The sequence below is a fragment of the Gramella sp. MT6 genome, from assembly GCF_019357415.1.
Classification (GTDB): domain Bacteria; phylum Bacteroidota; class Bacteroidia; order Flavobacteriales; family Flavobacteriaceae; genus Christiangramia.
In genome coordinates this window covers 3211544-3269214 of record NZ_CP048410.1, presented here as the reverse complement: position 1 = coordinate 3269214, position 57671 = coordinate 3211544, and the positions used below count along the sequence as shown (strand labels likewise).

General features: G+C 36.6%; 54 protein-coding genes and 1 pseudogene (2 of these 55 running past the window's edge). 39 read left to right on the top strand and 16 right to left on the bottom strand.

Annotated elements, in window-relative coordinates; genetic code table 11:
- On the top strand, positions 1-947 hold the 3' portion of the coding sequence (locus G3I01_RS14715) for an IS110 family transposase (protein ID WP_219552817.1). The gene continues 19 nt to the left of window position 1, outside the view; only the last 947 of its 966 coding nucleotides appear in the window; its start codon lies off the left edge, out of view; the stop codon is at positions 945-947.
- Positions 948-992: 45 nt separating this feature from the next.
- Here G3I01_RS14715 and G3I01_RS14710 read toward each other — a convergent pair whose 3' ends face one another.
- The 5 genes from G3I01_RS14710 to G3I01_RS14690 form a co-directional block, all read right to left on the bottom strand.
- On the bottom strand, positions 993-1991 hold the full coding sequence (locus G3I01_RS14710) for an alpha/beta hydrolase (RefSeq protein WP_219549053.1): 999 nt from the start codon (positions 1989-1991) through the stop codon (positions 993-995).
- Positions 1992-2225: 234 nt separating this feature from the next.
- A complete protein-coding gene (locus G3I01_RS14705) occupies positions 2226-2594 on the bottom strand; it encodes a hypothetical protein (RefSeq protein WP_219549051.1) in 369 nt (122 codons plus the stop codon).
- A gap of 149 nt (positions 2595-2743) precedes the next feature.
- Positions 2744-2962: a hypothetical protein gene (locus G3I01_RS14700; RefSeq protein ID WP_219549049.1), complete on the bottom strand. Its 219-nt coding sequence runs from the start codon at positions 2960-2962 to the stop codon at positions 2744-2746.
- A gap of 682 nt (positions 2963-3644) precedes the next feature.
- Positions 3645-4505, bottom strand: coding sequence for a hypothetical protein (locus G3I01_RS14695; RefSeq protein WP_219549047.1), 861 nt, complete (start codon positions 4503-4505; stop codon positions 3645-3647).
- Positions 4506-4707: 202 nt separating this feature from the next.
- Positions 4708-5154 (bottom strand): hypothetical protein, encoded by a 447-nt coding sequence (locus G3I01_RS14690; protein WP_219549045.1) that lies wholly within the window; start codon positions 5152-5154, stop codon positions 4708-4710.
- A gap of 527 nt (positions 5155-5681) precedes the next feature.
- Between G3I01_RS14690 and G3I01_RS14685 the strand changes: the two genes are divergently transcribed.
- The 7 genes from G3I01_RS14685 to G3I01_RS14655 all read left to right on the top strand — a co-directional run bounded on the left by G3I01_RS14685 (position 5682) and on the right by G3I01_RS14655 (position 13082).
- The gene (locus G3I01_RS14685) at positions 5682-7013 is read left to right on the top strand and encodes a site-specific integrase (protein ID WP_219549043.1); all 1332 of its coding nucleotides are present in this window, start codon (positions 5682-5684) and stop codon (positions 7011-7013) included.
- 378 nt (positions 7014-7391) lie between these two features.
- Positions 7392-7937, top strand: a complete 546-nt coding sequence (locus tag G3I01_RS14680) for a DUF3347 domain-containing protein (protein ID WP_219549041.1) — start codon at positions 7392-7394, stop codon at positions 7935-7937.
- 31 nt (positions 7938-7968) lie between these two features.
- Complete coding sequence (locus G3I01_RS14675) at positions 7969-8460, top strand: DUF305 domain-containing protein (RefSeq protein ID WP_219549039.1); 492 nt, start codon at positions 7969-7971, stop codon at positions 8458-8460.
- Between the two features lie 45 nt (positions 8461-8505).
- A complete protein-coding gene (locus G3I01_RS14670) occupies positions 8506-10869 on the top strand; it encodes a multicopper oxidase domain-containing protein (RefSeq protein ID WP_219549037.1) in 2364 nt (787 codons plus the stop codon).
- A gap of 33 nt (positions 10870-10902) precedes the next feature.
- On the top strand, positions 10903-11097 hold the full coding sequence (locus G3I01_RS14665; RefSeq protein WP_093406145.1) for a hypothetical protein: 195 nt from the start codon (positions 10903-10905) through the stop codon (positions 11095-11097).
- Positions 11098-11240: 143 nt separating this feature from the next.
- Positions 11241-11915: a DUF2231 domain-containing protein gene (locus G3I01_RS14660; RefSeq protein ID WP_257710639.1), complete on the top strand. Its 675-nt coding sequence runs from the start codon at positions 11241-11243 to the stop codon at positions 11913-11915.
- 159 nt (positions 11916-12074) lie between these two features.
- Entirely contained in the window at positions 12075-13082 is a 1008-nt protein-coding gene (locus G3I01_RS14655; RefSeq protein WP_219549035.1) for a potassium channel family protein, read from the top strand.
- 548 nt (positions 13083-13630) lie between these two features.
- Here G3I01_RS14655 and G3I01_RS14650 read toward each other — a convergent pair.
- Together G3I01_RS14650 and hutH are read right to left on the bottom strand one after the other, a co-directional pair.
- The gene (locus G3I01_RS14650; RefSeq protein ID WP_219549033.1) at positions 13631-15685 is read right to left on the bottom strand and encodes a urocanate hydratase; all 2055 of its coding nucleotides are present in this window, start codon (positions 15683-15685) and stop codon (positions 13631-13633) included.
- A gap of 50 nt (positions 15686-15735) precedes the next feature.
- On the bottom strand, positions 15736-17220 hold the full coding sequence (hutH, locus tag G3I01_RS14645; RefSeq protein WP_219549031.1) for a histidine ammonia-lyase: 1485 nt from the start codon (positions 17218-17220) through the stop codon (positions 15736-15738).
- Positions 17221-17429: 209 nt separating this feature from the next.
- Between hutH and G3I01_RS14640 the strand changes: the two genes are divergently transcribed.
- The 16 genes from G3I01_RS14640 to G3I01_RS14565 all read left to right on the top strand — a co-directional run bounded on the left by G3I01_RS14640 (position 17430) and on the right by G3I01_RS14565 (position 36338).
- Positions 17430-17852, top strand: coding sequence for a hypothetical protein (locus tag G3I01_RS14640; protein WP_219549029.1), 423 nt, complete (start codon positions 17430-17432; stop codon positions 17850-17852).
- Positions 17853-17978: 126 nt separating this feature from the next.
- Positions 17979-21059 carry a TonB-dependent receptor gene (locus tag G3I01_RS14635; RefSeq protein WP_219549027.1) on the top strand — a complete coding sequence of 1027 codons (3081 nt, stop codon included), beginning with the start codon at positions 17979-17981 and terminating at the stop codon, positions 21057-21059.
- 18 nt (positions 21060-21077) lie between these two features.
- Positions 21078-22526, top strand: a complete 1449-nt coding sequence (locus tag G3I01_RS14630; RefSeq protein ID WP_219549025.1) for a RagB/SusD family nutrient uptake outer membrane protein — start codon at positions 21078-21080, stop codon at positions 22524-22526.
- A gap of 70 nt (positions 22527-22596) precedes the next feature.
- On the top strand, positions 22597-23340 hold the full coding sequence (locus G3I01_RS14625; protein ID WP_219549023.1) for a PepSY domain-containing protein: 744 nt from the start codon (positions 22597-22599) through the stop codon (positions 23338-23340).
- A 431-nt stretch (positions 23341-23771) separates the two neighbouring features.
- Positions 23772-24089: a DUF6660 family protein gene (locus tag G3I01_RS14620; protein ID WP_219549021.1), complete on the top strand. Its 318-nt coding sequence runs from the start codon at positions 23772-23774 to the stop codon at positions 24087-24089.
- A gap of 126 nt (positions 24090-24215) precedes the next feature.
- Positions 24216-28649: a CusA/CzcA family heavy metal efflux RND transporter gene (locus G3I01_RS14615; RefSeq protein WP_219549019.1), complete on the top strand. Its 4434-nt coding sequence runs from the start codon at positions 24216-24218 to the stop codon at positions 28647-28649.
- Between the two features lie 19 nt (positions 28650-28668).
- Positions 28669-29892 (top strand): efflux RND transporter periplasmic adaptor subunit, encoded by a 1224-nt coding sequence (locus G3I01_RS14610; protein ID WP_257710638.1) that lies wholly within the window; start codon positions 28669-28671, stop codon positions 29890-29892.
- A gap of 101 nt (positions 29893-29993) precedes the next feature.
- Positions 29994-30326, top strand: a complete 333-nt coding sequence (locus G3I01_RS14605; protein ID WP_219549017.1) for a P-II family nitrogen regulator — start codon at positions 29994-29996, stop codon at positions 30324-30326.
- Positions 30327-30338: 12 nt separating this feature from the next.
- A complete protein-coding gene (locus G3I01_RS14600) occupies positions 30339-30755 on the top strand; it encodes a transcriptional repressor (protein WP_219549014.1) in 417 nt (138 codons plus the stop codon).
- Positions 30756-30765: 10 nt separating this feature from the next.
- The gene (locus G3I01_RS14595; protein ID WP_219549012.1) at positions 30766-31230 is read left to right on the top strand and encodes a transcriptional repressor; all 465 of its coding nucleotides are present in this window, start codon (positions 30766-30768) and stop codon (positions 31228-31230) included.
- Positions 31227-31586 (top strand): STAS/SEC14 domain-containing protein, encoded by a 360-nt coding sequence (locus G3I01_RS14590; protein ID WP_219549010.1) that lies wholly within the window; start codon positions 31227-31229, stop codon positions 31584-31586. Before G3I01_RS14595 ends, G3I01_RS14590 begins: the two co-directional genes overlap by 4 nt.
- Positions 31587-31590: 4 nt before the next feature.
- Positions 31591-34137, top strand: a complete 2547-nt coding sequence (locus G3I01_RS14585) for a heavy metal translocating P-type ATPase (RefSeq protein WP_219549008.1) — start codon at positions 31591-31593, stop codon at positions 34135-34137.
- Positions 34134-34925, top strand: a complete 792-nt coding sequence (locus tag G3I01_RS14580) for a cation transporter (protein WP_219549006.1) — start codon at positions 34134-34136, stop codon at positions 34923-34925. Before G3I01_RS14585 ends, G3I01_RS14580 begins: the two co-directional genes overlap by 4 nt.
- Positions 34926-35009: 84 nt before the next feature.
- The gene (locus G3I01_RS14575; RefSeq protein WP_219549004.1) at positions 35010-35642 is read left to right on the top strand and encodes a cation transporter; all 633 of its coding nucleotides are present in this window, start codon (positions 35010-35012) and stop codon (positions 35640-35642) included.
- A 322-nt stretch (positions 35643-35964) separates the two neighbouring features.
- Complete coding sequence (locus G3I01_RS14570) at positions 35965-36138, top strand: hypothetical protein (RefSeq protein ID WP_219549002.1); 174 nt, start codon at positions 35965-35967, stop codon at positions 36136-36138.
- Positions 36135-36338 (top strand): hypothetical protein, encoded by a 204-nt coding sequence (locus G3I01_RS14565; RefSeq protein ID WP_219552860.1) that lies wholly within the window; start codon positions 36135-36137, stop codon positions 36336-36338. Before G3I01_RS14570 ends, G3I01_RS14565 begins: the two co-directional genes overlap by 4 nt.
- 315 nt (positions 36339-36653) lie before the next feature.
- On the opposite strand, the gene G3I01_RS14560 is transcribed toward G3I01_RS14565, so the two are convergent.
- Positions 36654-37040, bottom strand: a complete 387-nt coding sequence (locus G3I01_RS14560) for a DUF302 domain-containing protein (protein ID WP_219549000.1) — start codon at positions 37038-37040, stop codon at positions 36654-36656.
- Positions 37041-37237: 197 nt separating this feature from the next.
- Here G3I01_RS14560 and G3I01_RS14555 point away from each other — a divergent pair, with 197 nt between their 5' ends.
- The 8 genes from G3I01_RS14555 (at position 37238) to G3I01_RS14520 (ending at position 45143) form a co-directional block, all read left to right on the top strand.
- A complete protein-coding gene (locus G3I01_RS14555) occupies positions 37238-37546 on the top strand; it encodes a hypothetical protein (protein ID WP_219548999.1) in 309 nt (102 codons plus the stop codon).
- A 64-nt stretch (positions 37547-37610) separates the two neighbouring features.
- On the top strand, positions 37611-38012 hold the full coding sequence (locus G3I01_RS14550; protein WP_219548997.1) for a DoxX family protein: 402 nt from the start codon (positions 37611-37613) through the stop codon (positions 38010-38012).
- Between the two features lie 2 nt (positions 38013-38014).
- A complete protein-coding gene (locus G3I01_RS14545) occupies positions 38015-38437 on the top strand; it encodes a sulfur reduction protein DsrE (protein WP_219548996.1) in 423 nt (140 codons plus the stop codon).
- A 161-nt stretch (positions 38438-38598) separates the two neighbouring features.
- A complete protein-coding gene (locus G3I01_RS14540) occupies positions 38599-38979 on the top strand; it encodes a hypothetical protein (RefSeq protein WP_257710637.1) in 381 nt (126 codons plus the stop codon).
- Between the two features lie 71 nt (positions 38980-39050).
- Positions 39051-40235 (top strand): TolC family protein, encoded by a 1185-nt coding sequence (locus G3I01_RS14535; RefSeq protein ID WP_219548994.1) that lies wholly within the window; start codon positions 39051-39053, stop codon positions 40233-40235.
- Between the two features lie 15 nt (positions 40236-40250).
- The gene (locus G3I01_RS14530) at positions 40251-40532 is read left to right on the top strand and encodes a hypothetical protein (protein ID WP_219548992.1); all 282 of its coding nucleotides are present in this window, start codon (positions 40251-40253) and stop codon (positions 40530-40532) included.
- Positions 40533-40547: 15 nt separating this feature from the next.
- Positions 40548-42044 (top strand): efflux RND transporter periplasmic adaptor subunit, encoded by a 1497-nt coding sequence (locus G3I01_RS14525; RefSeq protein ID WP_219548991.1) that lies wholly within the window; start codon positions 40548-40550, stop codon positions 42042-42044.
- Between the two features lie 18 nt (positions 42045-42062).
- Positions 42063-45143 (top strand): efflux RND transporter permease subunit, encoded by a 3081-nt coding sequence (locus tag G3I01_RS14520; RefSeq protein ID WP_219548989.1) that lies wholly within the window; start codon positions 42063-42065, stop codon positions 45141-45143.
- A 60-nt stretch (positions 45144-45203) separates the two neighbouring features.
- On the opposite strand, the gene G3I01_RS14515 is transcribed toward G3I01_RS14520, so the two are convergent.
- Positions 45204-45410, bottom strand: coding sequence for a GDCCVxC domain-containing (seleno)protein (locus G3I01_RS14515; RefSeq protein ID WP_219548987.1), 207 nt, complete (start codon positions 45408-45410; stop codon positions 45204-45206).
- Between the two features lie 7 nt (positions 45411-45417).
- Positions 45418-45555: a hypothetical protein gene (locus tag G3I01_RS17155; RefSeq protein ID WP_257710853.1), complete on the bottom strand. Its 138-nt coding sequence runs from the start codon at positions 45553-45555 to the stop codon at positions 45418-45420.
- 389 nt (positions 45556-45944) lie between these two features.
- On the opposite strand from G3I01_RS17155, the gene G3I01_RS14505 reads away from it, so the two are divergent.
- From G3I01_RS14505 to G3I01_RS14475, 7 genes and pseudogenes are all read left to right on the top strand, one after another.
- Entirely contained in the window at positions 45945-47153 is a 1209-nt protein-coding gene (locus G3I01_RS14505) for a di-heme oxidoredictase family protein (protein ID WP_219548985.1), read from the top strand.
- Complete coding sequence (locus G3I01_RS14500) at positions 47150-47587, top strand: Rieske 2Fe-2S domain-containing protein (protein WP_011709198.1); 438 nt, start codon at positions 47150-47152, stop codon at positions 47585-47587. Before G3I01_RS14505 ends, G3I01_RS14500 begins: the two co-directional genes overlap by 4 nt.
- Positions 47559-48812, top strand: a complete 1254-nt coding sequence (locus G3I01_RS14495) for a hypothetical protein (RefSeq protein ID WP_219548983.1) — start codon at positions 47559-47561, stop codon at positions 48810-48812. Before G3I01_RS14500 ends, G3I01_RS14495 begins: the two co-directional genes overlap by 29 nt.
- 485 nt (positions 48813-49297) lie before the next feature.
- Entirely contained in the window at positions 49298-49822 is a 525-nt protein-coding gene (locus G3I01_RS14490; protein WP_219548981.1) for a sigma-70 family RNA polymerase sigma factor, read from the top strand.
- A 331-nt stretch (positions 49823-50153) separates the two neighbouring features.
- Complete coding sequence (locus tag G3I01_RS14485) at positions 50154-52538, top strand: TonB-dependent receptor (RefSeq protein WP_219548979.1); 2385 nt, start codon at positions 50154-50156, stop codon at positions 52536-52538.
- 71 nt (positions 52539-52609) lie between these two features.
- Positions 52610-53677, top strand: coding sequence for a PepSY-associated TM helix domain-containing protein (locus tag G3I01_RS14480; RefSeq protein ID WP_219548977.1), 1068 nt, complete (start codon positions 52610-52612; stop codon positions 53675-53677).
- Between the two features lie 192 nt (positions 53678-53869).
- Positions 53870-54097, top strand: a pseudogene (locus G3I01_RS14475) (tyrosine-type recombinase/integrase); the annotation flags it as partial.
- 76 nt (positions 54098-54173) lie between these two features.
- Here G3I01_RS14475 and G3I01_RS14470 read toward each other — a convergent pair.
- The 6 genes from G3I01_RS14470 to G3I01_RS14445 all read right to left on the bottom strand — a co-directional run.
- Positions 54174-54623, bottom strand: a complete 450-nt coding sequence (locus G3I01_RS14470) for a hypothetical protein (protein ID WP_219548975.1) — start codon at positions 54621-54623, stop codon at positions 54174-54176.
- Between the two features lie 315 nt (positions 54624-54938).
- Positions 54939-55412 (bottom strand): heavy metal-associated domain-containing protein, encoded by a 474-nt coding sequence (locus G3I01_RS14465; protein WP_219548973.1) that lies wholly within the window; start codon positions 55410-55412, stop codon positions 54939-54941.
- Positions 55413-55453: 41 nt separating this feature from the next.
- Positions 55454-56293, bottom strand: coding sequence for a hypothetical protein (locus G3I01_RS14460; RefSeq protein ID WP_011709207.1), 840 nt, complete (start codon positions 56291-56293; stop codon positions 55454-55456).
- Between the two features lie 10 nt (positions 56294-56303).
- Positions 56304-56702, bottom strand: coding sequence for a hypothetical protein (locus G3I01_RS14455; protein WP_219548971.1), 399 nt, complete (start codon positions 56700-56702; stop codon positions 56304-56306).
- 74 nt (positions 56703-56776) lie between these two features.
- A complete protein-coding gene (locus tag G3I01_RS14450; protein WP_219548969.1) occupies positions 56777-57082 on the bottom strand; it encodes a hypothetical protein in 306 nt (101 codons plus the stop codon).
- 346 nt (positions 57083-57428) lie between these two features.
- On the bottom strand, positions 57429-57671 hold the 3' portion of the coding sequence (locus G3I01_RS14445) for a thioredoxin family protein (protein WP_219548967.1). 27 nt of this gene lie beyond the right edge of the window; the window shows 243 of its 270 coding nt (coding positions 28-270); the start codon falls outside the window, past its right edge — the gene reads right to left on this strand; it ends in the stop codon at positions 57429-57431.

Sequence of the window (57671 nt, the reverse complement as noted above, 5' to 3'; positions counted from 1 at the left end):
TTTACGGAGTAGACATTAGTAAATCATTCTTTGATGTGGTTGATCAAAATGGAAGGCATGACCAGTTCTCTAATGATGTAAAAGGCTTTAAAGGCTTGCTGAAGTTAATTAAGAATGACAGCCTGGTAGTTATGGAAGCTACTGGTTATTATCATTACAGATTAGCCCAGTATTTATATGAGAAAGGTATAACGGTATCGGTTGTGAATCCACTTTCGGTGAAGCGTTTTATTCAGATGAAACTCTCCAAGATCAAGACCGATAAAAGTGATGCCAAAGCGATCTGTGAATATGCACAGGCTACAAAAGTTCCTTTGTACACAGCCAGAAACGCCATGCAGGCAGAGTGTTTGCAGCTACTAAGTCTTCAGGATCTTTATTTGAAACAACGCACTGCGGTGAAGAATAAGATACACGGAGAGAAAGCTCTCGGTACACCTTCAAAGACTGTTAGTAGATCACTCGTCCGAATGCTAAAGCAATTAGAGAAGGAATTAGATCAGATTGAAACCAAGCTGGAATTCTTAGTCAGGCAAACCCAGGAAGATCAACTGGAGCAATTAACTAGTATTCCAGGGATGGGTAAGAAGACAGCGATGTTGTTAATTGTGCTTACAGACGGATTTACCAGTTTTGAGAATGCCAGGCAGCTTTGCTGTTTTACCGGGATCACCCCAACGATCAGGCAATCCGGAACCAGTGTAAGAGGACGCAGTCGAATTAGTAAAGTAGGCAATCGAAAGCTTCGGAATTTACTATTCATGTGTAGTTTCACTGCTTGCAAAACTAATAAAGCTTGCAGGGAAATTTATGAACGAATAGTTGAGAAGGGTAAGAGTAAGAAACTGGCACTTATAGCTGTGTGCAATAAGCTCCTGAAACAGGCATTTGCCATAGCTAAATCAGGAACTTCTTACCAGGAAAATTATATATCGAAATTAGCTTAGAAGTACTTGGATTTTACCTTAGTTCTTTGTTGTAGTGCGTTTAACTTAGTTCGAATTTATTTGTTTTAGGAATTCTTTTATTGGCTCAATAATGAGTTCTGGAGAATCTCTGTATTCATATCCTACAATCTGATTTACATTAATTTTTTCAAGTTGTAAATTTTCACCAAATGCATTTTTCAATTTTTCTTGTGCTTCAAGCATTGCAGGATAGGTTGATTGAGTATGATACATATACACTTTTCTTTGCATTATTGTGTCGCTGGCCAGTTTAAGATAATATTGACGTGCAACAGAATCCTGAATATTATTAATTAACTCACCTCTAAATTGAGGGTCATCGGCAATTCTGTTTAAAAAATCCTTTGTTGGTGAAGGCGGAATCTCGTTACGGACTTCTTCCATAAAAGATGAACCGACAAATACTAGAATACCAAGTCCTTTTTCAGATCCTTGTCGACCATTTTTATTTACAATGGCTAAAGCAGGAACATTAATTTTTATCGAATCAGATTTATAATGGTTAGGGCGATAGTTTTTCCTAGCTCTGCTAATGTCGATAAAACTAGTTTCTGGATTGGAACTAGGACTTGATCGCAGGAACATTTCAGAACTCTTGAACGGATCCGTATAATATTCTTCTAACCAAGGCACTGATAATCCATTTAAATAAACAACCCCTGCAACTTTTTGAGGATAATTCTCCGCTAGATAAGTTAATTCTGCTGAAGCTGAAGCATTACCTATGAATACAGCTCTTTTTATATTTAACGAATTTGCGAATTTGATTATATGATCGCCTTGTTTTTTAACATCATAAGCTCCTTTCTCAGATTTACCATATCCAGGTCTAGTTATGGCTAAAACTCTGTTATTATCAGTCAAGAGAGGACCGAAATTCTTATATGTATATGCATCCCAAGCCTCCGAATGTATTAATATCACATTTAAACCTTCACCTCCGAAATCTAGATAATGTGTTCGTAATCCATCAACAGTAATTGTTTCACTATTATATCCCTCAACATTTATTTGAGATTGCATTATACTTAATTGAAGTATAAATATGAAAAAGACCAATATTCTTTTACTGAAAAACAAGTTCGTCTGATTTTAGATTAGAAATTTAATCAATTCAATTGTTAATTGCACTACAACGGTCTCGGTTATCGCCAGTTGGCGGAGTGCGGGACGCGGATTGGTCGGCTTAGTATTGGCTTATTGGTCAAGTTAATTATTTTTTTTCTAACGCTACCGGCTATTGGCGATTAACCGTTGTTAGCTAATGTTTTTTACTAGGCTTTCTATCAGAAGTAGTTCTTCTACATTTATGAATTTCATTGTTTTTAGGAATAGATTGTTTTCAATGATTTCTATTTCTAATCCCTTACCACCTTTTATTTTTTTCAGAGTTTGATTGACTTTAAAAATGTTTTCTGATTTTTTAAATGTAAATGATTCGTAACCTCTCATTTTTATATCATCGTCGTTTTTGAATATATCTAAAAACTTTTCGGTTGCAGTTTTTTCTCTTAAGTAATAGTGTCCCATATTACTTTCCAATCTCAACCATATCATTATTTGTGATTCATTATAAGTAGTTTCAAAGTATCCTGGTACTTTATCAATTAGTACAACAGCAGGCATAAAAATAAAACCATCACAGTATTCAATTTTAAAGCAATCAGAATAACTCCAATCATCATATTTTGATAGAATCTTTGTACTTTCTAAAATTTGTAATTCTGATTTGGAGAACCTATATCTTTTATATTCTCTACTTTTTCTAAGAAGATTTATTGCTCTTTCGGCGTCCTTTTGTTCTTCAGTATGTAATTTTCTATTTCTTTTTCTGGGATAGTGATATACTCGTTGTCATGGTTAATCCAATGTCCAGATTCTGCTTCTTCTAAAGTAAGTTTAGCACCAGTTTCTGGATCGATGATATATTCATCTGCAAGACTTTCATTAATTCTTTTTTCATATTCCCTTTCTGCTTTAGTTCCCTTAAGCATAATCTTTAAAAGTTGATATAAAAGGTTTATTCCAATTAATGAAACTGCTAAATAGAATATTATTTCTCCTAATTTCACTCTTTCTAAAAAATGTTAGCTAACGTTTACGAATAGGAAGAGTAGGGGGCTTCTGAATTCTGTTTTAAATTATCTGTTTTGATGATTTAAATATATACATATTTATTTAGTGCCCCCTATTCTTCTTATTCGTTGTTACGTGCAGTCGTTGCGGCATTTTGCAGAAATGCTGCGAGCGTCGTTCGACGGACCTGACCCTCGGGCCATCCCGCTTCAACCGTTTAGAATTGCGTTTATCCTTAGGATAGGCGACGTTCTGGAACGGGGAGCAAACAGCAGGATCACTAAAAAGGAGTGGAATCCCTAATTTCTTAATTTCTTTTTTTCTTCTTCCTTTACAGCGAGTTTGCAGCTATCACTTTAAAAAGCACGCTTTTCTTCGTTAGCCGCAAGCAAACTCGCTAGACTAGCGGTTCCACGATTTTTTATTCCTAAGCTTCTTCCTGTTTGCTTGATGCTGAGAGCTCGCCCAGGGCTGGCGAATGGCATGTAACGGTCTCGGTTATCGCCAGTTGGCGGAGTAGGGGACGCGGATTTGTCGGCTTAGTATTGGTTTGTTGATCAAGTTAATTATTTTCTTTCTAACGGTGCCGCTTATTGGCGATTAACCGTTGTTGGCAACTGGGCTTTTATACTCATTTATTGTTTTATTTAAATCATCTAGAGACATTATATAAGAGAAACTTTGCAATCTCCTTAACTTTATTTGTTTGTTTAGATTGAACAGACAGAATTTAAATATTCTCCATTTTATTTTATTAAACTCTTGTTGTTTATTCTTAAACCGGAAGCCCACGAAGATGAACATATTTTCATACTTCATATAGACTGCAAGTAAATATGTAAAAGGAATAAATAAAACTGTAAGAATAATTGGAAGAAGAAATATTTTCAAAGTGTTTAATGATGCAAATGCTTCGAAGTTTTTTACAAGATTCGTAATTGAAAAAGAGAGTAAGAATATTCCAAATATTGTCAGTATTCCAGTAGTGAATTTTTTAGTAGCAATTTCTTTTCTGTCTTGAAATATTTTATCTGCTAAGCTAATTATCAATAAAAACGGGATTAAGATAATTTCCCAAAATAAGGGTAAAGTGTAGAAGTTTATTATGAACTCAAAGACTATAATGAATTTAATATTGTCGAGAATATTCTTCTTGAAATAATCTGGATTTTCTGTTGCTTTATTAGCATTAAAGATCGAAATAATTGCGGATCCGATAAACCAGAATAAAGTATCTTTTAAGAATTTAAGATCCCAATAATCAAATAGAGCTAAAATCAATATTATAGTTTCGGCATAAATAATTGAAAGTAAAATTGGAGTTATAATTTTATCGCTAAAAAATGTGGAGAGAACTTTTTTAAAACTACCCCAACTTTCCATTTTGCTTAAAATCCAAGTCAGAATAATTATTGACCAAAAGAATAGTGCAATTTCTCTGGTATTAAATATTTCAAACATTAAATTCTAATTTTTCTTAGCCTTGTTGCCAACGGTCTCGGTTATCGCCAGTTGGCGGAGTAAGGGACGCGGATTTGTCGGCTTAGTATTAGTTTGTTGGTCAAGTTAATTATATTCTTACTAACGGTGCCGCTTATTGGCGATTAACCGTTGTTGTAACGCGTTAAGCAGTTGAATTTTTCTTTATAGACTTTTGAATATTTTATTTCCCTTCTTTAATTTGAAAATCTGGCCTTCCTTTTAAATGATTCTCAATAAACATATAATTGGATTCATTCATTTTTCCTTTTTCCATTTCGTGATTAATTAATTTTTGAATTGTATCGAAATACTTTTTATCAGCGTGCCTAAAAACTAAAAAAGTAGGGTAGTTATCCTCACAATTTAAACTATCTGGTTGTGGCCATCCTTTTTGGTTAATTATTTCAATTAACAATTCTGTGTTTTGATTATCTAATTTTTTCTGCAGTTTTAAAAGCGAATCTTTTTTAATACTGGAAATGGTAGAATCCATTATTTCAAATCTATATCTCTGATCATTTTCTACCATTTTTTCCAAGTACTGACAAATTTCTTTATCTGTAAATTTTTCATCTTTTTCCTGACATGAAATAGTCAGTAGAAATGTAATCAGTAGAATTTTTCTCATAATGCGTTACAACTCGTTATATCCACGGCAATATACATTTTTATTCGAGTATGTTCCGGGATAAGCGCAGGTTTGGGTATCGTTTATAAGATAATTTCAGACTTCTAAATTAAAATAAATATGTAAATAAGATAAATATTCAAGAATTAATGTGCTAAAGGTAAAAGCATCTCAAAACTTTAACTGTAAGTAATTGATATTATTTGATATTAGATAGTAATCAAATAACGAAAAACCTGGGTTGTTGTACCTATGTTGTACCTGGAGAAAAAATTAAAGGCTTTCGATTTCTCGAAAGCCTTTTTTACTTGTAGCGAGACCGAGATTTGAACTCGGGACCTCCGGGTTATGAAAATATTCTGCTAGAAGTCAAATTTACCTAAAACACCTGAAAATCAATTAGTTAATGTGATTTTGATAAATTTTGATATTATATAATATGGCCTAAAATCAACCGATTCTGTACTTATTCTGTACTAGTTTTTAGATGTAAATTATTATATTACAAGGTTTTAAATCCTAACTGTATGGCAAATTTAAAGATTGTTTTGAGAAAAAACATGAAAAAGAAGGATGGAAGGATACCTCTGGCCTTAAGAATTAGCGAAAATTATAAAACGAATTATGTTTGGCTGGGACATTCTGTATTTGAAAAAGAATGGGATGATGTTGCTTGTAAGGTTAAAAAGACTCATCCAAACTTTAAGCAGTTAAATAACTTTTTGATGAAAAGGATGATTGAAGTCAATGATATCTATTTCAATGCAGAGAAAAAAATTACGCCAAGGCAGATAAAACAAAAATTAAAAGGGCCAGATGGCTCTAAATCATTCTTTACTGTTGCCACTGAACATATTCAAAGTAAATATGACACGGGAGTTTTTTCAGTTGCTAAGTCGCAGTTATCAATACTATATAATATTGAAGAATTTATACAACTAAAGAATTCGAGAAGTAAGGCAAAAATCATCCAAGAAATTAAACAAAGACGGTTAAAGCGAGTGAGCGATGCAAGAAGATCTAAATATCACTGGATGGATGGCGTTGCATATTTTAAAAAAAATGATAACCTAAGATTCCGCGATATTGACGAGTCTTTTATTAGAAAATATAAGACATTCTGTTCTTCTTACTTGAATCAAAATCCAAGGACAATAACCAATCAGCTTATTTTCATTAGAACTCTTTATAATATTGCAATTAAAGAAGGAGTAATTGCCCAGAAATATTATCCTTTTGCTGGTGAGAAAGAGAAAATTAGAATATCCTCAGGTAATAAAATTGGATTGAATGTAGAAGAAATTGAGAAGATAGAATCACTCGAATTAGAGAAGTACTCAACTATATGGCATACTCACAACATATGGTTGTTTTCTTTTTATTTTGCCGGGATGCGAATCTCAGATGTAATTAAATTAAAATGGTCTGATTTCAAGGATAACCGTTTATACTATGTCATGGAAAAAAATGGTAAACCTTTAAGTTTAAAAATTCCTGATAAAGCTAGGATTATAATTGATTACTATCGCCCAGATAAGAAATTCAATAACGGATATTTATTCCCTTTTTTACGGGAAGTAGATCAAACTCAAGCCGAACAAATTTATACGCGGACAAAGAGTACCACTAAACTTCTCAATAAATATTTAAAAAGAATAGCTAAACTCTGTGGCATTGATAAAACATTATCGAATCATATAGCCCGTCATAGCTTTGGAAATATTGCAGGTGATAGAATTCACCCTTTAATGCTGCAAAAATTATATAGACATAGTGATTTAAAAACCACTTTAAATTATCAGGCAAATTTTATCCACAGAGATGCTGATGAGGCTTTGGATAGTGTCATTAACTTTTAACTTGAGATTATCATTTTAGGTTTAATCTTATTATGATGTTTCATTACGTAATCTTTGCTTGATTTTCTATATGAAATCGAAGATTCATTTTTTTGTTAAAAAAATAATTTTGAAAGTTTTCTCTATTAAAACAAAAGGAATTGACTTCTTCAATTTCTAATTTAGCTTTTTAAAAAATAGTAACTCCACTAAAATTCTATACTTTATTAAAATTTTATATATCTCGAAGTTAGACGATTATAATAATTGAAGATCGAGTTAATTTTGAAAAATTATAGAAATATATGAGTTATAAAGAATAGGATATTTTTTAATTTTTTAAAACAAAAAAAGGTGGAGGGAATTACAGTTTAACCAATTATCCAAACAACTAATATTATGAGATTTATTATTAAAACGAGTGTAGTCGCTATAGTAGTGTTACTATTAACTTCCTGTATGGATGATAAAGGCAAGCAGTCGGTAGAAATTAATACCCCTGAGGAAGTTAAGAAGGCTGAAAAAGAAACGCCAGATGTTGCCGATCAGGATTTTAAAGATGGTATGACTGGGAAAATTTGGCATAACTATCTTGAAATGAAAATAGCCTTAACCAATGAAGATGCCAGTCAGGTTAAAGATGTAGCTAAAAGCATGGAAGAATCTTTTACTGAAGAGAGAGCAGAGATGAAATCTTTAGCAGGGCAAATTGCCTCTACAGATGATATTGAGAAGCAGCGTGAACTATTTTCAAAATTTACTGAAAAAGCAGGATCCATGTTTGAGGAAGCCCTTTCTGGCGGAACTATTTATAAAAAATTCTGCCCAATGGCCTTTAATAATAAAGGTGCTTACTGGTATGCTGATGTTGAAGAAATAAATAATCCGTATTTCGGGGAAAAGATGCTGAATTGTGGTTCAGTAAAAAAGACAATTAAAAAGTAAATACCTCTCAACTAACTTTAAAACCAAAAATATGAATTCAGAAGAAAACAACCAGCACAAAATGAGTGGTACCAATTATGGAAGATTTTTCTCAATGCTGGGATTATCATTTGTAGCCATGTATATCACCATGTACTTGAATACGTATGAATTTGACCATGTTTATTTCAGCCTAACTAGATTTTATATGACCTGTCTGGGTATTGCTGCCATGGCCGTAATCATGTTGTCTCTCATGCTCAATATGTATAAGAATAAGAAAAAAAATATTGCTATTTATGTGGGCAGTCTGGTGCTGTTTGTTAGTGCTTTAGGCCTGGTAAGAGCACAGAGACCTATTATTGGAGATGTACTTTATATGAAGGCTATGATACCTCACCATTCTATTGCTGTTTTAACCAGTAAAAGAGCCGATTTAAAAGATCCGGAAACTAAAAAACTTGCTAAAGAAATTATTGAAGCTCAGAAAAGGGAGATCGCCCAGATGAAAAAGATAATCTATCGTCTGGAAAATGAAAATTGATTTTAGATTGGAGAGGGGAAACCCTCTCTTTTTGATAATACCATAATGAAAATGAAAAATTACTTAATAATACTAGCCTTTTTACTGGGCATCACAGGTTATAGTCAGGAAGAATTAGAGGCTTCGATTGAAGGGAATGTCAATAATCTTCCGGTAAGGGAATATATGCTAACCATAAATCAGGAAAAAGTAAACAAAGCCGGAAAGGAAGTGATGGGAATGACCGTGAACGGAGGTATTCCCGGCCCAACCCTGGAATTTACTGAAGGGGAGTATGCAGTGATTTATGTGGAGAATAAGATGGATGTGGAAACTTCCATTCACTGGCATGGAATGTTACTTCCAAACTTTTTTGATGGGGTGCCTTATTTAACTACCCCGCCAATAAAGCCTGGTACCACCTTTAAATATGAGTTTGAAATAAAACAAAATGGGACTTACTGGTATCATTCGCATACGATGTTGCAGGAACAAAGTGGTGTGTTTGGATCTTTACTGATACACCCTAAGGAGAAAGAGATGGAATATGATAAGGATCTTGTTTTGGTGCTTTCAGACTGGACCAATGAAAAACCTAAAGATGTTTTAAGGTTCTTAAAAAGGGGGACTGAATGGTATAATATTAAGAAAGGAACAGCAACACCCCTAAATCAGGTGATTAAGAGAGGAGCCTTCGGCGCACAGCTAAATTTCTGGAAACAGCGAATGGAAGGAGCCGATATTGCAGATATTTACTATCCTGCGTTTTTGATTAACGGGGAAGAGAAAATAGAATATCCTCAATTTAAACCTGGAGAAAAGGTAAGATTACGAATAGTAGATGGTTCAGCATCCACTTCTTTCTGGATGACTTTTGGAGGGGAGACGCCCACTTTAGTTTCAGCCGATGGAAAAAATGTGGTGCCTGTTAAACGAAATAAAACATTTATAGCCGTAGCAGAAACCTATGATTTTATTGTGGAAATTCCTGAAAATAGAAAACTTGAATTTAAGATTACTGCTCAGGATGGTTCAGGAACTGCTTCAGCATTTTTAGGTCAGGGAGATGTTTTACCCGCGCCAAATGTTCCCAGTCCAGACAAGATTGGCATGATGCAGAAAATGGCAAAAATGGATATGAAAATGGGAGCACCGGCTTTAAAGTTTAGGTCTAAAAATGTAGATCCTTATGAGATGATGGATGAATGGGGAATGCAGATGGATGAAATGGACCATGGGCAAATGGAAATGAAGAAAGACGATGGTATGGATGGCATGGACCATTCCAAAATGAATATGAAGAAGGATACTACCCAAATGGAAATGGATCATTCTAAGATGAAGCACGATAAAATGAATATGGCCGAAGGATCTATGAAAATGGATGAAAAGGAAAATATGAAAGATAATGGAATGGATATGTTTTCAGAATATAATTATGACTACCTCAGGTCTCCAGAGAAAACAAATTTTGATAAAGAATATCCTGTTACAGAAGTCCTTTTAAACCTTACAGGTAATATGTCTCGTTACGTATGGAGTATGAACGGGGTGGTACTTGATGAAGCTGATAAGATAGCAATCAAGGGAGACGAGGTAACAAGAATTACCTTCAATAACCTTACGATGATGCACCATCCTATGCACCTTCACGGTCATTTCTTTAGGGTGATTAATGAAAATGGGGAATATTCTCCTTTAAAGCATACGGTAAATGTACCACCAATGCAAAAGGTTACTATTGAGTTTTATGGGAACGAATATGGAGACTGGTTCTTGCACTGCCATATATTATATCATATGGATGCGGGAATGGCCCGTGTAGTTAGCTATGATACTCCCAGGGATGAACGTATGAAAGCTTACCCCGTAAGTAATTTGATAAATGAAACAAATAAATTTTACACCTGGGGGATGTTAGATGCCGCTTCACATATGACAGAGTTGAATGTGGTTAGTTCCAATGTTAGAAACCAGTTTACTGCTCTGGCAGAATATGGCTGGAATGAAAATATTGAAGCAGAACTCTCCTATGAATATTATTTAAATGACTGGCTACGCCTGTTTGCAGGTGTTAATGTGGAAAATGAGATGGAGAACAGTATGGAAGAACTTAGTACCACAGCTATTGGGGGGATTAGGTATTTCACACCTTATATGTTTAGCCTGGATGTTCGATTAGATAATAAATTAAGGCCTCAAATAAGCCTGGCCAGGGAAATCATGATTTTTCCAAGACTTGCGGTGTTTGGCGAGTATGAATTCCAGGCAGATTTTGGATGGGTAGATGATTTGCCGGAAGGCGATAATTTTAAAAAAGAAGAAACCTGGAGTGCGGGTCTGGAATATTTTCTGTCAAAAAACTTTTCGTTGATGGGAAGTTACGATAATAGGTTTGGCGCCGGTGGCGGATTATCCTTAAGGTTTTAAACAATTTCGTTACAATTCTAAAACTATAAACAGATGAAAAATATAAGAGCCTTAATGATCTTTTTGTTAGTAGCAGGGCTTAACTTTTCGATGATCTCATGTAGAGAAACTACAGAAGAAGATCACGACGACATGGAAATGCAACATGAGGAGATGGAAAATGACGGTATGGAAATGGAACATGATGAGAAGATGAACCACGACGATGAACATGAGCATTCGCATTAAAATCCAGGGAAATGGAGGGGTTTGTTTTAATAGTGATTAGTTGAATTTCTTAATTATCCTCCATTTCCCTTTATTATAAAATTTAAATCATCTTAAAAACCGGATTCTCTCTTTTTAGGGATGAAAAAATGTAAAGTAATGTCATGAAAAAAATACTCTTTTTATTCATTTTTATAAGTATGACGCTTGCTACACAGGCGCAGGATACTCATGAAGACCATGATCGCTCGTCGAACAATCAGGAGCAGCAATTGGAAGCAGATAGTATTTCAACTCCTGAATTAAACCCTAATGAGGATGCAGACCATCCTGAAAAGGGAGAATTAGGGAATCATACGAATGAAGTAAAAGCTGAATTTGATGATTTTCCCAATCTGCATCCTTTGGTGGTTCATTTTCCCATAGTGTTGCTATTGCTGGGAGCTATATTGCAGTTAATTCAATTATTTGTTTTAAAAAGAAACTTAGATTGGGTGATCCTTTTAACCGTAGGGGGAGGGTTTATCGGTGCCTATATCGCCGGGGTGTATGCCCATCCACATGCGCATGATTTAACCTCAATGGCTAAAAGTGTATTGGAACAGCACGATAAATTTGCCGAATGGACCATTTATTCCAGCGCAGTCGCTGCTACCTTAAAATTGGTGAGTTTGTTTTTATTAAAAAGGAACAGAATCTTTGAAATTGTAGTTTTTTTAGTGCTGGCTTTTTCAGCATATTCAGTTTCTGAAGCAGGACATTATGGAGCTCAATTGGTGTATCTGGAAGGAGTTGGCCCACAGGGTAAATATCTGGAATCTGAAAATCATAGCCACTAAAATTTTATGGATATTATTCAGTATAGCGATTATTAAATCTGCCTATATATGAGTGTAGAAAACAGGTAGGATTAGATAAAAAGTTCACCGTTACTCGAATATTTTTTTAGATGACAGGGTTAAATTCTATTTCAGCTGACCAGACTAATAATTTATGATATGGAAATATTTCTGGCTTTAGGGATCATCGCTTATATGGCTACAGTACTGGATATACTTCAAACGACACTGTCTATGCAAGGAGGAGGTTGGTTAACAAGCAGGTATTCTCATCTTTTCTGGAAATTTTTCCTTTTTGTTTCCGGTGGTAATGGTAAATCAAAAATCTTATCTCATGCAGGTTATATATTGTTAATTTCAATTGTTTTAATCTGGGTATTTTTATTGTGGATTAGTTTTGTCCTTATTTTGATATCGCAACCTGGAATTATTGTTAACAGTAGCACGCAAATTTCTGCAGATCTTTTGGAAATTATTTACTACAGTGGATATACCTTATCTACCCTGGGCATGGGAGATTTTATAGCTGCCGGAAATGGGGGCAGGATTCTCACCAGCTTTTATTCTTTTACCGGCCTCATTCTATTAACTATGTCGGTTACATATTTCATCCCGGTACTATCAGCAGTTATAGAGCAACGAAGACTGGGAATAAGACTTAGCATATTAGGGAGCAGTCCTGAAAAAATAATCCTAAACTTCTGGGATGGCAAAAGCTTTCAATCCTTTACTTCTAAAGTTGACGAACTATCTGGATCAATTATAAAATATAGCCAGCAACATAGGGCTTATCCAGTAATTCACTATTTCCATAATCATAAGGAGAAGAATGCCATTATTTTACAACTTGCTAGACTTTACGAAGCCTATCTTATTCTGGCATTTAACTTAAATGATAGGGTAAAACCAAAGCTAGGAGACTTACGTCCGTTAGAAATTGCATTCGAGAATTATTTTGAAGTATTAAAAGAGGTTACTCTTAGAAATACCAGTAATGAAACTCCAGCCTATTCAACCCTACAAAGATTAAAGGAACTTAGTCTAATTGACCAATCTAAGGGATGTCAATTGTTAGATACTAAATCTAAAGATCATCGTAAAATTTTTTTAAACCTTGTACAGCAGGATGGATGGACCTGGAGCAAGGTAGACACAAGAAATTCTTAAATGGCAAGTCAAATTCATTTAAAACTGAAAGATCTTAGCACAATTTATAAGTATGGGTTTTGACTCATTTCTTTCTTTATGTTATAACCTTAAAATTAATGAGAAATAAGAAATTCATTACCGCATTAGGAAGTACGTGCAATTGAAAATAAAAAAGACCATTACTTTTCTTCTGCCAGGCATACTTTTGATGTCACTGTACCCTTCAAATGATTTCGAAATTTTGAGAAAAAAACTAAAATGACACAATTTTGAAAAACAAGGGAAAACCCTACCTTGCACAAATTCATTGAATATTTATCTTAATAGTCCGAAAAAGATTTCATAATTGATACAAGATTATTCACATATTTATCGAGATATTATTTTAGCTTTAAGTGTGGTGCTTGCCGTGTATGTTGTATACCACTATTTTGGATAAAATAAGTAATTTATAAAAGTATAGTGAATGCTTCACTTATGTTATGTCTAAATTAAAGGATACTAATCTCCCTCCGGTAGGATCCTTTTTTATTTTTAATAAAAAAAGATAAATAGGTTTTATAAAATTAGATATCAAGATCTTTAAAGTATTCTTCCTTAACTAAATTTGGAATGGTGACTTTTAATTTAGGTTCAATTTCCATTGCTCGTTTGATCGCAAACATAGCCCCCTTATTTCGTGCCCATGATCTTCTAGTGATTCCATTATTCACATCCCAATGCAACATAGAGCGTAGTCTTTTTTCTGATGCTTCATCACCCTCCAAAAGCATTCCGAATCCACCATTAATTACTTCTCCCCAACCTACACCGCCACCGTTGTGGATACTTACCCACGTAGCTCCTCTAAAAGCATCGCCTATAACATTTTGAATAGCCATGTCTGCGGTAAATTTAGAACCGTCATAGATATTCGAAGTTTCGCGATAAGGCGAATCAGTTCCCGACACATCATGATGATCACGCCCAAGGACAACCGGCCCAATTTCTCCTTTAGCGATAGCATCATTAAAAGCTTTTGCAATCTCTATTCTTCCAATAGCATCTGCGTACAAAATTCTAGCTTGTGAACCAACCACTAGATTATTTTGTTGTGCTTCTTTAATCCATTTGATGTTATCCTGCATCTGCTGTTGTATTTCAACAGGGGAGCTCTCTTTTAATTTGTTAAGAACATTCGTTGCAATCAAATCGGTTTTTTCAAGATCCTCTGGTTTACCCGATGCACACACCCACCGAAAAGGTCCAAAACCGTAATCGAAACACATAGGTCCCATGATATCTTGTACATAACTAGGATAGGCAAATTCTTCCTTGTTTATAGCCTCAGAAGCCGCAACTAAATTTCCACTTTTATCTCTATGAACCTTAGCACCTGCTCTAGAGGCTTCCAGTAAAAAGGCATTTCCGTAATCAAAAAAGTAAGTTCCCTTTTTTGAGTGATTGTTAATTGCCTCGGCATGCCTCCGCAAACTTTCTTGCACCTTTGTTTGGAATTCACCCGGATTTTTAGCCATAAGTTGATTTGATTCTTCAAATGATAAACCTACTGGATAGTATCCTCCGGACCAAGGATTATGAAGGGATGTCTGATCACTGCCCAAATCTATATGAATATTTTCTTTATCAAATTCTTCCCATACTTCGACCACATTTCCCTCATAAGCAAAGGAGATTATTTTTTTCTCTTCTTTTGCCTTTCTTACTTTGAGAATTAAGCTTTTAATATCTTTTACTACTTCATCTACCCATCCCTGAGAGTGTCTTACTTCTACCGCTTTAGGGTTGACTTCAGCACATACAGTAATGCATCCAGCAATATTTCCAGCTTTAGGCTGAGCTCCGCTCATGCCTCCTAATCCAGAAGTTACAAATAGAGATCCCTTGCCAAGATTGGCTCCAGTTGATAAGTTAAATTTTTTGGCCACCATGCGTAATCCATTTAGCACTGTGATCGTTGTTCCGTGAACTATTCCTTGAGGTCCAATATACATATAACTCCCTGCTGTCATTTGTCCATATTGTGATACTCCCAGGGCATTAAATTTCTCCCAATAATCTGGTTTGGAATAGTTAGGTATCACCATACCATTCGTTACGACCACTCTTGGCGCATTGGAGTGGGAGGGGAAGAGCCCTAAAGGATGACCAGAATTAATAACTAAAGTTTGTTCATTAGACATTTCAGCCAAATATTTCATTACCAGCCTATATTGCGCCCAGTTTTGAAACACAGCACCATTCCCCCCGTAAGTTATTAATTCATGTGGATGCTGGGCTACTTTATGGTCCAAATTATTATGAATCATATGCATAATAGCTTTGGCTTGTATACTTTTGCCCGGATAATCATCTACAGGTCTGGCGTATATTTTATAATCAGGACGATATCGATACATGTAAATTCTACCATAGGTGTTCAATTCATCCAGAAACTCTGGAAGTAATGCGGCATGATCTTTAGGTTCAAAATATCTTAGAGCATTTTGCAATGCGAGTTTCTTTTCTTGATTGTTTAAAATCTCCTTTCGTTTTGGCGCATGATTAATATCTAAGGCGTATATTTTTTGTGCAGGTATGTTATTTGGGATACCCTCTAAAATCTGCATTTTAAAATCCATTGGAAATAAATTTTTATTATAAAATTCTGATTATTATATAAACATGTACTTTAAACCTTAAAAGCGGAAATAAAATCCTTTGAATTTTGAATGTGGTAAGACATAATTTGATCTTCTTTTACTATTGGCACCTTAGATCTGAAATTTTCTATAAAATCCTTTAAGAAAGGCGAGGTATCTTCTTCCCTAAAATAAAGTGCCTGCGACGAATTAAATAATTCTATTGCCAGAATCGTCAATACATTATTAGTCACTTTTAGAGCTTTCGTAGCTGCATTTGCTCCCATACTCACATGATCTTCCTGCCCGTTAGAAGAAACAATAGAATCTATACTGGCAGGAGAAGCATATTGTTTATTTTGACTTACAATACTAGCAGCGGTATATTGGGTAATCATAAAACCGTTATTTAAACCTGGGTTATTTACTAAAAATGGAGGAAGATCTCTTAATCCAGAGATTAACTGGTATATCCTACGTTCTGAAATATTGCCTAATTCAGCTATAGAAATACTAAGATAATCTAAGGCCAAAGCCAATGGCTGGCCATGAAAATTTCCACCCGATATTATTTTATCTTCTTCAACAAAAATATTAGGATTATCAGTTACCGAATTTATCTCGGTTATAAAAGTATTTTCAACAAAGGAAAGGGTATCTTTAGTTGCACCATGTACTTGAGGAATACACCTGAAAGAATATGGATCCTGAACGTTATTTTTTTCCCTTTTTCCAATTTCGCTTCCTTCTAAAATCTTTCGTATTCTTTCTGCAGTTTTAATCTGACCTCTGTGTGGTCGTACTAGATGAACTAACTCATCAAACGGCGATAAATTACAATCAAAAGCATCTATAGATACGGCTCCAATTATATTGGACAACTCATATAATTTCCTGCCCTTCATTAAATTGAAAATACCATAAGCACTCATAAATTGAGTTCCATTCAATAAAGCCAATCCCTCTTTAGATCTTAATTTTATAGGGTTCCATCCAAATTTCCTTAATACTTCGGCCGATTCCTGCTTAACCCCCTTGAAATATACTTCTCCTTTTCCCAGTAACGGAAGCGCCAGATGAGCAAGTGGGGCCAAATCCCCAGAGGCCCCCAATGAGCCTTGTTCATATACTACTGGAAGCACGTCATTATTATAAAAATCAATTAGCCTGCTAACGGTCTCAATTGTTACGCCGGAATGGCCATAACTAAGAGATTGTATTTTAAATAAAAGCATTAATCGGATAATAGATTTTGGAACTACATTGCCTGTTCCACATGCATGTGACATCACCAAATTCTCCTGCAATTCTATTAATTTATTAGGAGAAATTTTAACGTTGCACAATGATCCAAACCCAGTATTTATTCCATAAACAGGAGCTTGACTTTTCTCCAATTTTTGATCTAGATATTCTCTCGATCTGGTTATTTTTAATCTTGCTTCATCACTTAGCTTTAACTTTTTCTTTTCAGTTATAATTTTTTCAATTATCTCTATTTCAAGGTTTGAAGATGATACTATGTGAAATGACATAAGTTTAAATTAGGTGTAATTCGATTAGTTTTAAGAATAATTTTCACAATCCCCAAAATAATTTAATATTATTCAGTTTTTATGTAAAATTTAGAATATTTTTCGTTTTTTAATAAAAATTTTTATTAAGTAGCTGAAAAGCAGTGGTTTAATAATGGACTTGTAAAAATATTGTTAATTGTATTAACATATGTTTATATTTGAAATGAATGAAGAACAGCTTTAGAAATATTATTTCCCTTAGCCTGGCATTATTAGTGGTATTTTCTACTTTATCTTTTACTGTAGAAAAACATTTTTGTGGGAAAACTTTGGTTGGAAAAGCAGTTTTTTCTTCCGCTAAAAAATGTAGCAGTGAAATGCACATCTGTGCTGCAGAAGATCGCGGCCATATGAACACCAAAAAGGATTCTTGCTGCTCAAATAAAAAAGAGAATATAGATGGTCAGGATGAATTAAAAACATCTTCATTCTCATTTGATTTTCTTCAATTCAATTATATAATTCCGCTTATATTTATTTCAGAGAATTTTCTCTATGAATTACCTTTTCAGGAAATTCCTCATAAATACTATAAACCTCCTTTGCTATTCGCAGATGTGCAGGTTTTTTACCAAGTATTCCTTATTTGATTTTTATTTAAAAAGATAGCTATAGAGCTACGTTCTAATGGAAGTATAAATTTTATTTCCATAGGGAAGCATTGGTATTACACCAATTTTTTCCGGACAATCATTTTTATCTAAAATCAAATATTTATGAAAATTAAATTAAAAACTATTTTCACACTTTTAATAGTGTTATTAGTGCAATTGACCACTGCACAGGAAAAGACCATTACAGGTACTGTTTTAAATGAGAACGGAATTCCAATGCCAGGGGTAAACGTTACTATCAAAGATTCTCAAATCGGGACACAAACCGATTTTGACGGAAAATATTCTATAAAGGCTAACTCCGGTCACGTACTAAGTTTCACATTTGTTGGGAAAAAGCCTGTAAATATTACCGTAGGCTCTGGAACGGAGATCAATATTAATATGGAAAAGAGCGCAGAATCGCTGAATGAAGTGATGGTTGTCGCTTATGGATCTTCAGATAAACGAAGTTTTACAGGTGCCGCAGAGACCGTAAACAGTGAAGCCCTAACCCGAAGTTCCACGGCTAGTTTTGAAACTGCACTTCAGGGTAAAGTTTCAGGTATGAATATTTCTACCTCAGGTCAGCCTGGAGGTAAATCAAATGTCCAAATAAGAGGGATTAGTTCTATTAGCGGTAATACTCAACCTTTATATGTTCTTGATGGAGTGGTGATCAATACTAACTCAAATCTTCGAGCAGGTGATTTCATGGAAGGATCCACCGGTTATAACCCTCTCTCTACTATCAATTCAGAAGATATCGAAAGCATAACTGTATTAAAAGATGCAGCTGCATCTTCTTTATACGGCTCACGAGCTTCAAATGGTGTAATTATTATCACTACAAAAGATGGTAAAAAAGGGGAAACCGAAATTACTTTAGGTCTTGAAACAGGATGGAGTCAAAACTTAACTGAAGAAAATCTTATCAATAATGAACAGTTTAAAGATCTTTGGATCGAAGGTCAAATAAATCAATACATCCAAAATAATGAGAACGCTGAATTCTCCAGAGTTTATGCTAACAATGATCTTTATAATGGCTACGAAGATCAGGCTATCAGTGATTATGAAGATGTGTACGGAACTACTAATGCGAATGCGGATTGGCTGAATGCATTATATCAAAATGGATTAACGCAAAAATATAATCTGTCGGCTAGAGGTGGAAATGAAAAAACTACCTTTTTCATTTCAGGAAATTATTTGGAACAAACAGGAACAATTATAGAAACGGGATTGAAACGATATTCCGGGAGAGTAAACTTAGAGAATGAGGCAAAAGAATGGTTAACACTTGGAGTAAATCTTTCGGTGGCAAAAACTGAAAGAAATGCAGCAAACTTTGATGGTTCTTATGCAGGAGGTCTAAACCCATTATATATGGCTCGCGTACTTCCTCCGGCTGCACCTATTTACGATCCGGAAGGTTATGGAGGTTTTGCAAACCTGCCTAACGATATAGAGAAAAATGCCAATCCTATTGGGGTATTAAAAGTCGGTGAATATGAGAATGCTGAATTCCGTGTTAGAGGAGATGCCTATGCAAAGTTCCAGGTTTTGGAACCGCTCAGCTTTAAAACCACGTTTGGGGTAGACCAACAAGCAATAGATGAAACGTTATATGATAACAAAGAGTTTGGTGCTGGAGGTGGAATATGGAATGGAGTACTTAATCGAGTAAAAAGTGAAGTTTTTCAATATACTGTAACCAATATTTTAAATTATAATGAAAACTATGGAAATCATGGTTTGGATGTTTTATTGGGACAAGAATCTCAGGTTTCCAACATGAATTCTATCAATGTCTATGGATATGATGTCTTAGACAGTGAGTTGTTATCTGCCAGTAGTATAGGAAGTTTATGGTCACATACCGGCTATGCGGAAAATTACTCGTTACTCTCTTACTTCTCTCAGGTTGCTTATAATTTTGATCAGAAATATTACTTATCTACAAGTTTCAGAAGGGATGGTTCCTCAAGATTTGGAAAGGATTCTCGTTGGGGAACATTTTGGTCTGTCTCGGGATCCTGGGTCGCGACCGAAGAAGATTTTCTGGATATAGATGATTTGGATTACCTGAAATTCCGAGGTAGCTACGGTACAAATGGAAATTTACCTCCACAATATTATGCAGCCCTGGCGTTTTTTGAAACTGATGGAAAAGGTTATGGTGGAAATTCAGGACTGTCCTATGGTCAACTACAGAACCCAGATCTTTCTTGGGAATTAAGTAAAAATTTCAATGTGGGAATGGATATCAATATATTCGGAGAATTAGATCTTACAGTAAATTACTTCCGTAAAAAAACTGAAGATTTATTGCTGAATGTTCCGGTTTCACCTACCACAGGTTTTATGACTCAATTACAGAACTTTGGAGAAATGATCAATAAAGGTTGGGAGTTTGAAGTAGGATATAATCCTATAGCAACAGAAGACTTTTCGTGGAGTACCAGCGCAAACCTTACTCTTCTTGATAACAAAATAACTAAATTAAAGAATGATATAGTACCTACATATAGTTCTAGATATGGTCAGGATCCCTTAATTATTAAAGAAGGTGAAAGTATTTATTCATTTTATTTACGGGATTATGCAGGCGTAAATCCATCAAATGGATATGCTCAATATCATGTACTTGAAAATGGTGAAAGAACTGGAGAGTTGACTACAAATGCTCAGGAGGCCGGATTTGGAATTTTTGGAGACGCTTTACAAGATTTTCAAGGTGGAGTTTTCAATCAGTTCAACTATAAAAATTTTACATTAGATTTTCAATTTACATTTGGTATGGGAGGGAAAGTGTATGATCGTACCGCATTTAAGCGCGATGACGATGGTTTTGCTCCCCAGTATACTAACACAATTGCCCAGCTTAATCCCTGGAATCCTAATAATCTGGACGCTACAGTGCCTATAAGAATTAATGGGAATCCAACTTTTTCGAATGATGTTTCTACCAGGCATTTATATGATTCCGATTACCTAAAACTTAGAAATGCCAAATTAACCTATAATCTGCCATCTTTCGGAAATACTCTAAAAGGAGGTTCAGTTTACGTGCAGGGGGATAATTTATTCTTATGGACCGAATTGGATGGTTACGATCCGGAAGCTGTGGTAGATGGGGTAAACTTTTTCCAGGTACCAACAGCAAGAACTATATTATTAGGACTTCAATTACAATTTTAGAACTTAAAACGCATTCAAATGAAAATATTTAAAAACAGTATTCTAATCTTAGGATTAGTAATGTTCCAAGGCTGCAGCGAAGATCTGCTGGACCAAAGACCAGATCATGTTATCTCAGAGAACCTGGTACTGAATTCAGTAGAAAAACTCGATAAACTATTAACCGGAACTTACAACGAGATTTCACGTAATACTTATCTGGGAAGGGTTTTATACAAAAGGGCGGCCGTAAAAGGTACAGATTTTAGATTTGTGAAAACTACTTTCAACCCCAGGAATTATGAGTTGATTGCTTATAAGTATGAAGAAAGTAGTAATAGTAGCGGAAGCTGCGAAGATTTGTGGATTCAATCCTTTAAATCTATAAATAACCTAAACCTTATTATTAATAATATTGAAGCAGCTGAAGGGAACGAAGCGCAAAAGCAAGAGATCTTAGGTGAAGCTTTGGGTTTAAGAGGTATGATATATTTTGATCTGGCAAGAACTTTCTCCTACCCATGGATAAGGGAGGGCGCAGCAGCACAGGGATTACCTTTGAAACTTTCTTCGGATGAGATAGTAACAGAAAGAAGTAGTCTTGGAGAGACTTATGAGCAGATTATTAGTGATATGCAAAATTCGCTTAGTTTATTAGAGGAAAATAGTTGGTCACAAGGAAGCACCCAGTATTTAACAAAAACCGGAGTTACGGCCTTATTGGCAAGGGTATACCTGTATCAGCAAGATTGGGAAAACGCTCTTAAATATGCAAAAGAAGTAATTGCTACCAGAGGGGCAGAAAATCTTATGGGAGTGGATTCTTATGCATTTGAAGATTATAATTCCGAATCTATCTTCGAATTAAGCATTACAAGCCAGAATTCTTTGGGTAGTAACGGGCTGGGAGCCCAATTTGATTTTAAGAATGGAGGTCAGGGAGATATAATCGCTACTAAAACTTTTATTGAATTATTAAGTGCCTATGAAGGTGATCCAAGAGCCGCATTGCTTGAAGAAGATAAGGAAGGTACCCAGCAAGCATTTATTAAGTACATTAATCGTAGTGATGGAGGCGGATTAAGTGCCCACAATATTCCGGTTATTAGATTATCTGAAATGTATTTAATTGCGGCTGAATCAGCAGTAAATGGTGCCGGCGGTGGCGAGACAGAAGCACAGGACTTCCTTAATACGCTTATAGAAAACAGAACTACCGATTTTTCCTCTAACATGGTTAATGAAACTGGTGATTTGCTAAAAGAGCGAATTGCACAAGAAAGAAGAAGAGAGTTGGCATTGGAAGGCCATGGAATTTATGACTATATACGAAGAGGCAAAGATATTGCACGTCCTGTGGAAGAGCACGTAAATACAGGTGTCGATGTGTCGAATTTAGATATTCAAGCTACAGATTACAGGACAATCTGCCCAATTCCTGCCAGTGAAGTAGAGGCATCCGGAATGGAACAAACAGAAGGATACTAAAAAAATAAATAAAAATCTAAAATGAGATAGTCTTAGAATTCAATGACTATCTCTTTATTATCAAATAATTATGGTAAAAAGAAAAACAGCCCTGAAAATAAGACAGGCACATAGATACCTGGGTATTTTTATAGGTATACAATTTATAATGTGGACGGTAAGTGGTTTATACTTCAGCTGGACCGATATAGATGAAATACACGGAGATCAATTTCTTAAAACAGAAATGAAACATCCCAATTTTTCAGGGCTTGGAAGTCCCGCAGAATTTAGTCCTGAAATTGAGATTAATTCTTTACAATTAAAAGAAGTTGCTGGGGAACCTTATTACTGGATTAACGAAGAAATTCTTCAGAATGCTAGGACAGGAGAGATTAAAGAGAGTTTATCCGAAACAGAAGCAGTTCAAGTTGCCAATCAACATATGATTGATGAGTTAGAGGTGACTGGAATTGAAAGAATAACCTCTACCGGAGAACATCATGAATATCGCGGAAGACCACTTCCAGCTTATGTTATTTCATATAACACTTCTGAAAACATTAAGGCTTATGTCTCTGAAGCTGATGGAGCTTTTAGAACGCTTAGGCACCGAGATTGGCGCTGGTTCGATTTTTTATGGATGACTCATACCATGGATTACGAAGGTAGAGATGATTTTAATAATATAATTTTAAGAGCATTTTCTTTACTCGGTCTTATTACGGTTTTAAGTGGATTCTTGCTGTGGTATACCTCATCTCCAACAATTAGGAAATTCACTAATAAAAAGAAGAAAAAAAACAAAAAGAAGAAGGCAGTAGCTTCTCATTAGGTTTTAAATCTTAAATAAATAATTAGCCAAAAATGGGCTGCTTCAATTGAGGCAGCCTTTTTTTATAAATTTAAGAACTAAGAATAACGGACTAAAGAGTTTGTAAAATTAAAACATAATGCATATTAATCCACAGGATAACAAGACCTATATAAAAATTAAAAATATAACCAGGTTTTTATGTATTTAACAAAAAAAATTTCACTATAGTATTAAAAATCAATTGTTTCATATTGTTCAAGATAGTTTTGCATTTAATGTCAGAAATATTATACATTCTTAAATGGTACAAGGTATATCCGAATAGAACCTTAAAAATTACTTTGAGATTACATCCATTTATTGTTATGATTTTTGCACAATAATTGCCTCAGCTATTTTTTTGCACACCCTGTGCATGCCTATTTAATTATCTTTGTAATGTGAAAATAATGGCATTCATATTATCTTTATATGTACTGGGGCTTAATTTATTAGCCTGTAATGACAGTGATACTTCCCAAGTTAATTCTGGCTCAGAAGTAACTATGGTTGCTACCCAGAATTTAGATATAGATCATTCACATGACCAAGTAGCGGATTTATGCCCTCCTTTTTGTAGTTGCCATTGCTGTCATGTGCACACAGTTGACTTTGGTTCCTCACACTTCAAACCTTTAATTGCGGAAATTCCATCAAAAGCTTTTCTTCATTTTGATAGTTCAGTGGAAGAACCTATACTTTCCTTTTTAGATCCTCCAAAAGTTTAATTCAGTTTTTTTATAGGATAGTTATATCCTTTTTTGCTAAAGTCCTGGTTCTTCCAGAGCGCACGGCGATATCGATTCTCTTTACCCAGGGATTATCGAGATGTTTAACTGAATTAATTTTTTTATATGATCAATAGAATCATTTCATTTTCCATTAATAATAAATTTATTATTGGGCTACTCACCTTAGCACTTATAGGTACTGGTATTTGGTCCATGTCTACCGTAAATCTGGGATCGGTACCAGATATTACTAACAATCAAGTTCAGGTGATCACCCAGTCACCAAATCTTGCCACAGAAGATATAGAACAATTTGTAACCTATCCCGTAGAACTTTCGATGGGTAATTTACCTGGGGTTACAGAGATTCGCTCTATTTCACGCTTTGGCCTTTCTGTAGTTACTATTGTCTTCAAAGATGATATGGGGACATACCTCCCTCGACAACTTGTACAGGAAAAACTTAACGAATTGGGTGAAACTATTCCCGACAAATTTGGAAGTCCTGCTATGGGACCTATTTCAACCGGATTAGGTCAAATTTATGAATATACCATTAAACCAAAAGAAGGATACGAAACTGAATATTCCCCCATGGAACTTCGAACTATTCAGGACTGGATAGTAAAAAGGCAACTTACCTTACTGGAGGGCGTGGTTGAAGTAAATTCTTTTGGAGGCTCCATAAAACAATATGAGGTTGCAATCAACCCAGAGAAATTAAACAGTATGGGTACAAGCATCTCTGAAGTTTATGAGGCGCTGGCACGAAACAATGTGAATACCGGTGGGGCTTATATCGAGAAAAATAAAATGTCAAATTTTATTAGAGGTGAGGGCTTAATCCGTTCACTGGAGGACATCAAGAAAATTGCCATTACTACAGAAAATGCAATCCCGATCACGATTGGTGATGTTGCGGAAAATGTTCAGTTTGGAAATCAGGTACGATACGGAGCTTTTACCCAGGATGGGGAAGAAGCCGTTGGAGGAATTATTATGATGCTGAAAGGTGCTAATCCCAACGCGGTCATTCAGGATGTCAAGGATCGTATGGCTGAAGTCGAGAAGTCACTTCCTGAAGGTTTGACCATAGAGCCAATTATTGATCGAAGTGAGTTAATAGCACGAACAACCGATACTGTTAAAACAAATTTACTGGAAGGTGCATTGATAGTGATTTTTGCCCTGGTATTGTTATTAGGTAGTCTAAGAGGTGGACTTATTACTGCTACCACTATTCCCTTATCACTGCTTTTTGCTTTTATTTTAATGAAGCAATTCAATGTCTGGGCCAATCTAATGAGTTTGGGGGCAATCGATTTTGGAATCATTATAGACGGTGCAGTGATTATCATCGAGGGAACCGTATATGAAATACAAAAACGGATAAGATCTGGCAAGGTGAAATTCAATCAGGCTAAAATGGATGAAGTAGCCTATGATGCTGGGAGCACGATGATGAGCTCTGCATTTTTTGGACAAATTATTATACTTATCGTATTTACACCCATTCTTTTTCTTACCGGGGTAGAAGGTAAAATGTTTAAGCCAATGGCGTACACTTTTGGATTTGCCATGATAGGTGCTATCTTCTTATGCCTTACTTATGTCCCTATGATGTCTGCCTTATTTATGAAACCAATTCAGAATAAAAAGAACTGGTTTGGAAAGTTTGAACGATGGCTGGAGAAAATAAGTGACAGAATAATTGGCGGAATACAAAAAGTATACATGCCTTTATTAAAAGGAGCATTAAAATTGAAACTGATTGTAATTGGATCTGCCGCTGTTTTACTTGTGATAGCCGGTTTTCTTTTTTCGAGAATGGGAGGAGAATTTGTGCCTCAACTTGATGAAGGGGATATTGCCATGCAGGCTTTGATTAGACCAGGTAGTTCATTAACAGAGTCTATAGAAGTTTCAAAAAAAATTGAAAATATACTTTTAGAAAACTTTCCAGAAATTAAAACGGCTACGGCACGTATTGGAGTGGCTGATATTCCTACCGATCCAATGCCCATGGATATCGCAGATATGTATCTAATCTTGGAAAAGGATAAGGACAAATGGGAAACTTCTGAAACCAAGGAAGGACTTATTGAACAGATCAAGGAAAAACTAAATGAAGATCTTACGGGTGTTAATTTAGTGTTTACCCAACCTGTAGAATTGAGGTTTAATGAGTTATTAGAAGGGGTTAGAGAAGATATTGCGGTAAAGTTATATGGTGAAGATTTAGAAGTATTGTCAGAAAAGGTACAGGAAATGGCCAATATTATCCAAACCGTCCCTGGAGCTGGTGATGTAAACGCGGAGAGAACATCTGGCCTCCCACAAATGACAGTTAGATTTAACCGTGATAAAATTGCCCAGTATGGACTGGATATTCAGAAAGTCAATGATTATATAAGTACTGCTTTTGCTGGAGGAACGGCCGGGGTCATCTTTGAAGGTGAAAAACGATTCGATTTAGTTGTAAGATTTGATGAAGACCATAGAAAGAATATTGATGACTTACGAGGAATGTATATCGACCTTCCAGATGGAACCCAGGTACCAATCAAAGAAATAGCAGATATTGAATACGTTCCGGGACCTATGCAAATTTCGAGAGATGACACCTACAGAAGAACCTATGTGGGTGTAAATGCACGGGGAAGGGATGTAGAGTCAGTGGTTAACGACATCCAGCAAAAATTAGATGAGGAATTAGAATTGCCACCCGGTTATTATATTACTTATGGAGGGGAGTTCGAAAACCTTCAGAGTGCCAAAGATCGATTAGTGATTGTGGTACCGATAGCCTTATTTCTGATTTTCGTGCTTCTATATTTTGCCTTAAAATCTTTTTCCCAATCTATCATGATCTATATGGCGATACCATTGGCTGCTATCGGAGGTGTTTTTGCCCTTTGGTTAAGAGGTATGCCATTTAGCATTTCCGCTGGTGTAGGCTTCATTGTACTGTTTGGGGTTGCAGTTTTAAACGGACTGGTACTAATAAATAGATTCAATTCTTTAAAAGAAGAAGGAGTAACTAGTATAAAAGATAGAATTTTTACAGGAACCAAAGAACGAATACGACCTATTATGTTAACAGCAACCACAGATATTTTCGGTTTTTTACCAATGGCATTTTCCACATCTGCCGGTGCAGAAGTTCAACAACCACTTGCTACGGTTGTAATAGGTGGTATGCTTACGGCTACACTGCTTACCCTCGTTGTATTACCAGTATTATATACATTCGTGGAAAGAAAGCGAGAGAAAAAAGAACAGAATAAATTAGGTTCTTCCAATATGCGCTCTTTAGCTACGATTTTGATAATTGGCTTGATGTTAGGCGGAACCTTATCCGTAAATGCACAATCTGATGTTGTTTCATCTGAATATCCACAACAGGATACTTTACAGACTATAAGTTTGGAAAAAGCCAGGGAAAAAGCCATCAAAAACTTTCCTCAGCTTAAAGCTGCTCAACTCGAAATTGAAAGTGAAGAAGTACTGCGTAAAACCGCTTATGATTTTGGGAATACCCAAATCTTTACTGGAAAAGAAGAGGTAGGAAATGGTTCAGATGGGATTTATACTCAAATTGGTGTTCAACAACAAGGTATAGATGTTTTTGGAATTGCCCCCCGGTTAAAATTGCAAAAAGAACGGATGGCACTTGCTGAAAATGCTTTAGAACTAAATATCTTAGAAGTGGAACGTGAAGTAAGCAGGGCCTGGACTTCAGTTTATACTAGTAGAAAGAGGTATCAGGTATATAAGAAAATGGATTCAATTTTTGAAGACATTGAAAGGGCTGCAAGAATCCGATATGAGACAGAAGCTACTTCTAAACTGGAGTATCTTGCTACGTCCAATCAGGGAAACGAAGTAAAAATACAACTGGAACAAGCTTATCGAAATTACCTGAAATCATTGCAGCGTTTAAATTTATGGTTTGTTAGTGATTCGATCTATGATGTACAAGATTTACCTGCCGAAGCATTAGATGAACCTTTAAATTTTCTGACAGAGTCACTCAAAACCCACCCGGCTCTTGAGGTTTCAGAACAGAGAGTTAATGTTGCAAAAGCTTTAACCAGAGAACGGAAATCTGAATTTCTACCAAAATTTCAGGGACAATATGCCAGGCAGGAAATTAATGGACAATCGGGTTTCTTCCAATATCAAATAGGAATTCAAATTCCGTTATTCTTTGGACCTGAATTAGGCCGTACTCAGGAAGCACAAGTGAATCGAAAGATTGCAGAACAAAATTTTTATCAGGATAAACTCGAATTGGAAACTGCCTATAAAAATATGCGGGAAGAATTCATCAAATGGAGAAATTCATGGAATTATTATAAGGATGAAGCGCTTCCCTTGGCTAAAGAGCAACAGGAAGGATCTGTATTGGCTTTTAAGGAAGGTGCTATAGATTATGTAACCTTCCTTCAAAATATAAGAGATGCCATTAGAATCGAGGTAAATGCTTGGAGTGCTTTTGATAATTATCTCGATAGCCGTTATCAACTAGAATATTACCTCGAAAAATCAAACTAAAATTAGAAAGAAAAACGATATGAATAAAAGATCAATAAATATTCTAATGCTTGCCCTATCATTCAGCCTGTTCTTTGGGTGTAAAGAAAATTCTGATACATCAGAAACAACTTCTCACGAAACTGAAGATTCAACTACGAATGAAGAAGAACCTGAAGGAGAAGAAGGCGGGATGCGCTCGGTTCATCTTTCAGAAATGAAATTCAATAGTTTAGGGGTCAAAGTGGATACCTTACCAAGTAAAGCATTATCAGGAATAGTAGAAGCAAATGGACAATTAGAGGTTCCTCCTCAATATGAAGCTACCGTAACGGCTGTCTTAGGCGGGAATATTAATTCAATAAAAGTTATTGAAGGTGATAAGGTAAATAAAGGTCAGGTACTGGCGTATCTATCCCATCCTAACTTGACGAAAATACAAACGGACTATATAAATGCTTATAACCGGATGCAGTTTTTAGAAAAGGAATTTGAAAGACAGAAGCGATTGTACGAGGCAGAAGTTGGTTCAGGAAAGTCGTTTCAACAAACCCAGGCAGATTTTCAGTCGGTAAAGGGAGAGGTAAGTGGTTACGAATCCCAATTAAGACAGTTAAACTTGGGTGCCTCCCAGGTAAGAAATGGTAACCTGTATGAATATATTCCAGTAGTAAGCCCTATAGAAGGCTATATTGAAAAAGTTAAGGTGCAAATTGGCCAATATGTAGAACCACAAACGAGCATGTTTATGGTAGTGGATAATGAACACGTGCATGCCGATTTAATGGTTTTTGAAAAAGATATTTATAAGGTGAAGGAAGGCCAAAAGATTTCTTTAAGGCTAGAGTCAGTCCCCGGAAGTAATCTTACAGGAAAAATATATTCTGTAGGGAAGCAATTTGAACAAAATCCTAAAGCGGTACATGTACACGCAGAGATAGATAATAAGGAAGGTTACCTCATTCCAGGAATGTATATCAAAGGTAAAATCAGGACAGGAGAAGCGGCAGTACCTGCATTACCAGAAGCGGCAGTGATAGAAGAAGAGGGAAATCCTTACATCTTTACGGCTCAAAAACATCAGGAAGAAGGTAAAACACAATGGGAATTAAAACCGGTGCAGATAAGGACTGGGATAATTGAAGATGGATGGATTGAAATTAAGCTGCTGGAGCCCCTTCCAGAAGGTACGTTAGTTGCTTATAACAATGCCTATTACCTGGTATCTGAAATGCAGAAAAGCCAAACCTCTCATGGTCATTAAATAGAGCTTTAAAAATTTAGACGGATGGGCTCTCTGTAAAAGGTTTGTCTTAATAAAAATTCCAGAGGGTTCATCCTTAATAAAGAATTAATAAAACAGCGATGAAAGAAGTAAAAGCATTTATAAAACCAAAACGGGTTCAAAAAGTGATAGAATCCCTTAGCGAAAGCGGATTCAAAAGTATGACGCTTTCCCAGGGGGAAGGTACCGGGGCATTTAAAGCAAAAGGTGCGTCGCCTTCTTTGGATTTCCGTGTCACCGACAGCCCTGTGGTAAAGTTAGAACTGGTATGTCAAAACGAAGAAGCACAATCAGCAATAGATATTATCCTTGAGAATGCTAAAACAACTGAACCCGGTGACGGAATCATTTACCTTTCCGGTATTGAAGATGCCTTCCGAATTAAAACTGGAGAATCTTTGAAACTGGATTAAATAATGATGAAAATGAGTGATATCGAAAAAATTTTAGAGGCACATGAAGTTCGGCCAACAGCCATGCGTATCTTGATCTATAAATTTATGGCGAAAAAAGATCGGGCTGTAACCCTTACCGAAATTGAAAATGCCTTTGGAAAAGCAGATCGGGCTACATTATCTCGAACAATACGCACATTTGAAGCAAAGGACATTGTACATCAAATAGATGATGGCACAGGCATACCAAAATATGCGCTCTGTGAAAGTGACTGTAATTGCGAAGTAGAACAGGACTTACACATCCACTTTCATTGTAATAATTGTGATGAGACTGTTTGTTTGACCGATCATAAGATTCCACATATTAATCTGCCAGAGGGATATATGCCAGAAAATGTAAACCTGGTAGTAAAGGGAATATGTGAGAAATGTAGTGGTGTTTAATTTTATAAAAATGACCAAGGCCGAAATAACACTTAAAAACAACGGGATTAGACCTACCAAAATGAGATTATTTATATATAAATATCTTAAGAGGAAGTTTTATGCTGTAACATTAAGAGAAATAGAAACGGCTTTCATAAAAAAAAGCGAACATACTGGGGATAGAACAACAATTTATCGGAGTATAAAATTATTTCAAAAGAAAGGGATTATACATCAAATTGATGACGGTACGGCTATCGCAAAATATGCATATTCTGATAAGAATTCGCTGGATCTACACTTACACCTTCACTGTATGAATTGCAGCAAAACCTTCTGTTTACCCAATAAAGTTCCACAGGAAAATTTACCTGACAAATACGAAATAACCGAAGTAAATTTAGTTTTGAAGGGGGCATGTGCAAATTGCCTCAAAGCAAAGAAGCTGAAATATAACATAGACCAATCTGCTCATAAAAAGTTAAAACAATGATACGAATCAAAAATGTCGAAAAAAGCAATTTGATATCCGCTTCAATAAGCGGTAAGATTACTAAAGAGGATGTAGAGAAAATCCATCCTTTGATACATAATATTGTCAAAAATGGAAATAAGGTGGATTTCTTTTTTGAACTAGTTAACTTTAAGGGCTACGATCTCAAAGGCTTATGGGAAGATTTAAAAGTTGATACCGCCCATATTTCAGATTATGGAAAAATGGCCTTTGTGGGTGAAAAAGAATGGCAGCAATGGGCTGCTAAAGCCACTGATTTTTTTACAAGCTCGGAAGTTAAATATTTCGACCTTAATGAAAAGGAAGAAGCTAAAAGTTGGATATTAAACCAATAGGGATATGAAAAAGCTACAACTAAAAATTCCGGTATTGCTACCTCAGGTGCCAAATGAAAAAGATACTTGTGTGCAAAGGCTCATTGCTGGATTAGAGGCTAAAGAGGGTCTTGAAAAAGTACATATAGTAGATGATCAGGAAGATACGGTGCCACAACTGTGCTTTCATTATGATCCGGACATTATCTCTATTGACCGAATTCAATCTTTGGCTGAAAATGCCGGGGCAGAAATTACGGAAAAATATGGCCACTTTCTTTTAGAGGTTGAGGGGATTAGACATACCCGCCATGCAAGAACTATAGAAAAGAGTCTGCTGAATATCGAAGGCGTTTTGGAAGCTTCCGCCAATGCCGGAGGAATGATCCGTTTAGAATATGATAAGCGTGAGACCAGTTTTGAAGCCATAAATACAAGGCTTGAAAAGGAAAACCTACAAGTTAAAAAAAGCTCCTCTGGCCATAAGAACGGTTTTAAATCCTCGGAAAAAACCTCTGACGAATTAAATGAAAAAAATAAGATGAGTCAGAAACACCAACATGAAGATGAAGATGAACTGAATCATAAAGAGGGTGATAGTCACGGAGCCGGGGAAGAACATTTACACTCCCACGGAGGTATTTTTGGAAAAAATACAGAACTTATATTTGCCATTATTTGTGGTGTTTTACTAGGGATAGGTTTTGGATTATCCTTTGTAGATTCAGTTCCCCAATGGGTTAGCCTTGCACTTTATATTGGAGCCTATTTCTTTGGTGGCTTTTATACCGCGAAAGAAGCTGTGGAAACAGTGGCCAAAGGTGGTTTTGAAATTGATTTTCTAATGCTGGTCGCTGCTATTGGAGCAGCTATACTAGGGGAATGGGCTGAAGGTGCTTTGTTATTATTTCTCTTTAGCCTGGGACATGCCCTGGAGCATTATGCGATGAACAAAGCACGAAAATCTATAGCCGCATTGGCAGAATTGGCACCTAAAACAGCTTTGGTTAAAAAAAATGGTAAAACGGAAGAAGTTGGTATCGAAAAACTCAATATTGGGGATATCATTGTGGTGAAACCTAATAGTAAAATATCCGCAGATGGCGTAGTTGTAGATGGGCAGAGTAGTGTAAACCAGGCTCCAATAACCGGGGAGAGTGTACCGGTAGATAAAATTCCCGTAGAAGATGTTGAGAAGGATTACTCAGAGGTAGATGATATCAAAGATGAAAACCGCGTTTTTGCCGGAACTATCAATGGGAACAATACTTTGGAAATTAAAGTGATCAAAGCAGCCAAGGATTCTACATTGTCAAGGCTGGTCAAATTGGTTAATGAAGCCCAGACCCAAAAATCACCTACCCAGTTGCTGACCGATAAATTCGAAAAATATTTTGTGCCGTCCGTCCTTATTTTGGTCGGAGCTCTTTTATTCGCTTTCTTAGTTATTGACGAACCCTTTAGCGCCAGCTTTTACAGGGCAATGGCGGTACTGGTAGCTGCAAGTCCCTGTGCGTTGGCAATCTCGACCCCGAGTGCTGTATTAAGTGGAGTGGCCAGAGCGGCCCGTGGTGGGGTATTAATTAAAGGAGGCCGACCACTAGAGGATCTGGGAGAATTGACCGCCCTCGCCTTTGATAAGACCGGGACTCTAACGGAAGGAAAGCCAAAACTTACGCAAGTAGTACCACTTGGGGATATTTCAGAAAATGAACTTCTCAAAATTGCAGTAGCTGTGGAAAGTTTGAGTGATCATCCCCTGGCAAAAGCTGTAGTTCGCGATGGAAAGGAGCGGATGGAAGGCGAGGAAATCCCGGATGCCTCCAATCTGGAAGCCGTGTTAGGAAAAGGTATTAAAGCAACATTGGGAAATGATAAGATCTATGTTGGTAATTTGGATCTATACGAAGAACTAAATGATACTATTCCATCAGAAGAAATAACTACTAAAGTACGAGATCTTGAAGGTGGTGGAAACACAACGATGCTTCTTCGTAAGAATGAAGAATATATAGGCATCCTTGCTTTAATGGATACCCCCCGGGAGGCAGCCAAAAGGACCCTTTCTGAATTGAAGAAAATAGGAATTAAACGAATGATCATGCTTACCGGTGATAACCAGAAGGTAGCAGACGCAGTAGCAGAAGAAATAGGATTGACCGATGCCTGGGGTAGTTTACTGCCGGAAGAAAAGGTGGAAGCCATAAAAAAACTAAAAGAAAAAGAATCTAAGGTAGCAATGGTAGGTGATGGTGTGAACGATGCCCCTGCCATGGCAAATAGCACCGTAGGAATAGCTATGGGAGCTGCTGGTAGCGATGTTGCCCTGGAAACCGCAGATATTGCCCTAATGGCCGATAAATTGGAAACCCTGCCCTTTGCCATTGGACTGAGTAGAAAGGCAAAGGCTATAATCAAGCAGAACCTTTGGGTAAGTCTGGGAATTGTAGCTCTGCTTATCCCTGCTACCATTTTTGGTTTCGCTAACATTGGAGTGGCGGTAGTTATACATGAAGGTTCCACACTTCTGGTAGTTTTCAACGCTTTAAGACTTTTAGCCTATAAAAAATGAACAAAAGCACTTTTATAGTCAGTCAAATGGACTGCCCTTCCGAGGAACAGATGATTAGGATGAAACTGGAATCTTATGAACAGATAAAACATCTAGACTTTGATATTCCCAATCGAAAACTTGAAGTGTATCATCGAGAAGGGATTGAGGCTATTCATTCCTCGATTTCAGAATTAAAATTAGGCGATAAATTTATAGGATCAGAAGAGGCGGAAGTTCCAGTTAGGGAAAACGAAACCAATCAAAAAAATATTCTTTGGTGGGTGTTGGGTATTAATTTTGGGTTTTTTCTTGTTGAAATGATTACGGGTTGGATATCTTTTTCGATGGGCCTTATTGCAGATTCTCTTGATATGCTGGCAGATTCGATAGTATATGCGCTGAGTTTATTTGCAGTAGGTGGTGCAGTTTCAAGAAAAAAGAAGGTCGCAAAATTTAGTGGGTACTTTCAAATGTTACTGGCGACTCTTGGATTTACAGAAGTCTTGCGCAGGTTTTTTATGAGTAGTGAAACTCCTTTATTCCAGTGGATGATTATTATTTCTTCTTTGGCACTTGCTGGAAACTTAATCTCATTATGGCTAATCAACAAGGCTAAAAGTAACGAAGTCCACATGCAAGCCAGTGCCATTTTTACTTCAAATGATATTATCGTGAACGGCGGAGTAATTTTGGCGGGTGTTTTGGTTTATTTTTTAGGAAGTAAATGGCCAGATTTGATCATTGGCGCTATTGTCTTCACATTTGTGATGCGTGGGGCGATTAAAATATTGAAATTATCAAGGTAAATCCGGAAAAAAAATCATCTATCAAAATGCCTATTACTTAATGAAAAAAATGAAAAAAGTGGGAACTATACAGACGAATTAAATATGGAATCATCAAGAAAAAAGAATCTTAAACAAGCAAGAACACTTCAAATATGGAATGTCATTTACGACACGATAGAAGTGGTCATTTCACTTATTGCTGGAATAACTGCAAATAGTTCTGCACTCATAGGATGGGCACTGGATAGCACCATAGAAGTAATAAGCGCAGCAACTTTGGGCTGGCGGTTGCACGGCGAGCTTAACGGCATAGAAGAGAAAAAGGTTAAGCGTCGTAAGAAAATTACATTATATGTTATTGCAGCATCTTTTACACTGGTTTGCCTTTTTATTTCCTATGATTCAATCACAAAGCTAGTCAATCAAGAAACGGCACGTTGGAGTACATTGGGTTTAATCATCTTGCTTGTTTCATTGGTAGTTAATCCTATTTTAATCTATTACAAAAGAAAATACGGAAATAAATTGGACAGTCCGGCTATGCTGGCCGATGCTAAAGACACTTTTATTTGTTTGTACCAAACTGTGGTAGTACTTGCAGGATTACTGCTGGTCAATTGGCTAGGCTGGTGGTGGGCAGACCCGGTTGCAGCACTGCTTATTGTTCCCTATGCAGCCAAAGAAGGTTGGGAAGCTTTCAATAAAGCCAGAAACATTGAATATAATACGAATTAAAAATGGTGCAAACAGAAAGAAAAAATCTGTAAAATATTTAATCTATAAAATTCCTCTACGGCTTGCCTCGTGCCTGCTTGTTGCATACAGAGATAGATGGTTCCAGGAATCTTCTTATTAGTTACAATGGCAAAATTAAGAAATCAATGTGCACACTTCGTCTTACGTATCATAAAGTTGAAACCATGGTAGATTTAGGAATTTGCACGGAAATAATAGCAGTAATTTGGATAAGCCGGTTTCTCCGCTGGCAATTTTTTGTGTGTGATGCAGAGTATATATATTAACTATGGTCTTTTTAGTTCTAAAACTATTTTAAAAAATGAAGGAGGATATATTTAAGGATTACCAGGAGAGGCTCAATTCGCTAGATGAAAATATTAGAGCGGTAGCATTGAAACATGCAAGGGATTTCCATTTGAATAAAAATTGTTCCAAAGAAGAGGCTATTGAGCGTGGAATAACTAAGGCTGAAATAGCCAATAGAAAATTATGACTTCTTTAGAATTAAATGAAATTATGGAATGGACTTTCGTAGAATTTAAAACAAGTTTAGATGACCTCCATCCTGAAGTAAAAGGAAAAGCAATAAAAATTGCCAAAAAACTGGTTATAGAAATAGATTATACTAGGCAGAACGCCATAAAAGAGGGAATCATGAAGGCCGATGAATGGTTTTATGATTTGGAGGGTTAGTGATTCTTTCTAGACTTCACATGATTAACTTGGAAGAAAAATTCGTGCTAATATTTTGAAACAGAAATTTTTAATATTCTTATGTTTTCCAACTTCAGGTCTAAAAATAATCGATTTGCAGATTCTGTGTAAAAAGAATATTAAACTCTCTTTTTTTTAAGGCTCCCCTTACGTTATCTAAAATTTCAGAAAATGGTTGAGAACCATACCCGCCGACTTATACATTATGCGGTATGTTGACTTTCAGTATAATTCTGGTTTTTCATCTTTCTTTTTGGCTGGATTTTTTCTTTCAATCTTTATATAATTGAAAAATTATATTTTTGCTATTACTTGCTTTAATTTATCTCCAATTTCTGTAGCGATCTGTTTTAAGTCTTTATTCTTTACCGCCTGCATAGAAGCCATTGGATTTACTGCGGTGACTTCAATTTTTTCTTTTTCTATTTCCTGGACAATTACATTACAAGGTAACATGGTGCCAATTTTATCTTCTGCTTTCAAGGCTTTGTGGGCATAAGGAGCGTTACAGGCACCTAGAATGCGATACTTTTTAAAATCTACATCAAGTTTTTTCTTAAGGGTTTCGGTGACATTTATTTCAGTTAGTACCCCAAAACCTTCCTTTTCCAATTCCTCGGTAACTTTTTCAATTACTTCTTCAAATTCTCCCGTAATAGTCTTGTTAAAATAATATTCCATAACTGATATTTTTTTATTCCCCATAAAGATAAGAAGATATAAAAACTCTTAACGTAACGATTGTTACATAAAATCAAGGAATTTTCAAGTGTAACAAAGGTTACATGGAGTAGTATTTAATTCCTATATATTTGAAAACTTCTATGCTAGCAAAGCAATACATAGCGATATTTCTGGTGATGGTTTTTTCGGGAAAATTGATCACCGTAGATACTGATATTTTTAGTTTTTTACTCAGTACTGATAGGGTAGTAGTTTTAAATCCTCTCTGTGAAAAGAAAAATAATGATATTAAGGAAACAGGTGAACATTTTAAATCCTCTTCTCCGGTTCAGTTACTAAAACTGGCTAGGACCTGTTCTAATAATTATCAACTTATTGCAGAAAAAGAAATTCCTGAAATCAGGGATTTGGATTTTAGGGAATTTGTATATGTAAGGCCATTGGTTATAAGCATACATCCCAGAAAATTATATCCCCCTCCAAAATATTCAATAATGTCTTAGCATTAAGATGGTTTGGAAAATTATATTTTTCAGGCTTATTTATTCACGAATTTTATTGAATTATATGAAAGCAACTATTTCTGTATCCTATAGATCGGTACAGCTATTTCGCATTTTACTTAGCGGAATATTTTTAGTGGCGAGTTTTAACCATATTTTGAATCTGGAAAAAACGCTAAATCGAATTGACCAGGCGAGGTTTAAAGGCATTGCCTACTTCTTTGGTAATCCTGAATATTTAGTGATCATATCGGGAATTGTTATGATGATCGCCGGATTTTGCCTACTTATCGGCTATAAAACCCGATTGGCGGCAATAGCTCTGGCGTCAGTGATAATACCAATTACTTTAACTGTCCAGGTAGGACAAATTCACACTTTAGGTCCTCTTTTTAAAAATATAGCCATATTAGGAGGACTTCTATTTTTTATATTAAACGATATTCAAACATTTAAAAAACAATAATTATGAGAAAGCTAATTCTAGGAGTATTTCTTTTAACACTCACATTTTCGAATACTCTAAACGCACAAACATCCAAACAAGAGGATCATTCACATAATTATGTGGTGCTTACGAAAAAGATCCCCCAACTTCAGCCAATTATTTTAACCGCTGAAGCGCTGGCGGAAGAAGATGGGAAGAGTTTCGGGGATTTCCAAGCGATTATCTGTGGAAAAACCGTAGAGGAACTTACAAACAAAGAAGTGATGATGGACTTTATTGAAAAAGCTGAAAAAGCTCACGTGAAAATTGTGGTATGTGGGTTCTCCTTAAAAAAGTTTAAAGTTAATAAAGAAGATATCCCAGAGGAACTTGAAGTTGTGGACAATGGTATCCTGCATGATTTTCAGCTGCAGAAAAAAGGTTATTTGAGTATAGAACTCTAAGTAGTCAGTAAGTTAATTAGTTGAAGTATAAACCATAAGAGCTAAGGTTCTTATGGTTTATACAATTTTCCTCAAATCTCTGTGATAAATTATTACTTTTGTAATCAGTGCAAACAAAAAATCAAATAAAGTCCCTATTTCTTCTTGGCGTTTTTATGCTGATGTCTTTTCATCAGGTCATACCGCATGCACACCATGAACATCAGGAGGAGAATAACGAGGTTGCACATCATCATTCCGGTGAAGCTCATCACCACGAAAAGAAGCAGGAAGATAAGCAAGGCGGATTCTTGTCTTATTTGCTGGCTATTCATTCTCATACGAGTGCTTCCAACGAAATTCCGGTTATTAAGGAATATTCCGAGGACGTCAGGGTTCAAAATACCGAAGCTAAAAAGAAAGCTTCAAATAAATACTATTTAGGTAATTGGGTTTTAGCTGATCAGGATTCAGAAAATTTTGAAATTTATCAGCCTCCCAACGATTATTTTAATCCCTATTTATCTTTACTCTCACTTCGGGGACCTCCCGACTTAGTTTGATCAACTAGTCAGGCCACTATTTAAAATAGCTGGCTGACCTTATCGTATAGATTAAACTAAAATCAAAATTTATGTACAGAAATATAGTTTCCGCTGTATGCGGAATACTAATATCTATGGGCTCATTTGCCCAAGATACCGGTATGAATGGCATTTTGGAGCAGATTAGCCAGAATAACAGACAACTCAAGGCATATCAGTCTTATATGGCTAGTCAGAATCTTGCTAATAAGTCAGAGAATAACTTGCAGGATCCCGAGGTTTCAGCCTTTTACCTTCCTTTCGGCGAGCATCAAACTGGTGATTATACAGAATATCAGGTTTCTCAGCAATTCGAGTTTCCTACAGTTTATGGAGCGCGAAGTAAGCGAATTGAAAAGCAAAAGGAATTGCTGGAACTGGAGTACGAGACGCTAAGTCAGAAAATATTACTGAATGCCAAAAAGCAGCTTTTGGAATTACAGACTTTGCAAAAACGAAAAGAGCTGGAGGAAAAAAGAGTGGAGCAGTCCAAACAGGTGTATGATCAAATTCAGCGTTTATTCAATGCAGAACAAATCGGTATCCTGGAATTGAATAAAGCCAAAGTAGCCTGGTTACAGGAGCAGTTTGAACTGGATCGGATTAACATCAGGATCAGGAATACACTTCTAGAACTTCAGAAATTGAACGGTGGAAATACAATTGAGGCTGAAGAGGTCCAATTTTTCGAAGATCCTGAATTGGCCGAAATGCAGACGCTTTGGGAAGAAAAACTTTCCGAAGATGCCGAAATTAAGCAGTTAAAAGCTCGAGAGAATCTTGCCCAGCAGCAGGTAAAACTGGAAAAGAATAAGATTCTTCCAGATCTAAGCATTGGGTATAATTACCAGGGAGTGAATTCTAGCAATTATTCCGGTTTCTTAGGCGGACTATCAATTCCGCTTTGGAACAGCAAGAATAAGGTAAAAGCGGCAGAGGCAAATTTGGAATATAACCAGGCGAACACTGGCGCTGAAACGGCTGAACTATACACCCGATTTCAGGAAGACTATCAGCAATATCAATTATTAAAGAGAAAATACGAGGAATATCAGGAAACTTTTCAGGATCTGAATTCCGAAGAACTTTTATTTAAAGCCTACGAACTTGGGGAATTTTCATTTCTGGATTATTACCGGGAAGTAGAGTTCTACCGTCAGGCTTATAACAATATGCTGGAGATGGAAAAAGAACTTCTTCAGCTTAAAGCAACACTTTTAAAACATCAATTATAATTAAAATTAAATAATATGAATTTCAAGAATTTATTTTTCGCGGCAATATTAGTATTAGGGTTTTCAGCTTGTAGAGATACTGCAAAAGAAGATCATGGACATGAACATGAGGAAGGAGCTGAAGCTCATCCCCATGAGGAGGAAGAGCATGGTCATCCACATAATGAAGACGGTAGTCATATGGACGAAGATCATATGGAACAGGAAGAGTTCAAGGTTGGTGAAGACTCACTTGATATGCATGAAGAGTCTGATCATCATTCACATGATGACGGGACGGAGCATAAGGATCATTAAAAAACAATATTAGACATGAAATATATTTATATAGTATGTATCTCGCTTTTCCTTTTTTCCTGCGGAAATAACGAGGAGGAAGGCCATGCGCACGATGCAGAAGGAAATCACGTAGGCTCAGAAGTTCCTGCGATCAGCAAAACTATCTGGACAGATCAGACGGAGCTTTTCGTGGAGTTTCCGGCTTTAGTGGAAGGAAAAACCAGCAAATTTGCCGCCCATTTTACTGTTCTGGATAAACACCAGCCGGTTCGGAAGGGTTCGGTTACGGTAAGTCTCATTCAAGGAGATAGCGGAATTCGGCATAAGGTGGAATCGCCGTCTTCACCCGGAATTTTTTCACCCGCTTTACAGCCAAAAAGACCTGGGACTTACGACCTGGTTTTTGATCTGAAAACTCCTGAGTATTCAGACAGGATCGTAATTGAAGATGTTCAGGTGTATGCCTCGGCTGCGGAAGCTTCAGAAAATGTAACGGAAGCTGAAGATGCCGGCATTAGCTTTTTAAAGGAGCAGGCCTGGAAGATCGATTTTCAAACAGAGCCTGTTACAGATGGTGAAGTTTATGACATTGTGCATACATCAGGAGTATGGCAAGCCGCTCCGGGAACATATAAGTCCCTTGCAGCAGGAGCTAATGGAATAGTGAATTTTGCTTTAGATAACTTAACGGAAGGTACCGAGGTGAAAAAAGGTCAGCTGTTGATGACTTTGAGCAGCGAAGGACTTTCTTCCAATAATATCCAGGCAGAAATCGCTCAGGCCAAAGCCAGGTACGATCAAGCGAAAGCTGAATATGAACGAAAAAAGGAACTTTATGAGGATAAAATTGTGCCCAAAGCGGAATTTGAAAGGGTGGAAAGCGACTTTCGGGTAGCCGAATCTAATTACCGTGCACTTGCCTCCAATTACGGAGCTGGCGGGAAGCAGATCAGGGCTCCTTTTGGCGGATTTATAAAATCCATAAGCACCTCAAACGGGGATTACGTAGAACAGGGAGCTAATCTTGTTAGCATTGGAACTGACAAATCACGTTTGCTTAAAACGCAATTAAGTGCCTCTCATAATCCAAGTAAAGAAGCTATTGCGAGTGTATGGTACAGAAATGATGAAGGGACCTGGAGTGAAGTAGAAGATGGATCGATTGTTTCCGTAGGGAAGGAAGTGGAAGATCGCAAACCAATGATCCCTGTCTTTATTAAAGTGAACGATGTAGTTGAAATGCCCGAAGGCAGTTTTACTGAAGTCCAAATTGCACTTGGAGAAGCTGAAACCGGAATTGTGGTGCCTGAAGCTGCACTGCTCGAGGATTATGGTAATTATTCTGTGATCGTACAAACCGGCGGAGAAAATTTTGAAAGAAGACCTGTAAAGATCGGGAAACGAAACGGAAAGAATGCACAGGTACTTAGCGGACTTGAGGCCAGAGACGTTGTCGTGACCACCGGAAATTACCAGGTTAAGATGGCTTCAATGTCCGGACAAACACCTGCTCATGGGCATGATCATTAATATTGAAATAGAAATTAGATGTTAAATAAAATATTATCAATTTCACTTAAAAACAGGCTTCTGGTCCTTCTGGCGGCTGTGGTACTGAGCGTCACCGGGTTTTACCTCGCACGTACTATGAACGTGGATGTATTCCCAGACCTTACCGCGCCTACCGTGACCATACTTACGGAAGCTCACGGAATGGAGAGTGAAGAGGTAGAGAAACTAGTAACTTACCAGCTCGAAACCGCGATGAACGGTTCGCCGAATGTAAGAAGGATTCGTTCTTCCTCAGCCGCGGGGATCTCCATCGTTTGGGTTGAATTCGACTGGGGTACTGATATTTACAAGGCAAGACAGATCGTAAGTGAACGTATTCCAATGGTTCGTGAAAACCTGCCTACAGGAATAGGAGCGCCTACCATGGCACCCATCTCCTCGATTATGGGAGAAGTAATGCTATTGGGAGTCACTTCAGATAGTCTTAGCCCAATGGAACTAAGAACATTATCTGACTGGCAGATCCGTCCACGGATTAAAGCCATCGGAGGGATTGCAAACGTGGTGGTGATTGGAGGAGACTATAAACAATACCAGGTTTTTGCCGATCCCGGAAAAATGAAATATTACGATGTAAGTCTCGACGAATTAACCGAGAAGGTTAAAGAGGCGAATACGAATGCTCCCGGTGGTTTTCTTAATCAATACGGAAATCAATACATCATCAAAGGAAGTGGTAGGGCTTATGCGATAGATGATCTGGAAGAAGCTGTGGTAAAACAGGTGAACGGCCAGAGTATCAAGATCAAGGATGTGGCAGAAGTGAAAATAGGAGCTGCTGATAAGATAGGTGATGGTTCGCTGAATGCGGAACCGGCGGTTATCCTAACAATTTCCAAGCAGCCCGATGTAAATACCCTCGAGCTTACGGAAAGACTGGATGAAGCCATTGCCGAACTGGAAACCAGTCTGCCGGAAAGCGTCGAGATCAAAAGTCAGATCTTCCGACAGGCAGATTTTATTGATGCTTCCATCAGTAACCTGAATATGACCTTGCTTGAAGGAGCTTTTTTTGTGGTCATTGTGTTATTCATTTTCCTGATGAATTGGCGTACTACCCTAATTTCACTACTGGCGATCCCAATTTCGTTATTGGTATCGATTATCGTATTAAAAATGCTGGGCTATACCATCAATACTATGAGTTTGGGAGGGATGGCAATTGCAATTGGAGCACTGGTAGATGATGCTATCATTGATGTGGAGAATGTTTATAAACGCCTGCGCGAAAATATTCGAAAACCAAAAGCTGAAAGGCAGTCGGTGATCACCGTGGTAAGGGATGCATCGGTGGAAATTAGAAGTTCTATTATCATAGCAACCCTTATCATTATTGTCTCTTTTGTGCCACTGTTTTTCCTTGGCGGAATGGAAGGTCGATTGCTCAAACCGCTGGGAATTGCTTTTATCACTTCTGTATTGACGTCGCTGATTGTAGCGGTAACCGTTACTCCGGTGCTGTGTAGCTATCTTTTGAAAAAGGAGAAAATGCTGAAAAAGCAGTCCGAAGGAACAAAAGTGGAAAGATGGTTACAGAAGGCTTACGCCGATATTCTAAATCGAGCCTTAAAGATCCCTAAGACCGTGATCGCGGTAACAGTGGTTGCTTTTTTACTGAGTATTGCGTTATTTACGCAATTAGGAAGAAGTTTTCTTCCTGAATTCAACGAGGGATCACTAGTGATAAGTGTGGTGGGGCCTCCATCCATGTCGCTAGAAGAAAGTAATAAGACTGGAAACCAGGTAGAGCAATTATTGCTTGAAATGCCTGAAGTGGATGTGGTTACCAGAAGGACCGGTAGAGCTGAACTGGACGAGCATGCCCAGGGAGTAAATGCCGCCGAGATCGATGTACCATTCACCCTTGAAGATAAATCGAAGGAGGAGTTTTTTGAAGAGGTACGGGAGAAATTAAGTATCGTTCCGGGGGTTAATATTACGCTGGGACAGCCAATTGCCCACCGTATCGACCATATGCTTTCAGGTACGAGAGCCAATATCGCGATCAAGATCTTTGGACCCGATTTACAACAGCTATATGAAATAGGTAAAAACGTGGAGGAGAATATTACTCCTATCGATGGGCTTGCCGATGTAGCTGTTGATCAGCAGATCGAAGTACCTCAGATCAAAATAAGCCCAAAACGACAGATCCTTTCAGCTTATGGAATGACCGTAGGACAGTTAATGGAGCAGGTAGATATCGCCTTTGCCGGTCACGAAGTGGGTGAAATTTATGAAGGTCAGAAGTATTTTGACCTGGTGGTTCGTTATAAGGAGGATGTGAGAAACAGCATTGAGAAAATCAAAACCGCTTTGATTGGATTGCCAAATGGTTCACAGGTTCCATTGGAACAGCTCGCTAATGTTTCGTCCGTAAGCAGTCCGAATACCATTAGCCGGGAAGATGTGCAAAGGAAGATCGTGGTTGCTGCGAATGTGCAGGGTCGGGATTTGAGAAGTGCGGTAGAAGAAATTCAAGAAACCGTGAATTCTTCGGTGAATATTCCCGAAGGCTATAGGGTACAATACGGTGGGCAATTTGAAAGTGAATCGAGAGCTTCACAAATGCTGTTGATCACTGCAATTATTGCAATCTTCGTGATCTTTCTCTTATTGTATTTTGAATTCAACAATGTGAAACTCGCTTTTGTTGTGCTTATCAATTTACCCCTGGCTTTGATTGGTGGAATCTTAATCGTATACTTTACTTCAGGAATTGTAAGTATAGCTTCCACGATAGGTTTTATCAGTTTATTTGGGATCGCGACACGAAATGGAATCTTGCTGGTTTCGAGATATGAAGATCTGCGGAAGGAAGGCCTTAGAGGATATGAGCTCATTAAATCTGGTGCGCTCGACAGATTAAATCCAATTTTAATGACAGCGTTTACAACTGGATTAGCACTTATTCCACTTGCCTTAAAAGGAGGCGAACCGGGAAGTGAGATCCAAAGCCCAATGGCTGTTGTAATCCTGGGTGGATTGCTTTCAGCAACGGTACTGAACCTGGTAGTAATACCTTGTGTGTATGAATTAGTTACGAGGAAAGATTAATCGACTTCTAAAATTTTAAAAAAAAATTGGCGGGCTCGATATAGAGTCCGCTTTTCATTTTTAGCAGCAATTTGTTCCTTCCTGAATGGGTGGACAGGCAACAGTACCATAAGAACAATAAACGCAGCAATCACCTTCCTTTGGTTTCAATAATTGACTGCAATTTTCACATTGGTAAAAAAACTGACAGGCGGTTGTAGGCATTTCTTCTTCTTTCGTATGTCCGCAATCAGGACACGTAATGGTAGAAACTAGTTCTATTTCCATAATCTATTTATTTTTTAATCATATGAGGGATATCTGATGACAATGTTGGATACGTAAATATCATCGTCTTTAACTCATTGATTTTTATTTTGGTCTTTATCACCATGGCGAATAAATTGATGGTTTCCTCCTCGTTAGGGCCTATTAAATGTGCGCCAAGAATAGTCTGATTTTCTTTATCAATAATCGTTTTGCATTAAACCAGCTTTCCGCAGTGTTATAATTAACTTGATATTCAATCTGTTGTTATTTGGCTTCTGCTTCGGTCAATCCTACTGATGCAAGGGTAGGCAAAGTAAAAATCACAGATGGCATTATCGAATAATTCCTCTCTTTTCACGATGTCTAGGTAGCACTTTTTGCTAAGAAATAGGTGATCTATTAGCTAATTTTATAAAGACATCCTGAAGCTCACTCTCCTTTTCTCAATAAGATTATTTATAACAGCGAAAAATTTATATTTAGATTAACCTGGTTTTTATACGGTATATGTTAAAAATAAAATTTAGATTTGCCTAAATAATATTTTAGGTAATGAAAAAACAATGGTTTTGTCTGATTATTTCTATCGCTTTTTTTACATCCTGCGAAAAATTGGCTGATGAATATGGTCCTGTTCCTCCAAAGGAAAATGAACTTCTTGATGGGCCTGTAGAAGGATTATCAATCGAAGAACAGATTCAGTTCTTGAATGGGGATATAGCGTTCAATGATGAAGTATTTACTGCAGAAACTGGACTCGGCCCCGTTTTCGTAGGTACTAGCTGTGTTAGTTGTCATTCTGGGGATGGTAAAGGTCACCCGTTTAATCAATTTATAAGATTCGGTCAAAGTGATACTTTAGGAAATCCTTTTGCAGACTTTGGGGATGGTAAAAATCAATTACAGAATAAAGCAATTCAGGGGTTTCAGCCTGAAAAGCTACCTCCAGGAGCACCCTTCACAACCTTGGTTGCGCCTGCGGTCACAGGATTAGGTTTTTTGGATGCTGTTCCAGATGAAAGTATACTTTCTCTAGCCGATCCTTATGATGAGAATGGCGACGGAATAAGTGGTAGAGCTCATTTCGCATATCCTCCTGAATATGTTCAAATTCGGCCGAATAGTATTTCACGTGGAGGTAAATATATTTTTAGGTTTGGTAAAAAGGCAATTAGTTATGACTTATTGCATCAAACAGTAGGTGCGTATAATCAAGATATAGGTATTACATCGTTATTTGAACCTATAGATCCTTATAGCGGGCTGGAAGAGGACCCGGAAATCAGTACTCAGGTAGTTAACGAGGTGGTTTTTTATTTAAAAACCTTAAAAGCTCCGATACCTCGAAATCAAAATGATCCTGATGTTGTATCTGGCAAACAAATTTTTTCCCGAATTCAATGTGCTGCCTGCCATACCCCAAGCATGAAAACAGGATATTCGCTTATCGAAGCACTATCTAATAAAGAATTTCATCCCTATACAGATTTACTACTTCATGATATGGGTCCTGGTCTGGACGATGGATATACCGAAGGTTTTGCTGAAACATCCGAATGGAGAACCCCTCCGCTATGGGGAATTGGCCTTTCTGAAAACTCACAAGGAGGAGGTTTGTTTCTTTTACATGATGGCAGGGCAAGAAGTATTGAGGAAGCCATTTTGATGCATGGCGGTGAAGCCAAAAATTCAAGGGATGAGTTCAATGCCCTATCGGATCAGGAAAAAAAGCAACTACTTGAATTTATAAATTCATTATGATGAAAAGAAAAAAATTTATCCAAACCCTTTCCTCTGTTGCTATAACAATACCAAGTTTAGGTTTTTTACATTCATGCAGTGGAATTTACTATGCTACAGCAAAGGAAGAGGTAGATAAGATAACCATAGCGAAGCATGAGTTTATTCTTGAAAAAAATAACAAGGTGTCTAAAAGAGAGTTTGTCCTTATACAAAATAACAAATACAGATTCCCTATTTGTCTATATAAAGTTGGTGAAGACTATATAGCTTCCTTACTAAAATGCACTCATCGAGGGTGTGAGCTTAATGTTGGTGGGGGTATCTATAGTTGTCCTTGCCATGGAAGCCAATTTTCCAATGAAGGAACCGTATTACAAGGACCTGCTGAACAAAAACTAAAAACATTTCCAACGAAAACAGACGATGAAAACATCTATATTTTATTCTCCTAATTATTTGATCATTACCTTAATATTGTTCACCCTCAGTGGAAATTTAATAGCCCAAAACGAGGATGATATACTTAAAAGAACGAAGTCAGATACAACAGATACTCAACTTAACATGGATGCGGTATACAATCGACCAGCTCTAACAATAAATAAAGCTCCGGTATCTATTGGGGGATATCTTGAAGCCAATTCGATATATGCAGTGGAAGATGGATTGACAGAAGGATTATCTTTTCAAGCACGACGTTTAACATTATTTCTGTCTGCTTCAATTAACAAAAGAATTAAATTTTTAACGGAAGTAGAGTTTGAAGAGGGAGGTAAAGAGATTGCCATAGAATTTGCTGCTATGGATATCTCCTTTGATCCTCTTCTCAATTTACGAGGTGGAATAATCTTGAATCCAATCGGTGCTTTTAATCAAAATCACGATGGTCCTAAATGGGAGTTTGTAGAAAGACCTGATGTGGCAGTAAAATTACTACCCGTCACTTTTTCTAATGCAGGTTTTGGAATGTATGGTAAAACAAATACTGGAGATTGGATTATCGGATATGAAGCATACCTCTCAAATGGATTTGACAATAGTATAATTAATAATTCAAAAGATCGAACCTCTCTTTCATCCGTTAAAGAAAATGAAGAGCGTTTTGAAGAAAATTTCAGCGGTGACCCTTTAATTACTACAAAACTTGCTATAGGAAATAGAAATATAGGTGAGGTTGGTTTTTCTTATATGGGCGGTACATACAATCGTGTAATGGAAGATGGACTACAGATAGATGAAAAGAATAGGAGGGTGGATGTCTTGGCTATTGATCTTAGCACTACTATTGAATCAACCGGCACTTATATTGTTGGAGAAGGCGCTTATGTGTGGGTGGATGTGCCAAAAACATTTACGCAACAGTTTGGAGATAAACAAGCAGGATTTTTTCTGGATGTAGTTCAACCAGTGTTGCAAAAGAAAATGTTCGGTTGGGAAAATGCATCCTTAAACGTCTCCGCAAGGACAGATTATGTAGATTTTAATATTGGTAACTTCACTCAAACTAATACAAATATAGGGGATGATTTAATTGCGGTTACCCCTTCTATTAGTTTTAGACCGTCTCCTGCAACGGTTTTAAGGTTGAATTATCGTTATCAGTGGCAGAAAGACATTTTAAATAATCCTGCCACCAAAACGGCCACCTGGTACCTAGGTTTTAGTACCTATTTTTAAGAATGATATGCAATTTTAACAAATGGAGTAGGCTGCTTGGGTTAGCATGATTAGTTTTATTTTATTGCTAATTACAATATTTCGAATCAGAAGGCTTAAAATTATCTCAGTTTTTAGACAAGTTGAGAAAATGTTTCCAGGTGCAAAGCTTAATCAATAAAATGCTTCTTATTCAGTTTTATATTTCTTTTCCTTCTTTCATGACTTGCGTAAAATATATCATGGACAAAATGAGTCTGCGTCCATATTCTAAAAAAAAATCAATTAAAATGTATCTTTTTAGAAATTTAAAGGTCTCCATAGTAAATTGTAAAATTTATAAGCATGAATGATTGTAAATGCACTAATTGTGATTGCACTAAATGTAATTGCATAAATTGTTTAGAAAAAAATTGCCCTTGTACAAAATGTGAATGTGGTAAATGCGATTGTTGCTGAATTGAATAAAGGTTGGTTAAAAGCTAACCTTTATTTATTTTTGAACTATGGAGACTCAAAAAGTTTGGAACAATTTCAATGAAGAGCTATTCTTCTTTATTCTCAAAAAAGTCAAAAATGAAAGTGCTACAAATGATATTTTTCAAAATACATTTTTAAAAATCCATAAAAAATTACATCAACTTGAGAATGATGAAAAAGTAAAAGCTTGGATTTTTCAAATTGCTCGAAACGAGATAGCAAACTACTTCAATAAAGAATCTGTTTATTTACCGAGTGTTAATTCACAGAATGAAACTGCTTCAGAAAAATATCAGACTATATGCTGTTTTGATAAATTCGTATATGAATTACCAGATATTTATAAAAAAATAATTGAACTGGTTTATATCAAAGGACTAAAACAAAAGGAAGCAGCAGAAATCTTAGAAATAAGTCATACAAATGTCAAGGCTAGAATACGAAGAGCTAAAGATATTTTAAAACAAAAATTCAATGATTGTTGTAAATACGAGTTTGATAAAGATGGCAAATTAATTGGTGAATCCAATTGCTCTATTTGTAAATCATAATTAAAAATACATCCGCCCACAAATCCATCGCAGATAACAGGTATTGGTAAATAATAGGATTTTAGCATTTCATAATGAAACGATTAAAAACGGACAAAGGGATAGCATTTTAACTTTAGTTGTTTCTTAGCATCATATTTTTTAAAGCAATCTTTTTTTGAATAAAAAACTGCTTTAAACATCAGATTAAATCAAAAAATAATCTATTAATGATCTTTAAGAGGGCTGTGATCACTCCACTCCACGCCATTTAAAAAAATCAAATTTTCTTTGTGTAATTAAAAGGGGCTTCTATATTTGTAATTATTTTTAATAAATCTAAATAAGAATAATGAAATACTTTACTTTTCTGGCTTTAATGGCCTTTAGCCTCTCTGCTTTCTCCCAATCTGGATTAAAAGGTGAAATTAAAAATGAAACAAATGGACCTATGGCAGGTGCCTCCGTTTATATCGAGGAATTACAAAAAGGAACTACTACAAATTTTGACGGGTTATATAAACTCCAAGAGATTCCCCCTGGAAACTGGAGGGTAGCGGTCAAAATGTTGGGGTACCAAACTATAGAGCAAATGATAGAAGTTAAACCAGATTCCTTAACAACCTATAATGTAAACCTGCAGGAAACATACGGCAGTTTGGATGAAGTGGTAATTTCTGCGAGCCGGAACCCGGAATATCTTTCAGAAATCCCAGCTTCTGTTACGGTGGTGAACTCAGAAAAGCTTCGGGAATTCACTAAAATATCCTCCAATATTAATGAGATTCTAGCATATACAGTGCCCGGTCTTGCTGTAAGTACAGGAACATTTTCGAATTGGGGACAAACATTAAGGGGTAGATCATTACTCGTTATGGTTGATGGAATCCCTCAATCAACACCGCTACGAAACGGACAATTGGGAATTAAAAGTATTAATCCTAACGATATAAGCAGAGTCGAAGTAATCAAAGGAGCTACTTCAATATTTGGAAATGGCGGGAATGGCGGCTTTATCAATTACATCACTAAGAATCCTACCACTTCAGAAAATTTGAGTGGCACTACTAATATTTGGGGAACATCCCAACTTTCAAGTACCGAAGATGCTCTGGGATACGGAGTATACCAATCATTTTCCGGACAACTTAATAAGCTTAGTTACTATGTAAGCGGAAGTATAGAACATACCGGGAATAAATACGATGCGGAGGGCACACCATTACTACCCACCTATGGATTTGATAATACCGATATTTACAGTACGTATGGTAAACTGGAATATCTCCTTTCTTCTAATCAAAAAATAACTATGAACGGGAATCTTTATAAATCCCTTCAGGATTCTCCCTTTATTCCAGTTCTTGCAAATATTCAGGTGTTTAATGAAGAAGGAGACTACTCGTTGGAACCCGGTTATGGTATCGAAGGATCAATTCCTGGACAGAAGCCAACTGGTTCCGAATTGGTAAATGGGAGGTTAAAATATAATCTAAATAATATTTTCTCCGGTACTACAGATTTTGAAACTGATCTATATTATTCCAAAGCCAAAAGTATTTTCTTTTATTCCGATAAATTCGAAGGAGGAGGGCAATCCGTGATCAATTCAGAAAAGTATGGCTTAAGACCTAATTTTAATACTCAGTTCAGCCCGTCTGGCGATATGAATATATCTCTGATCTATGGACTGGATCTTTTACGAGATAAGACTAATCAGGGGCTGTTGGATGGAAGGCTCTGGGTTCCAAATATTGAACTTATGGGTGTAGCACCGTATTTACAAACCACTTTAAAACTAGATAAAAAATGGACGCTTAAAGCTGGATTACGATACGATGATTTGAAAATGGATATTGCCAATTATAATACACTTCCCTATTCACCTAAAGGAGATGGTAACTTTAATCCTTCGGTCTCCGTTCAGGGCGGAGAGCTAGCGTTCGATAATCTGGCATTTAATATGGGAGTCCGGTATATTGAACATCAGGAATTCATTCCCTACATTAGCTATTCCCAGGGTTTCTCCATAGCTGATTTAGGTTCTATTTTAAGATCTGCAAGAGCTGAAAGTATAGACAACATTCAACTGGAGCCCGCGGTTACCAATAATTATGAATTCGGGTTTATTTCAAAATTTAATAATCTTCGTTTAGAGGCGGTAGGATATTACAGCACCTCTAATTTAGGTACTGGTGTTGTATTTAGTGATGAACTAAACTCGTTTATACCTTCTGAACAACCTCAGAAAATATTCGGTGGAGAGGTAGCAATAGATTATGCTCTCCCAAGCAATAAACTACTTATTGGGACTTCTTATTCGTATGTGGAAGGGCTTAAAAACCCAAACGATGATGAAAATAATTTAAGTTATGTTGGTGGTGATGTCATTTCTGCTCCAAAATTAACGGCCTATGTTACCTGGAAGCCAACAGAACAGTTTAATACTTCATTGAATGTTATGAGTTTAGGAGATCGAAACAGGTTTTCTCCTTTTCAGGATGGGGAAGGAAATTATGCTTTTAGGCATACGGAATTTCCTGTAAATGGATATACCCTGGTAAATCTAACGGCCACCTACCAAATTAAAAGTAATATTGATGTTTTCTTGGGTATCAATAACCTTCTTAATGAGTATTATTTACCGGCAAGATCTCAATGGGCGGCGCCATTAAGGTCTTTTACTACAGCTGGGGAGGGAGCGAATGCTCGTCTAGGTGTAACTTATAATTTTTAAAATCGTGGTAGTCGTTATTAAGAATGGATATTCAGAAGTAGCGACTACCATTTTACACTAAAATTTATTGCTTGAAAGCATTTTCAAAAATAGTTAAGAAAATACATCTTTTTTTAGGATTAACTTGTGGGGTTTTGGCCTCGATTTCAGGACTCACTGGTTCGATGTATGTATGGCAGCCGGAAATAACGGCGGCCTTAAATCAACGCTTACTACTAACGGAATCCACTAATACTCTTTCGGAAAAGACATTATTAAAAACTACCTCAGAACTTTATAGGAGTCAGAAAGATACTATAGCAAAGATACTCCTACCTTATCGAGAGCAGGAGACGGTTTCCATTCTTTATAAGAATAGTCAAACCCTTTATTATCATCCGGAGACGGGAGTACCTTTAGGAAAAAAATCAGCTTCCATAAAATTTTTTGAAGATTTACTGAAGATCCATCGAACTCTTGGAATTCCAAAGATTGGCAAATACATTGTGGGTGGTAGTGCCATTATATTTTGCTTATTTCTTCTTACCTCCGGTTTATTTCTATGGTGGAAAAAGTATAAATCAAATTTTAAAAAGGGAGTCAAAATTAAATGGAAACGAAATAAAAAAATATTTAACTACGATGTACATAAGTCACTTGGAATAATTTTTTTCCTTCCTTTGGTTGTAATGGCTTTTTCTGGTGGATATTTTACTTACCACAGCTACTATAAGGACGGTTTAAAGTTAATGGATAGTTTTATGGGTAATATAGAACCTAAAAAAGAGATCCTAGTAGATACCAAGTTTAATATATTACATTTATTGAAGACTCCAGACAACCAATATGCACTCCGGGCAATTTATTTTCCACAAGACGGAAATGAAGAGTATCGATTTAGATATATTAAAAACCGATTTATAAAACCGGGTCTTAGAAAAACCAAGGAATTAAAAGTAGATCAAAATGGTAAAGTTAATTATGTAACCTCTTTTGACAGTGATCCCATTAGTGAAAAAATAGCAGCACAATTTTATCCGATCCATATTGGAGAAATGGCAGGCATGATGGGGAGAATTTTTGTTTTTATCTCTGGGTTTGTCCCCTTAATATTATTTATTTCTGGTCTCAGATTTTATTATTTTAGAAGGGTAAGATAACGTCGAAAAGTGTTTAGTTTGATTTTTTTTAAACTCTTTATTTTCGAATAAATTTTGATTTAAAGGTCATATTAAACTAAGCAAGGTTCTAAAATTGGGAACCCTCAAGAATTAAACTACGAACTGAAAAAGCCAAGCTTGCAATTGAATGGGTATATATTTGTTTTGCTTGTTATACCGGGCTTGCCTATTTATTTCAAGGAAATCGCTAAAGAAGTAAAAATCAGAAAAAATTTAGGCTTTCATACTGCTAGAGATACTTTTGGTGCTACAGTAACCTTGGCCAATGGCGTACCTTTAGAAACAGTTTCCAAGTTGCTAGGACCTCATAAAATTTCCACTACCCAGATTTATGCCCAGGTAATTGATTCCAAAATATCCTCAGATATTGATAATTTGAAGCAAAGGTTGAATGATTAAAAGAAATATGTGGTTGCTCACAATTATAACCAAATAGACCTCTTGAAGTTTCAAGAGATCTTTTTAAAAAAGCAAATTAATTTCCTTCACTCAAAGAAAAGCTTCCATCTCCTTTAAAATTGGTTAAGGTGATAGTTACAGACCACAGGCCGGATGTTCCAGTTTGAGTAACACCTGAAAATGAATCTGGCTCAGATGCACCTGATAAAGACCGGTCAAGAACAGAATTATTGTTGGCGTCCCTAACAACCATTCTAAAAGAACCATTGGCAGTAGCGGTGATATCGGCATTATAATCTGCCGTAGGTTCAGAATTATTCCAGGTAAAGGTTCTGGTAGTAGATCCTCCATTGCCGGTAAAATCTCCATCAATGTCACCATCAAAATCACTGGTGTCATCAAATAATACAGAATTGTTGACACTAACTTCAGCGACTACCAGATCTTCCTGGTCATCATTATTTGAACAACCAATAAAAAGGGTTGTTAAAAATAGAATAGGAATTACAAATTTCATTGATTTCATGGGAGTGAATTTATAAGGTTCCCTGCAAAAATACATAAACTTTGCAATTACCTCTTAATAAGGTTTATGGACGATATTAAGATCCAGTTCTTTATGTAAATTCTAGGGAAGTAATTTCAAAAAATCCTTATTTAAAAGTTTTCATGATCATATATCAAACAGCTCTATATAAAGTGAGCTTGAAAAATTTCGTGTGTGCATGTGATGGTTGCCTTGAAGGAATCTTCTTCTTCTTCTTCTTCTATACCTAAAAAATGTAGGGGCTGTAAAAAGAGTCTACCATTAATTATATTTCTATAGGTTAGCTATAAATTGCTAAAAAATCCAGATGATATTTATTTTCCAATGACTGGGTAAATCGTCATCTTCCTCGTCCTGAACAATTCCTTTAAGTTTCATCTTTCCAGGTTTTAGTTCTGATACCAGATCGCCAGAAAGACTGTAAGTTTCAGTTTCAGTATGGAGTTGAAAATTATTATTCTTCTTAATTAATTTTCCCTCTATGACTACTTCAGCTTTTTTGGCGGAAAAACCATTTTTCTTGACTTCCTCCTGGATTTGTTTAAGACTTAAACTATTATTTTCCGAAAGTTCAAGATAAGCTTTACCATCATTTAAACTCACCCTTACCTTTTCCAGCCCATCCATTTTTTTAAGCCCGCGTTCAAGGCCATAGGCACAAGGTGCACAATCCATTCCAAAAACTTCCTGATCTACTTTGGTGATTTGGGCATCGGAACTTATGGTCCCAAACACTGCCACTACCATAATTAATGCTATTCTTTTCATTTTACTCTTTTTTTATGTTTAAAATTCTCCTTTAATATCCGTTATAGCCAATAACTTATGTTCAATGATACCCGGTACTTTTCACGGGGCGTATTCGGTATTAGATCCTGAACCACCGGGAACAATGCCCCGAAGGAAATTCCCCAGGGCCCGGCAAGTCCTAAAATAGAAGGACCAACCAATACTTTTTTACTTCGTTCATCCGTAGAAAAAAATTGTCCGTTAACTTTATTATCTCCGGGAAATTCGGCCAATGATTCTACAAATATCCGCCAGTCAGGTTTAGGGTAATCCCCCATAAAGATATTGGGACGATAACCTATCACCATGCTTGCATAGGGTAAATCGCCTAATTGCTGGTTGTCCTTTTCAAAATAATATTGGTAACCGCCACCTAACCAGGCGTACCACGTACGTGAGGCATATCCCGTAGAAATGGCGCCATGAATAGAGTTCCCTACATTTACCTGTCCGCGAACATCCTCAGTAGGGGCAGATACCCCTAAAATTGCTGTGGATTCAAACCTCTTTCCTACCCCAAAAGCATTTGAAAAAAAACGATACCACAAAGCAGCCTCGATATCTCCATTGGAAGGCATCATACTATTTCCACGCGTTCGTGGAGCATTTTCCAGACGCTCAATCACAGTAGGAGTGGTAAAAGTAACCTGTAAATCTTCCGTAATGCCATAGAAAAATGTATACCGAAGCATATAAGAGGCTTCGTCTTCGGTCGCTATGCTCATTCCGGCAGCGTTCATGTTTATACCGCCTTTCGCCAGGGTGGGCGTCTGCAAACCATAAATAGGGCCATGTCCCTGGGCTTTTACTTGATACAGTGTCAATAATCCTATACCCAGGATCAAAAAATATTTTTTCATTTTAATTATATTATAATTCTAAAAATTTTTGAATGGGAAAAAGTAAATAGGCTGCAAAAAGTCCAAAAAGATATAACACAAAGGAAAACCATAAGATCCCTTTGCTCCATTTAGCTGCTGTATCACAGGCCGTTTCATTTCCGTCTTCATCTATTTCACAACTCTGCTGCCGTTTTCTTCCGTAGAAAAGCCAAAAGTTAAAGCCAATCATTACCCCGGCAATCAAAAAAGTCCAGTTTTTATAGCGGCTCAGGCTAAACAACCAGGGAATATCTGAAGCCAGGCCGGCCACCACAGCTCCCATTCCCAGAGCTACCAATAATGATGGTAACGCGCAACATAAGAGTGTGGAAACGGAGGTGAATAGCGATCCTATACTTACAAAATCTTCTTTTATTTTGGCAAACATCTTTATTTTTTTAAACAAGGGATTAAATGTACCCCGGAAGCCCGGGTGGTATCCAAACTTCTAGAGGCTTTTTTTTATAGGTGGTTGTGGATGAGAGATTGGATAGTATTTTTCCCTACTTTATAATCCCATTTATAAAAAAGGAGCAACTTTTTAGCCGCTCCTTTTAAAAAAAATTTCACATTTTTTTTAAGCTGCCATTTCTTTACAGCTTTCGGCACAGGTTCGACATTTTTCTGCGCATTGCTGGCAAACTTCACTGTCAAACTTTGCACATTCATCCGCACAGGCCTTACATAAGTCCGCACAAATAGCACATAGGCGTTTTGAATAATCAGACTGGCTTGCAAGTAGTTGAACACAGGCTGTGCATAATGCAATACAATCCAGACAAAATTTGTGGCATTCTTTCATGTCGGGTTCCCCCAGGTGTTGATCCAGGCAGATCCTGGCTGCCGTGATACAGGCGTTGCAATCATCAATACATTTTTGCATTTCTGAACTTAATGGTTTCATAATTTAAAATGGTTTTAGTTACTTCCTGATCTGTTCGAAAATCAGAAATAAAGGATTAAGAGCCGAACCTCTATTCAAAGATCGGGTCATAGCCTGGGGGGGAGGCAAGCTGATTAATAAAAATTTAACATCTTAATTGGATTACAAACAAAAAAGGCAACCATTTTTGGCTGCCATAAATTATCAGGTTTTTTAAGTATGGAATATTTATTAAGCTTTTCCTATTCCTGCTTCGATAAGCTTTTCTTTACTGATCTCATTGTTTGTACAGCATTCAAGCAATTTACCATCAACTGCCACCGAGGGGATTCTTTTAACTCCATATTCCTGCATCTTGGTTAAACAAGATTTATCATCACATTGGTCCACCATATTATAGGTGGTAATTTCGCAACTATCGCAGGATAATTCTTTTACCATTTTCACTACCGGATCGCATACCGGACAATTTGC

Bases quoted from the DNA above. Each gene is read 5' to 3' on its own strand.
- G3I01_RS14710 (WP_219549053.1), bottom strand. From the start codon at position 1,991: ATGCAATCTCAAATAAATGTTGAGGGATATAATAGTGAAACAATTACT.
- G3I01_RS14705 (WP_219549051.1), bottom strand. From the start codon at position 2,594: ATGCCTGCTGTTGTACTAATTGATAAAGTACCAGGATACTTTGAAACT.
- G3I01_RS14700 (WP_219549049.1), bottom strand. From the start codon at position 2,962: ATGCTTAAGGGAACTAAAGCAGAAAGGGAATATGAAAAAAGAATTAAT.
- G3I01_RS14695 (WP_219549047.1), bottom strand. From the start codon at position 4,505: ATGTTTGAAATATTTAATACCAGAGAAATTGCACTATTCTTTTGGTCA.
- G3I01_RS14690 (WP_219549045.1), bottom strand. From the start codon at position 5,154: ATGAGAAAAATTCTACTGATTACATTTCTACTGACTATTTCATGTCAG.
- G3I01_RS14685 (WP_219549043.1), top strand. From the start codon at position 5,682: ATGGCAAATTTAAAGATTGTTTTGAGAAAAAACATGAAAAAGAAGGAT.
- G3I01_RS14680 (WP_219549041.1), top strand. From the start codon at position 7,392: ATGAGATTTATTATTAAAACGAGTGTAGTCGCTATAGTAGTGTTACTA.
- G3I01_RS14675 (WP_219549039.1), top strand. From the start codon at position 7,969: ATGAATTCAGAAGAAAACAACCAGCACAAAATGAGTGGTACCAATTAT.
- G3I01_RS14670 (WP_219549037.1), top strand. From the start codon at position 8,506: ATGAAAATGAAAAATTACTTAATAATACTAGCCTTTTTACTGGGCATC.
- G3I01_RS14665 (WP_093406145.1), top strand. From the start codon at position 10,903: ATGAAAAATATAAGAGCCTTAATGATCTTTTTGTTAGTAGCAGGGCTT.
- G3I01_RS14660 (WP_257710639.1), top strand. From the start codon at position 11,241: ATGAAAAAAATACTCTTTTTATTCATTTTTATAAGTATGACGCTTGCT.
- G3I01_RS14655 (WP_219549035.1), top strand. From the start codon at position 12,075: ATGGAAATATTTCTGGCTTTAGGGATCATCGCTTATATGGCTACAGTA.
- G3I01_RS14650 (WP_219549033.1), bottom strand. From the start codon at position 15,685: ATGGATTTTAAAATGCAGATTTTAGAGGGTATCCCAAATAACATACCT.
- hutH (WP_219549031.1), bottom strand. From the start codon at position 17,220: ATGTCATTTCACATAGTATCATCTTCAAACCTTGAAATAGAGATAATT.
- G3I01_RS14640 (WP_219549029.1), top strand. From the start codon at position 17,430: ATGAAGAACAGCTTTAGAAATATTATTTCCCTTAGCCTGGCATTATTA.
- G3I01_RS14635 (WP_219549027.1), top strand. From the start codon at position 17,979: ATGAAAATTAAATTAAAAACTATTTTCACACTTTTAATAGTGTTATTA.
- G3I01_RS14630 (WP_219549025.1), top strand. From the start codon at position 21,078: ATGAAAATATTTAAAAACAGTATTCTAATCTTAGGATTAGTAATGTTC.
- G3I01_RS14625 (WP_219549023.1), top strand. From the start codon at position 22,597: ATGGTAAAAAGAAAAACAGCCCTGAAAATAAGACAGGCACATAGATAC.
- G3I01_RS14620 (WP_219549021.1), top strand. From the start codon at position 23,772: ATGGCATTCATATTATCTTTATATGTACTGGGGCTTAATTTATTAGCC.
- G3I01_RS14615 (WP_219549019.1), top strand. From the start codon at position 24,216: ATGATCAATAGAATCATTTCATTTTCCATTAATAATAAATTTATTATT.
- G3I01_RS14610 (WP_257710638.1), top strand. From the start codon at position 28,669: ATGAATAAAAGATCAATAAATATTCTAATGCTTGCCCTATCATTCAGC.
- G3I01_RS14605 (WP_219549017.1), top strand. From the start codon at position 29,994: ATGAAAGAAGTAAAAGCATTTATAAAACCAAAACGGGTTCAAAAAGTG.
- G3I01_RS14600 (WP_219549014.1), top strand. From the start codon at position 30,339: ATGAGTGATATCGAAAAAATTTTAGAGGCACATGAAGTTCGGCCAACA.
- G3I01_RS14595 (WP_219549012.1), top strand. From the start codon at position 30,766: ATGACCAAGGCCGAAATAACACTTAAAAACAACGGGATTAGACCTACC.
- G3I01_RS14590 (WP_219549010.1), top strand. From the start codon at position 31,227: ATGATACGAATCAAAAATGTCGAAAAAAGCAATTTGATATCCGCTTCA.
- G3I01_RS14585 (WP_219549008.1), top strand. From the start codon at position 31,591: ATGAAAAAGCTACAACTAAAAATTCCGGTATTGCTACCTCAGGTGCCA.
- G3I01_RS14580 (WP_219549006.1), top strand. From the start codon at position 34,134: ATGAACAAAAGCACTTTTATAGTCAGTCAAATGGACTGCCCTTCCGAG.
- G3I01_RS14575 (WP_219549004.1), top strand. From the start codon at position 35,010: ATGGAATCATCAAGAAAAAAGAATCTTAAACAAGCAAGAACACTTCAA.
- G3I01_RS14570 (WP_219549002.1), top strand. From the start codon at position 35,965: ATGAAGGAGGATATATTTAAGGATTACCAGGAGAGGCTCAATTCGCTA.
- G3I01_RS14565 (WP_219552860.1), top strand. From the start codon at position 36,135: ATGACTTCTTTAGAATTAAATGAAATTATGGAATGGACTTTCGTAGAA.
- G3I01_RS14560 (WP_219549000.1), bottom strand. From the start codon at position 37,040: ATGGAATATTATTTTAACAAGACTATTACGGGAGAATTTGAAGAAGTA.
- G3I01_RS14550 (WP_219548997.1), top strand. From the start codon at position 37,611: ATGAAAGCAACTATTTCTGTATCCTATAGATCGGTACAGCTATTTCGC.
- G3I01_RS14545 (WP_219548996.1), top strand. From the start codon at position 38,015: ATGAGAAAGCTAATTCTAGGAGTATTTCTTTTAACACTCACATTTTCG.
- G3I01_RS14540 (WP_257710637.1), top strand. From the start codon at position 38,599: ATGTCTTTTCATCAGGTCATACCGCATGCACACCATGAACATCAGGAG.
- G3I01_RS14535 (WP_219548994.1), top strand. From the start codon at position 39,051: ATGTACAGAAATATAGTTTCCGCTGTATGCGGAATACTAATATCTATG.
- G3I01_RS14530 (WP_219548992.1), top strand. From the start codon at position 40,251: ATGAATTTCAAGAATTTATTTTTCGCGGCAATATTAGTATTAGGGTTT.
- G3I01_RS14525 (WP_219548991.1), top strand. From the start codon at position 40,548: ATGAAATATATTTATATAGTATGTATCTCGCTTTTCCTTTTTTCCTGC.
- G3I01_RS14520 (WP_219548989.1), top strand. From the start codon at position 42,063: ATGTTAAATAAAATATTATCAATTTCACTTAAAAACAGGCTTCTGGTC.
- G3I01_RS14515 (WP_219548987.1), bottom strand. From the start codon at position 45,410: ATGGAAATAGAACTAGTTTCTACCATTACGTGTCCTGATTGCGGACAT.
- G3I01_RS14505 (WP_219548985.1), top strand. From the start codon at position 45,945: ATGAAAAAACAATGGTTTTGTCTGATTATTTCTATCGCTTTTTTTACA.
- G3I01_RS14500 (WP_011709198.1), top strand. From the start codon at position 47,150: ATGATGAAAAGAAAAAAATTTATCCAAACCCTTTCCTCTGTTGCTATA.
- G3I01_RS14495 (WP_219548983.1), top strand. From the start codon at position 47,559: ATGAAAACATCTATATTTTATTCTCCTAATTATTTGATCATTACCTTA.
- G3I01_RS14490 (WP_219548981.1), top strand. From the start codon at position 49,298: ATGGAGACTCAAAAAGTTTGGAACAATTTCAATGAAGAGCTATTCTTC.
- G3I01_RS14485 (WP_219548979.1), top strand. From the start codon at position 50,154: ATGAAATACTTTACTTTTCTGGCTTTAATGGCCTTTAGCCTCTCTGCT.
- G3I01_RS14470 (WP_219548975.1), bottom strand. From the start codon at position 54,623: ATGAAATCAATGAAATTTGTAATTCCTATTCTATTTTTAACAACCCTT.
- G3I01_RS14465 (WP_219548973.1), bottom strand. From the start codon at position 55,412: ATGAAAAGAATAGCATTAATTATGGTAGTGGCAGTGTTTGGGACCATA.
- G3I01_RS14460 (WP_011709207.1), bottom strand. From the start codon at position 56,293: ATGAAAAAATATTTTTTGATCCTGGGTATAGGATTATTGACACTGTAT.
- G3I01_RS14455 (WP_219548971.1), bottom strand. From the start codon at position 56,702: ATGTTTGCCAAAATAAAAGAAGATTTTGTAAGTATAGGATCGCTATTC.